Annotated in this window: 36 protein-coding genes and 1 tRNA gene (1 of these 37 running past the window's edge); 23 read left to right on the top strand and 14 right to left on the bottom strand. The window is 69.5% G+C overall.

Features of this window, described 5'->3' with window-relative positions; translation table 11 throughout:
• The first annotated feature begins 248 nt into the window (after nucleotides 1-248).
• The 7 genes from groES (at nucleotide 249) to rsgA (ending at nucleotide 7,450) form a co-directional block, all read left to right on the top strand.
• Nucleotides 249-539, top strand: coding sequence for a co-chaperone GroES (gene groES / locus AC16DP_RS01200; protein WP_483956599.1), 291 nt, complete (start codon nucleotides 249-251; stop codon nucleotides 537-539).
• A 47-nt stretch (nucleotides 540-586) separates the two neighbouring features.
• Entirely contained in the window at nucleotides 587-2,236 is a 1,650-nt protein-coding gene (gene groL, locus AC16DP_RS01195; RefSeq protein WP_329730355.1) for a chaperonin GroEL, read from the top strand.
• Nucleotides 2,237-2,421: 185 nt separating this feature from the next.
• On the top strand, nucleotides 2,422-2,679 hold the full coding sequence (gene grxC / locus AC16DP_RS01190; RefSeq protein ID WP_329730354.1) for a glutaredoxin 3: 258 nt from the start codon (nucleotides 2,422-2,424) through the stop codon (nucleotides 2,677-2,679).
• A 109-nt stretch (nucleotides 2,680-2,788) separates the two neighbouring features.
• On the top strand, nucleotides 2,789-3,211 hold the full coding sequence (locus tag AC16DP_RS01185) for a hypothetical protein (RefSeq protein ID WP_329730353.1): 423 nt from the start codon (nucleotides 2,789-2,791) through the stop codon (nucleotides 3,209-3,211).
• Nucleotides 3,212-3,417: 206 nt separating this feature from the next.
• Complete coding sequence (locus AC16DP_RS01180) at nucleotides 3,418-4,797, top strand: FHA and sigma-54 interaction domain-containing protein (protein ID WP_329730352.1); 1,380 nt, start codon at nucleotides 3,418-3,420, stop codon at nucleotides 4,795-4,797.
• Between the two features lie 39 nt (nucleotides 4,798-4,836).
• Nucleotides 4,837-6,036, top strand: a complete 1,200-nt coding sequence (locus AC16DP_RS01175) for a hypothetical protein (protein WP_329730351.1) — start codon at nucleotides 4,837-4,839, stop codon at nucleotides 6,034-6,036.
• A 328-nt stretch (nucleotides 6,037-6,364) separates the two neighbouring features.
• Complete coding sequence (gene rsgA, locus AC16DP_RS01170) at nucleotides 6,365-7,450, top strand: ribosome small subunit-dependent GTPase A (RefSeq protein ID WP_329730350.1); 1,086 nt, start codon at nucleotides 6,365-6,367, stop codon at nucleotides 7,448-7,450.
• A 141-nt stretch (nucleotides 7,451-7,591) separates the two neighbouring features.
• Here rsgA and smc read toward each other — a convergent pair whose 3' ends face one another.
• The 3 genes from smc to AC16DP_RS01155 all read right to left on the bottom strand — a co-directional run bounded on the left by smc (nucleotide 7,592) and on the right by AC16DP_RS01155 (nucleotide 13,908).
• Nucleotides 7,592-11,191, bottom strand: coding sequence for a chromosome segregation protein SMC (smc, locus tag AC16DP_RS01165; protein WP_329730349.1), 3,600 nt, complete (start codon nucleotides 11,189-11,191; stop codon nucleotides 7,592-7,594).
• 537 nt (nucleotides 11,192-11,728) lie between these two features.
• Entirely contained in the window at nucleotides 11,729-13,075 is a 1,347-nt protein-coding gene (locus tag AC16DP_RS01160; protein ID WP_329730348.1) for a hemolysin family protein, read from the bottom strand.
• A 17-nt stretch (nucleotides 13,076-13,092) separates the two neighbouring features.
• A complete protein-coding gene (locus AC16DP_RS01155; RefSeq protein ID WP_329730347.1) occupies nucleotides 13,093-13,908 on the bottom strand; it encodes a tetratricopeptide repeat protein in 816 nt (271 codons plus the stop codon).
• 412 nt (nucleotides 13,909-14,320) lie between these two features.
• Here AC16DP_RS01155 and prfA point away from each other — a divergent pair, with 412 nt between their 5' ends.
• From prfA to AC16DP_RS01115, 8 genes are all read left to right on the top strand, one after another.
• Complete coding sequence (gene prfA, locus AC16DP_RS01150; RefSeq protein WP_483956598.1) at nucleotides 14,321-15,409, top strand: peptide chain release factor 1; 1,089 nt, start codon at nucleotides 14,321-14,323, stop codon at nucleotides 15,407-15,409.
• Nucleotides 15,406-16,275, top strand: a complete 870-nt coding sequence (prmC, locus tag AC16DP_RS01145; RefSeq protein WP_329727754.1) for a peptide chain release factor N(5)-glutamine methyltransferase — start codon at nucleotides 15,406-15,408, stop codon at nucleotides 16,273-16,275. The genes prfA and prmC overlap by 4 nt, the downstream gene beginning before the upstream one ends.
• A 21-nt stretch (nucleotides 16,276-16,296) precedes the next feature.
• A complete protein-coding gene (murA, locus tag AC16DP_RS01140) occupies nucleotides 16,297-17,562 on the top strand; it encodes a UDP-N-acetylglucosamine 1-carboxyvinyltransferase (RefSeq protein WP_329727753.1) in 1,266 nt (421 codons plus the stop codon).
• 169 nt (nucleotides 17,563-17,731) lie between these two features.
• Entirely contained in the window at nucleotides 17,732-18,121 is a 390-nt protein-coding gene (locus AC16DP_RS01135) for a zf-TFIIB domain-containing protein (protein WP_329727752.1), read from the top strand.
• Between the two features lie 198 nt (nucleotides 18,122-18,319).
• Complete coding sequence (locus tag AC16DP_RS01130) at nucleotides 18,320-20,263, top strand: ABC transporter substrate-binding protein (RefSeq protein ID WP_329727751.1); 1,944 nt, start codon at nucleotides 18,320-18,322, stop codon at nucleotides 20,261-20,263.
• A 62-nt stretch (nucleotides 20,264-20,325) separates the two neighbouring features.
• Nucleotides 20,326-20,398: transfer RNA gene (locus AC16DP_RS01125), tRNA-Gly, on the top strand.
• 75 nt (nucleotides 20,399-20,473) lie between these two features.
• Nucleotides 20,474-22,381, top strand: coding sequence for a TolB family protein (locus tag AC16DP_RS01120; protein WP_329727750.1), 1,908 nt, complete (start codon nucleotides 20,474-20,476; stop codon nucleotides 22,379-22,381).
• Nucleotides 22,382-22,556: 175 nt separating this feature from the next.
• The gene (locus AC16DP_RS01115; RefSeq protein ID WP_329727749.1) at nucleotides 22,557-23,543 is read left to right on the top strand and encodes a D-Ala-D-Ala carboxypeptidase family metallohydrolase; all 987 of its coding nucleotides are present in this window, start codon (nucleotides 22,557-22,559) and stop codon (nucleotides 23,541-23,543) included.
• On the opposite strand, the gene AC16DP_RS01110 is transcribed toward AC16DP_RS01115, so the two are convergent.
• The 4 genes from AC16DP_RS01110 to AC16DP_RS01095 all read right to left on the bottom strand — a co-directional run bounded on the left by AC16DP_RS01110 (nucleotide 23,540) and on the right by AC16DP_RS01095 (nucleotide 29,220).
• Complete coding sequence (locus AC16DP_RS01110) at nucleotides 23,540-25,288, bottom strand: L,D-transpeptidase family protein (RefSeq protein WP_329727748.1); 1,749 nt, start codon at nucleotides 25,286-25,288, stop codon at nucleotides 23,540-23,542. The genes AC16DP_RS01115 and AC16DP_RS01110 overlap by 4 nt on opposite strands.
• A 145-nt stretch (nucleotides 25,289-25,433) precedes the next feature.
• Complete coding sequence (locus tag AC16DP_RS01105; protein ID WP_329727747.1) at nucleotides 25,434-27,176, bottom strand: phospholipase D-like domain-containing protein; 1,743 nt, start codon at nucleotides 27,174-27,176, stop codon at nucleotides 25,434-25,436.
• 145 nt (nucleotides 27,177-27,321) lie between these two features.
• A complete protein-coding gene (locus tag AC16DP_RS01100; RefSeq protein ID WP_329727746.1) occupies nucleotides 27,322-28,644 on the bottom strand; it encodes a flotillin family protein in 1,323 nt (440 codons plus the stop codon).
• Between the two features lie 15 nt (nucleotides 28,645-28,659).
• Complete coding sequence (locus AC16DP_RS01095; protein WP_329727745.1) at nucleotides 28,660-29,220, bottom strand: hypothetical protein; 561 nt, start codon at nucleotides 29,218-29,220, stop codon at nucleotides 28,660-28,662.
• Nucleotides 29,221-29,330: 110 nt separating this feature from the next.
• On the opposite strand from AC16DP_RS01095, the gene AC16DP_RS01090 reads away from it, so the two are divergent.
• Nucleotides 29,331-30,386: a lysylphosphatidylglycerol synthase transmembrane domain-containing protein gene (locus AC16DP_RS01090; RefSeq protein WP_329727744.1), complete on the top strand. Its 1,056-nt coding sequence runs from the start codon at nucleotides 29,331-29,333 to the stop codon at nucleotides 30,384-30,386.
• 97 nt (nucleotides 30,387-30,483) lie between these two features.
• A complete protein-coding gene (locus AC16DP_RS01085) occupies nucleotides 30,484-31,518 on the top strand; it encodes a PA0069 family radical SAM protein (RefSeq protein WP_329727743.1) in 1,035 nt (344 codons plus the stop codon).
• Between the two features lie 3 nt (nucleotides 31,519-31,521).
• On the opposite strand, the gene AC16DP_RS01080 is transcribed toward AC16DP_RS01085, so the two are convergent.
• The 3 genes from AC16DP_RS01080 to serC all read right to left on the bottom strand — a co-directional run bounded on the left by AC16DP_RS01080 (nucleotide 31,522) and on the right by serC (nucleotide 35,391).
• Nucleotides 31,522-33,615 carry a M13 family metallopeptidase gene (locus AC16DP_RS01080; protein ID WP_329727742.1) on the bottom strand — a complete coding sequence of 698 codons (2,094 nt, stop codon included), beginning with the start codon at nucleotides 33,613-33,615 and terminating at the stop codon, nucleotides 31,522-31,524.
• Nucleotides 33,616-33,711: 96 nt separating this feature from the next.
• Nucleotides 33,712-34,272, bottom strand: a complete 561-nt coding sequence (locus tag AC16DP_RS01075; RefSeq protein ID WP_329727741.1) for a chalcone isomerase family protein — start codon at nucleotides 34,270-34,272, stop codon at nucleotides 33,712-33,714.
• 30 nt (nucleotides 34,273-34,302) lie between these two features.
• Nucleotides 34,303-35,391, bottom strand: coding sequence for a 3-phosphoserine/phosphohydroxythreonine transaminase (gene serC, locus AC16DP_RS01070; protein ID WP_329727740.1), 1,089 nt, complete (start codon nucleotides 35,389-35,391; stop codon nucleotides 34,303-34,305).
• 125 nt (nucleotides 35,392-35,516) lie between these two features.
• On the opposite strand from serC, the gene AC16DP_RS01065 reads away from it, so the two are divergent.
• The 5 genes from AC16DP_RS01065 (at nucleotide 35,517) to AC16DP_RS01045 (ending at nucleotide 41,850) form a co-directional block, all read left to right on the top strand.
• Entirely contained in the window at nucleotides 35,517-36,101 is a 585-nt protein-coding gene (locus AC16DP_RS01065; protein WP_414640695.1) for an RNA polymerase sigma factor, read from the top strand.
• Nucleotides 36,102-36,106: 5 nt separating this feature from the next.
• Entirely contained in the window at nucleotides 36,107-36,916 is an 810-nt protein-coding gene (locus AC16DP_RS01060; RefSeq protein WP_329727739.1) for a hypothetical protein, read from the top strand.
• A complete protein-coding gene (locus tag AC16DP_RS01055) occupies nucleotides 36,913-38,562 on the top strand; it encodes a caspase family protein (protein ID WP_329727738.1) in 1,650 nt (549 codons plus the stop codon). Before AC16DP_RS01060 ends, AC16DP_RS01055 begins: the two co-directional genes overlap by 4 nt.
• On the top strand, nucleotides 38,562-39,302 hold the full coding sequence (locus AC16DP_RS01050) for a carboxypeptidase regulatory-like domain-containing protein (protein WP_329727737.1): 741 nt from the start codon (nucleotides 38,562-38,564) through the stop codon (nucleotides 39,300-39,302). Before AC16DP_RS01055 ends, AC16DP_RS01050 begins: the two co-directional genes overlap by 1 nt.
• Nucleotides 39,303-39,477: 175 nt before the next feature.
• A complete protein-coding gene (locus AC16DP_RS01045; RefSeq protein ID WP_329727736.1) occupies nucleotides 39,478-41,850 on the top strand; it encodes a hypothetical protein in 2,373 nt (790 codons plus the stop codon).
• Nucleotides 41,851-41,926: 76 nt separating this feature from the next.
• On the opposite strand, the gene AC16DP_RS01040 is transcribed toward AC16DP_RS01045, so the two are convergent.
• The 4 genes from AC16DP_RS01040 to AC16DP_RS01025 all read right to left on the bottom strand — a co-directional run bounded on the left by AC16DP_RS01040 (nucleotide 41,927) and on the right by AC16DP_RS01025 (nucleotide 45,314).
• Nucleotides 41,927-42,643 (bottom strand): HvfC/BufC N-terminal domain-containing protein, encoded by a 717-nt coding sequence (locus AC16DP_RS01040; protein ID WP_329727735.1) that lies wholly within the window; start codon nucleotides 42,641-42,643, stop codon nucleotides 41,927-41,929.
• The gene (gene bufB / locus AC16DP_RS01035; protein ID WP_329727734.1) at nucleotides 42,640-43,482 is read right to left on the bottom strand and encodes an MNIO family bufferin maturase; all 843 of its coding nucleotides are present in this window, start codon (nucleotides 43,480-43,482) and stop codon (nucleotides 42,640-42,642) included. Before bufB ends, AC16DP_RS01040 begins: the two co-directional genes overlap by 4 nt.
• A gap of 91 nt (nucleotides 43,483-43,573) precedes the next feature.
• Nucleotides 43,574-43,807 carry a hypothetical protein gene (locus tag AC16DP_RS01030; RefSeq protein ID WP_329727733.1) on the bottom strand — a complete coding sequence of 78 codons (234 nt, stop codon included), beginning with the start codon at nucleotides 43,805-43,807 and terminating at the stop codon, nucleotides 43,574-43,576.
• Nucleotides 43,808-43,883: 76 nt separating this feature from the next.
• Entirely contained in the window at nucleotides 43,884-45,314 is a 1,431-nt protein-coding gene (locus AC16DP_RS01025) for a M61 metallopeptidase family protein (protein ID WP_329727732.1), read from the bottom strand.
• A 382-nt stretch (nucleotides 45,315-45,696) separates the two neighbouring features.
• Here AC16DP_RS01025 and AC16DP_RS01020 point away from each other — a divergent pair, with 382 nt between their 5' ends.
• A protein-coding gene (locus AC16DP_RS01020) for a helix-turn-helix domain-containing protein (protein ID WP_329727731.1) crosses the window boundary here: on the top strand, nucleotides 45,697-46,834 show its 5' portion. 449 nt of this gene lie beyond the right edge of the window; the window shows 1,138 of its 1,587 coding nt (coding positions 1-1,138); the start codon lies at nucleotides 45,697-45,699; the stop codon falls past the right edge of the window.

The following is a 46,834-nucleotide window of genomic DNA, read 5'->3' as shown; positions in this document are numbered from 1 at the left end:
CGCTTTTTCGGGGCGCCGCCAACGGGGTCCTACGCGGCGAGCAGTCCACGCCGGCGACTGCCAGCGCCCCCCACAAACGTCAGCAATCCCAAGGTCTTGCAAAATCGTCAGGACGGCTTGACAGCCCCCGGACGGTGATTATTGTTCCGCGGCCGCTGGCACTCGGCCCATTCGTCTGCCAACAAACCCGAACACCTTTCTTCACCGACCCGCCCCGCGGGCGGGAGCACTCACGGAGGAGCACCACCATGAAGATTCGTCCGCTGCAGGACCGCATCATCGTCAAGCGGGTTCAGGAGGAGGAGAAGACCAAGGGTGGCATCATCATCCCGGACTCGGCCAAGGAGAAGCCGATCGAGGGCAAGGTGATCGCGGCCGGCAACGGCAAGGTCCTCGAGGACGGCAAGGTCCGCCCGCTCGACATCAAGGCCGGCGACACCATCCTGTTCAGCAAGTACGCGGGCACCGAGATCAAGATCGACGGTGAGGAGCACCTCATCCTCCGTGAGGAGGATGTGCTCGGCGTGATCGAGAAGTAGTCGTCCCCCTTCCCCGCTCCTCAACCCACCCAAAGGAATTCATCACTATGGCGAAAGACATTCTGTTCGACGTGCGCGCTCGCGAGGCCATTCTCCGCGGCGTGAACATCCTGGCCGACGCGGTCAAGGTCACCCTGGGCCCCAAGGGCCGCAACGTGGTGATCGAGAAGTCGTTCGGCTCCCCCACGATCACCAAGGACGGCGTGACCGTGGCCAAGGAGATCGAGCTGGAGAACAAGTTCGAGAACATGGGCGCGCAGATGGTGAAGGAGGTGGCTTCCAAGACCTCCGACGTGGCCGGTGACGGCACCACCACCGCGACCGTGCTGGCCCAGGCCATCTTCCGCGAGGGCGCGAAGCTGGTGGCCGCCGGTCACAACCCGATGGACATCAAGCGCGGCATCGACAAGGCCGTGGCCGCCATCGTGGCCGAGCTGAAGACGCTGGCCAAGCCGACCAAGGACAAGAAGGAGATCGCCCAGGTCGGTACCATCTCCGCCAACGGCGACACCACCATCGGGCAGATCATCGCCGATGCGATGGAGAAGGTCGGCAAGGAGGGCGTCATCACGGTGGAGGAGGCCAAGGGCCTGGACACCACCCTGGACGTGGTCGAGGGCATGCAGTTCGACCGCGGCTACCTCTCCCCGTACTTCGTGACGGACCCGGAGCGCATGGAGGTCGTCCTCAACGACGCCCTCATCCTCATCAACGAGAAGAAGATCTCCTCGATGAAGGACATGCTCCCCATCCTCGAGCAGGTGGCCCGCTCCGGCAAGCCGCTGCTGATCATCGCCGAGGACATCGAGGGCGAGGCCCTGGCCACCCTGGTGGTGAACAAGATCCGTGGCGTGCTGAACGTGGCGGCCGTGAAGGCGCCGGGCTTCGGTGACCGCCGCAAGGCCATGCTCGAGGACATCGCCACCCTGACGGGCGGCCGGATGATCGCCGAGGACCTGGGCATCAAGATGGAGACGCTGACGCTCCAGGATCTGGGCAAGGCCAAGCGCATCACCATCGACAAGGACAACACCACCATCGTCGACGGTGCCGGTGCGCAGAAGGACATCGAGGCGCGCGTGAAGCAGATCCGCGCCCAGATCGAGGAGACCACCAGCGACTACGATCGCGAGAAGCTCCAGGAGCGTCTGGCGAAGCTGGTGGGCGGCGTGGCCGTCATCAACGTGGGCGCCGCGACCGAGACCGAGATGAAGGAGAAGAAGGCTCGCGTCGAGGACGCGCTCAACGCGACCCGCGCCGCCGTCGAGGAGGGCGTGGTGCCTGGTGGTGGCGTGGCCCTGCTGCGCTGCTCCAAGGCCCTGGACACCCTCAAGGTCGAGGCCGGTGAGAAGTTCGGCGTGGACATCATCCGCCGCGCCGTCGAGGAGCCGCTGCGCCAGATCGTCGGCAACGGCGGCCTCGAGGGCAGCGTCATCGTCAACAAGGTCAAGGAGGGCACGGGCTCGTTCGGCTTCAACGCCGCCACCAGCGTCTACGAGGACCTGCTGGCCGCCGGCGTCATCGACCCGGCCAAGGTGAGCCGCTACGCGCTGCAGAACGCGGCCTCCGTGGCCTCCCTGATGCTCACCACCGAGGCGATGGTGGCCGAGCGTCCGAAGGAGGAGAAGGACATGCCCGCCGGCGGCGGTATGGGCGGCATGGGCGGCATGGGCGGTATGGGCGGCATGGGCATGTAGTCGCCCCCGGGCAGCGGAGCGCGGGTGCCTCTCGCGCTCCGGTGTCCGTGGGAGTGCCTCCAGCGACGGCCTCCGGTTCCCTCGTGGAGCCGGGGGCCGTTCGCGTTTCAGGGAGCCGAGCGTACGCCGGGTGGCGTGGCGTCCCCCTCCCCCTTAGTTTGGAGGAAGACACGAGGAGGACATGCGTGAAGCCCGTGAAAATCTACACCACCACCTATTGCGGCTACTGCGTCCGGGCCAAGGATCTGCTGACGCGCAAGGGCGTGAAGTACGAGGAGCTGGACGTCACCGGTGACGACGACATGCGGTCGAAGCTGGTGGAGATGAGCGGCGGCCAGCGGACCGTGCCGCAGATCTGGATCGGCGACACCCACGTGGGTGGCTACTCCGACCTGGCCCGGCTGGAGAGCGAGGGGCGGCTCGAGCCGATGCTCCAGGCCTGAGTCACCGCTCCGCGCCTCCGGGAGCAGGCGGCCAGCCGTGCTCCCCGGGCGTCCCCCTTCCACCGTGTGCAGGTTGCCCGGAGCAACTCCACACCCACGGAGGTGGACGATGGCAGAGGCAGGGGAACAGGTCACGGGAACCCAGGACGAGAACTACGACGTCATCAGCGTGCTCTACCACTGTCTCCAGGGCGCCTCGGAGATCGGCCAGTACATCCAGGACGCCGAGCAGAGCGGGGACCAGGAGCTGGTGGACTTCTTCCGTGACTACCAGGAGGCCCAGAAGGACCTGGCCGAGCGCGCGAAGAACCTGCTGGGCGCGCGGCTGGCGCGGACCGGGGGCGTGAAGGCCAGCGGCGGCATCAGCGGCGGCCAGAAGACGGTACAAGCCCAGGACACGAAGAAGGCGCGCCGCTCGGCCGGCGCACAGACCAACGCCCAGGTGAAGTCCGGTGGCAACGCCTCGGATGACATCGTGGACGAGCAGGCCAAGGAGTCCTTCCCGGCCAGCGACTCACCCTCCAGGTACTGACGGACCCCGGATACCCGATGAAGCACGCACGCCCGGGAGGGCTCTGGACCTCCCGGGCGGCTTCTTTTTTACAGCCGCCCTGATGCAGGGGTCCGTACACTCGGACACTAACGCTTGCTCCCGCCGTAACGGCCCCATAAACAGGAAACTCCCGCGACGCTGGCGGAAGTACCCAGTCCGCCGCCCCGGGTGGAGGGTCTACGCCAATGATCGACGACAGGCCGGAGGTCACCCAGACCGTGCAGAGCCCCGAGGCTCGCTCGACACGGATTCAAGTGCGTGACTGGACGGTGGAGGTGGTGGCCGGCCCGGACAAGGGCAAGAAGGTCACCACGCAGGATGCGCTGCTGCGCGTGGGCTCGGATGTGGCGAGCGACCTGGTGCTGAGCGACCAGACGGTGAGCCGCCGGCACATCGAGCTGGAGCGGACCAGCAAGGGAATCATCGTGCGCGACCTGGGCAGCCGCAACGGCACCTTCCTGGATGGTCATCAGGTGATGCAGGCGCTGCTGCAGCCGGGTGACAAGGTGATGGTGGGCAAGACGAAGCTGGCCATCAAGCAGGAGGCGCGCGCCACCGAGGTGGAGGTGACGGGTGGAGCGGATGCCTTCGGCCACCTGGTGGCGGCCTCGGAGAAGATGCGCGTCGTCTTCGCGCAGCTGCGCGGCATCGCCCGGGAGGACATGAACCTCCTGCTGGAGGGCGAGACGGGCACGGGCAAGGAGCTGGCGGCGCGCGCGGTGCACGAGCACTCGCGGCGGCGGCACGGCCCCTTCAAGGTGGTGGACTGCAACCTCATCACCGAGGAGAAGGCCGAGCGCGAGCTGTTCGGCGGCCTGCGCTCCAACGGCGACGAGGGCGGCAAGGGCGTCTTCGAGGCGGCCCAGGGCGGCACCCTCTTCCTGGACGAGGTGGGGGAGCTGCCCCTGTCGCTGCAGCCCAAGCTCTTGCGCGTGCTGGAGTCGCGCGAGGTGCCCTCGCTGGACGGGGCGCCGGTGCAGGTGGACGTGCGCGTCATCGCCTCCACGCACCGCAACCTGGAGGAAGACGTACGCCAGGGCCGCTTCCGCGCGGACCTCTACTACCGCCTGGCGGTGGCGCGCGTGCGCCTGCCCCCGCTGCGCACCCGGCGCGAGGACATCCCCGTGCTCGCCCAGTCCCTGCTGCGCGGCCTCAAGTCCTCCTTCGAGCTCACCCCCCAGACGCTCGCCCTCTTCGAGGGCTATGACTGGCCGGGCAACGTGCGCGAGCTGCGCAACGTGCTGGAGCGCGGCGCCCTCATGCAGGAGACGGGCAACGTGAGCTGGCTGGACTTCATGGCCCAGCCCGAGCGCAAGGCGGAGGGCCAGCAGCCCACCACCAGCGTGGCCGCGCTCGTCACCGGCATGCCCTACCACGAGGCCAAGGACCGGGTGGTGGCGGACTTCGAGCGCCTCTACTTCGCCGAGGTCATGCGCGTGTCCAACTTCGACATGAAGACGGCCGAGCAGCACACCGGCCTGTCCATGCAGAGCCTCTACCGCCTGCTCAAGAAGAACGGGCTGCGGTTGAAGGATCTCAAGAATGCCGAGGGCCTTGATAAATAGGCCCTCGCTTTTCCCCAACCCCAAGGGAGATTCCCCAGCATGATGCGCCGTATCGCCATCGCGTCCATCCTCGCCGTCACCGGCTGTGCCGGCGTACAGGAGGCCCAGAAGAAGCCGGCGGGCCCGACCACCACCGAGGAGCGGATGCGCATCACCAACCAGCCGCCCTTCGACGTGGCGGTGTGCCAGCCCAAGGCCCTCACCCTCCCCCAGCCTCCCAACGAGGGCGTCCTCGTGGGCGCGCTCCTGAGCACCCGTCCCGAGGTGATGGAGTGCCTGGTGGATCCCAAGTCCCGCGGTGGCGCCGAGACCACCCGCGTGGTGGTGAAGACCACCCTCACCGACCAGGGTGGCACCCACGCCATCTCCGGGGAGAACCTCACCCCCGAGGGCACCGCCTGCATCCAGAAGGTGGTGGACACGCGCGTGCCGCTCACCGCCCTGCCCAAGGGCGCCCAGCCGGTGACGTCCGAGAGCACCTTCGTCCACGAGGTGGGCAGCAGCGCCACCGTCAAGTTCGGCATCAACCCGGGCTCGGACTTCTCGGGCACGGTGCGGCTCGCCGAGCCGACCTGGTGCGAGTGCTACGCCCCCTTCGGCACGAAGATCCCGCCCCAGCTCAAGGCCACGGTGGACCTGAAGAAGGGCGTGCCGAACCCGGCGGAGGTCGTCTTCGATTCCCCCGGCTCCCCCGAGGGTGATGCGCTCGCCGCCTGCCTCCAGGCCAAGATGATGGCCCTGCCGGCCAACATCTCGGTGACCGAGCTGAAGTTCCCCTACCGCTTCACCCACTTCCACTCGCAGGCGAGCGAGATGTCGGCGGACATGTCGCCCGAGCTGCGCTTCTACCAGCTGGATCTGCTGCGCAATCAGCGCGCCGCGAACACGGCCCTGGCCTTCGGCACCCGCGCCAACGCGGCGGAGATCTACGAGGCGGTGATCACCAGGTTCCAGAAGACGCCGCAGAAGAAGCAGTACGATCTGCTGCCGGAGCTGACCAGCAAGTGCAACGCGCTCGTCGAGGCCTCCAAGGGCTCGGTGGCTGCCCTCACCGCGCAGCTGCAGGTGGAGCAGCAGTCGCTGGCCAACGTGCAGGAGCTCAAGGCCAAGGACGCGGCCTGGGGTGAGCTGGAGGGCAAGCTGCAGGAGGCCGTCACCGCCGCCGAGCAGGACGTGAAGAGCGCCGAGGAGCGCCTCAAGGCCGACCAGGGTGCCTGCCCCAAGGTCAGCTACAAGTGACCACCTGGGCCTCGTGAGGGGCCCTGGATGACGAAGGCGCGGAGCCCTCCCGACGGGTTCCGCGCCTTTTGTCTTTCCGGGTTGCCCGCCCCCCTCCCGAGGGAAATTGTCAGGATTTCCGCGTCGGTTGAGTCAGAAGAAGCGGTTTGCCCCCGGAGGATTCCATGAACGCTCCCATTGCGCTTGCCGTGGTTGACGCCCTGTTCGCCCAGGAGGCGCGGGCCGCCTAGCCGGCCGAAGGTCCGACGCAGCGCGGTCCCGCTCCTTGCTGGGCGCCCTTGAATTCAAAAGTGCGCCATCGGCACCGCTCTGCCCGGAGTCCTTCACAGTGTTCCTCGAATCCCTCGGTTGGGGTCCTGACCTCACCTCCGCCTTCTCGCAGTTCCTCACCCAGTCCTCCCCTTCCCTCATCCCCGGGCGCGTCGTGCGCCAGGACCGCGGGCTGCTCACCGTCCAGACCGCGGAGAGGACCGTGCTCGCGCGGCCCTCGGGACGGATCCTCCACCACGCGGCCAGCGCCGAGTCCCTGCCCACCATCGGCGATTGGGTCGCGGTGCAACTGCCTCCCGGCGAAGGCGAGGCCCTGCTGCACGCCGTCCTCCCCCGCCGCGGAGTCCTCATGCGGCGCGAGGCGGGCCACGAGCACGCGGGTCAACCCATCGCCGCCAACCTCGACGTGGTGTTCCTCGTGACGGGGTTGGATGGCGACTTCAACCCCCGCCGCATCGAGCGGGCGCTCACCCTGGCGTGGAACAGTGAAGCCACGCCCGTGGTGGTGCTCAGCAAGGCGGACCTCGAGCCGGAGGCGGCCACCCGGGTGCTCGAAGTCGAGGCCCTCGCCCCCGGAGTGACCGTGCTCGCGCTGAGCACGCACACCGGGGAGGGGCTCGAGGCGCTGCGTGCACAACTCCCCGCCGGAAGGACGGGCGCGATGCTCGGCTCCTCGGGCGTGGGCAAGTCCACCCTCGTCAACCACCTGTTGGGCGAGTCGCGTCTGGCCACCCAGTCCGTCCTCGCCGACGACGACAGGGGCCGCCACACCACCACGCACCGGGAGCTGTTCGTGCTGCCCCACGGAGGGCTGCTCATCGATGGGCCTGGCATGCGCGAGCTCGGGCTGTGGGGCGAGGAGGAAGGGCTCGAGCACGCCTTCGCGGACATCCTCGCGTTGGCCGGCGGCTGCCGCTTCCGGGACTGCACCCACCGGGGTGAGCCGGGATGCGCGGTGCGCGCCGCCCTGGAGACCGGAGAGCTCTCCAAGGAGCGGCTGGCCAGCTACGAGAAGCTGCGGCGCGAGCAGGCCTGGCAGGCCCGGCAAGCGGATCCCGCCGCGCAGCGGCAACAGCGCCAGCTGGAGCGGGCCCGCTCCCGGATGGGCCGGGAGATCTCTCGCGCCAAACGGCGAGAGGACTGAAGCCTCCTGAAACGGCGAAGGCGCGGGACCTGGAGTCAGGTTTCGCGCCTTCACACGGGGGGAATCCGGGAGCCGGATACCCGCACCCCGTCCCTCTCCCGAGGGGAGAGGGGTGGTTGGACGGCAGGGGTTGAGCGGGGGTCAGGCCGCCGTGATGTTGTCGTTGGCCGCCTTGGCCTCGCGCAGCTTCACGCTGACGAGCTTGGAGATACCCGGCTCCTCCATGGTGACGCCGTAGAGCGTGTCCGCCACTTCCATGGTGCGCTTGTTGTGGGTGATGAGGATGAACTGCGACTGCTTGCTCATCTCCTTCACCATGTCGTTGTAGCGGCCCACGTTGCCCTCATCCAGCGGGGCGTCGACCTCGTCCAGGAGGCAGAAGGGCGTGGGCTTGATGAGGAAGATGGCGAAGATGAGGGCCACGGCCGTCAGCGCCTTCTCGCCACCGGACAGCAGGTTCATGCTCTGCAGCTTCTTGCCCGGGGGCTGCGCGACGATCTCCACGCCCGGCTCGCCGCCCTGCCCTTCGTTCGTCAGCACGAGGCTCGCCCGGCCGCCGCCGAACAGGCGCGGGAAGATGGCCTGGAACTTCTCGTTGACGATGTCGAACGTCTGCTTGAAGCGCTCGCGGCTGGACGCGTCGATGCGCCGGATGGCCTCCTGCAGCTTCTCCATCGACTCGGACAGGTCCTTCTTCTGCGTCAGCAGGAACTCCGAGCGGTTCGTCAGATCCGCGTGCTCGTCGATGGCCGTGAGGTTGATCTCCCCCATCTTCTCCACCTGGGCGCGCAGGTCCTTCAGCTCCTGCTCGGCCTCCTCGCTCAGCGACGGCAGCAGGTGGTACTTGTGCACCTCCTCCTGCAGCTCCGTCCCGTGCCGCTCGCGGATGCCGGCCACCAGGTGCTCCAGCTCCAGGGCGATCTCCCGCTCGCGCAACGTAATCTGCGACAGGCCCTGGGTGAGGCCCTCCAGCTTCGTGCGCAGCTCGCGCAGCGCGTTGTCCTGCTCGCGCACCTCGGACGAGGCGGTGCCATGCGCCGTGCGCCGCGACTCCAGGACGCCGGCCGTCACCGCGAGGTCCTCGGCCTTCTTGGCGCGCTCGGCCTCCGTCTCGGCGATGCGGCGCTGGAACTCCTCCACCCGCGCCGAGCCCTCGCGCACGGTGGACTCCAGCTTGCGCACCCGGTTGGCCATCTCCTCCTTCTGGGCCAGCAGGCTCTCCAGCTCCTTGCGGGCGGCCTCGCCGCGCTCGCCACCGGCGGCCACCTTCACCTTGAGGCTGGTGAGGTTGTGGGTGGCCGTCTCCGCCCGCTGCTTGAGCGACTCCAGCTCGCCCACCAGCTGCTTCACGCGCTCCTCACGGGCCTCGCGGTCCGCCTGGCCGTGCGCCACCTCGCCGCGGCTGTTCTCCTCCTCGTGGGCCAGCCCGTCGTACATCTGCGTGAGCTGCGCCTCGTCGGCGTCCAGCGCCCGGAGCCGGTCGCGCACCCGCGCCAGGTCCTCGCTCGCCTTGTGCAGGTCCTTCTCCTGGCTGGCGAGGCTCAGCTCCTCGGCGTGCTGGTTCTTCGCCAGCCCCTTGAGGAGGTCCTCCGTGTCCCCCATCTGCTTCTGCAGGGTGTAGTGCCGGGTGAGGATCTCGTTGTAGCGCTCCTCGACGCGGGCCACCTCGGAGGCCAGCTCGAGAATCTCGCGCTTCTTCTGCAGGGCGCCCACGGCGACGCCCTCGCGCTCGCCGCCGATGATGGTGCCGTCGGGGCGGAACACCTCGCCGTCCAGGGTGACGAGCGTGCAGGAGGAACCCTCGGCCTCGGCGTACGCCCTGGCCACGGCCATGTCCTCCACGATGACCACGTCCCCGAGGAGCAGCTGCACCACGGGCTTGAGAGCCTCCTCGCACGTCACCTCGTCGAGGGCGCGGGCCAGCACGCCGGGGCGGGACACGTCCGGCTGCACGGCGGAGGGCACGCGCTCGGGGGTGGGCACGGGCAGGAAGCTGCCGCGGCCCTCGAGGGCGGACTTGAGGTACTCCACCAGCTCCACGCCCTTGTCGCGGCTCTCCACGACGACGTGCTGCAGGCGCTCGCCCAGCACGGCCTCCACCGCGCGCTCGTAGCGGGGCGTGGTGGAGATGACGTCCGCGACCAGACCGAAGATGCCCTGCTGCCGGGCCTCCTCACCGGCGCGCACCATGACCGCGCGCACGCCCTTGTCGAAGCCCTCGTAGTCCTTCTGGAGCGCCTCCAGGGAGGCCAGCCGGCTGCGCTTGTCGCTCAGCTCCTCGCGGAGGCCGATGACCTGGACCTCGTTCTCCATGAAGGCCTGGCGCGTGCGCATCAGGGCCTCTTCCTCGTGGCCCTTGCGCTCGGCGAGCTCCATGGACAGGTGGCGGCTGTCCTCCACCCGGCGGGCCACGTGCTGGCGCGCGTCCTCGAGCTGCTTCTCCTGCTCGCGCAGCGCGTCCGCCTCGGCGCGGTTGCGGGCGCGCCGGGACTCCAGGTCCGCCTTCTGGCGGGCCAGGTTGACGAGGTTGCTCTCGTGGTTGGCCAGGCGGCTCGCCACGGTGACGACGGCGGCCCGCTCCTGCTCCAGGCGCAGGGAGATCTCCGCCTGCAGCTGGCTCACCCGGCGCAGCTCCTCCTGCGCCACCTTCATGGCGACCTCGTCCTCCTTCCACGAGCCGGCGATGTTGCTCAGCTCGGACTCGCGGGAGGCCATGGTCTCGGCCAGCTCGGACTGGCGGGAGCGGACGTTGTGCAGCTCGGCCTCGGACTGCGCCACCCGGGCGCTCGTCTCCTCCAGGTCCTTGCGCCAGTAGGCCAGGTCCTGGTCCGCGCGCTGCACGTTGCTCTCCAGCGTGTGCACCTCGGCGGAGAGCTTCTGGAGGGCCTCGGTCTCGGACTCCAGCGCGGTGCGGCGGTTGGTGATGACCAGCTCCAGCTCGCGCATCTTCTCGAGGTTCTCGCGCTCCTCGCCGCCCAGGCTGCTGAGCTTCTCCACCAGCACCTTGGACTCGGCGTGCAGCGCCAGGAAGCGGTGCGAGGCCGAGTGCAGATCAATCTCCTTCATGCGCGCCTTGAGCTTCTTGTACTTCTCGGCCTTCTTGGCCTGGCGCGACAGGCTCTCCAGGCGGCGCTCCAGCTCGTTCGTCATGTCCGAGACGCGCAGGAGGTTGGCCTGGGTGGCCTCGAGCTTGCGCTCGGCGGCCTTGCGGCGGGACTTGTACTTGGTGACGCCGGCGGCCTCCTCAATGAGGTTGCGCCGGTCCTCGGGCTTGCTGGAGACGATGAGACCGACGCGGCCCTGCTCGATGATGGAGTAGGCCTTGGTGCCCACGCCGGTGCCGAGGAAGAGCTCGGTGATGTCCAGCAGGCGGCAGGTGGTCTTGTTGATGAGGTACTCGGACTCGCCGCTGCGGAAGAGGCGGCGCGTCACGGTGACTTCCGGCAGGCCCGAGAGGTGGGCGGGGAGCACGTCCGTGTCGTCCACGTGGAAGGTGAGGGACACCTCGGCCATGGACAGGGGCGGCTTGGACTCCGAGCCGTTGAAGATGACGTCCTCCATGCCGCGGCCACGGAGGTTCTTGGCGCTCTGCTCGCCCATCACCCAGCGGATGGAGTCCACCACGTTGGACTTGCCGCAGCCGTTGGGGCCGACGATGCCCGTCACTCCGTCATCGAACGTGAAGACGCTGCGCTCCATGAACGATTTGAAGCCGGTGATATCCAGGCGCTTGATTCGCATGTCGAGACGTGCTCCCGAAAGGTGGGCGAGCGGGCGGAAAAGCGTTCCGGAGGCCGAAAAATCGGCCTCGGAGCGATCAGACGAGTAGCACGCTGGATCTCAGCCGATCAAGCATGACCCTGCCATGCGTGACGATATGCGAGCAGGCAAGCATGGCGCCCACCGGCCTGGCGGACAGGGGGCTGTCAGGGCGAGAACAGACCCTACCCTTCCTCAATCGATTCCACAGGCGACCTGGGCTCGGGCGCCTGTCCGCTCACTCGCTCCTCGTGTGAGCTTTCGCGGCATAGCAGGCCGGTCTGACATGGCCGCTCTCCAGGCGAGCGGGCGGGCCAAACCCAGACTACGGGCTGCTACAGGTCCGAACATCGAAGCCGGCTCCGGCGAGCGTCCCCGTGCGCAGTCACCTCGCTGGCGGTGCGCCCCTTCGGGGAGAGCTGGGCGGTGGACCTCGGCGGCATTCGCGTGCCGGGCCTGCCCATCCCCGTCCCCTGGGTCGACTTCGCCTACAACTTCGGCTGAGCCGGGCAGGACGGCTCAGGAGACTTCCGGTACCGCCGCGGTCACCGGGGGCTTGGGGCTCGCCTGGGGCTCGACCGTCACCCGCACCACGCGCGGCCCCTCCACCTCCTCCACCTGGATGCGCCACATGTCCAGCTTGAGCGAGTCCCCCTTCTCGGGGATGCGGCCCAGCCGGGCCATGATGTAGCCGGCGATCGTCGTGATCTCGACGTCCTCGTCGTCGATCTCGAACGAGACGTCCAGGCGGTCCTCCAGGTCATCCAGCTGGGCGGTGCCCGGCAGCTCGAAGCGGCCACCCGGCAGGGCGCGCACCTCGTCCACCCGCCGGCCCAGCTCGGCCACGTCGCCCACCACCTCGGCCACCACGTCCGCGAGCGTGACGAGCCCCGAGGTGCCGCCGTGCTCGTCCACCACCAGGGCGATCTGCCGGCGGCGGCGGCGGAACTCGTTGAGCAGCTGCTCCAGCGTCACGTGCTCCGGGACGTAGAGCACCGGGCGCTGCACCTGGGCGAGGCTGCGCAGGTCGCCCTTGGACAGGAGGAAGAAGAGGTCCTTCACGTTCACCACCCCCTCCACCTCGTCCATGTTGCCCCGGGCCACCGGCAGCCACGTGTGGCCGGCCGCGCGCGCGTCCGCGACGCACTTGTCCAGGGGCTCCTCCACGTCCAGGAACTTCACCTGGTTGCGCGGCACCATCACCTGCCGGGCCGTCTTCTGCGCCATCTCCAGCGAGCGCTCCAGCAGCTCCGCGCGCGCCGTGGTGATGGCGCCCGCCTGCGCCGAGCTATGCAGGATGACGCGCAGCTCCTCCTCGCTGTGGGCCTCCTGCGACTCGTGGGCACCGTGCAGGCCCGCCACCCTCAGCAACCACCCCGCCACGCCATTGAGGAGCCAGATGGCCGGGTAGAAGACGAAGTAGAAGAGCCGCATGGGCAGGGCCACCGTCAGCGTCGTGTCCTCGGCGCGCTGGATGGCGAAGCTCTTGGGGGCCAACTCCCCCACCACGATGTGCAGGAAGGTGATGATGGCGAAGGCGATGGCCACCGCCAGCGAGTGCGCCAGCGTGGGCCCCGCCGCCTCCGGCACCACCTGGTTCAGCACCGGCTCCAGCAGATGGGCGAACGCCGGCTCACCCAGCCAGCCGAGCCCCAGTGACGCGAGCGTGATGCCGAACTGCGTGGCGGAGAGGTAGGCGTCCAGCTTCTCCACCATCTTCATGGCGGCGCCAGCACCCGGCCGGCCCTCGTCCACCAGCGCCTGCAGGCGTGTGTGGCGGACCTTCACGATGGCGAACTCCGTCGCCACGAAGAACCCGTTCGCGAAGACCAGCAGGATCGCCAGCCCGAGGAAGACCCATTCCATAGAGAGAGCTCAGACGCTCAGAAGAGCGCCTCGAACTCGGGGTCGCCCTTCAGAGCGTCGAACATCGTATCCGTGGCCAGCCAACCCTGCACTTTCTGGCGATCCGCGGCCACGGCCTTCTGCAGGTAGGACAACGCTTCGGCCCGCCGGCCCCAGAGGGCGTACAGGGCGGCCAGGTTGTAGTTGAGCAGCAGATCGTCCGCGTTGAGGGCGCGCGCCTTGTCGTAGGAGCGCTCGGCCTCGGCGTAGAAGCCCTTCTGGGCGTAGCAGATGCCCAGATCCAGGTGCGCCTCGAAGTTGTCCGCCTCCAGCCGCACCACTTCCTTCAGCTGGGTGATGGCCGAGCGGTAGTCCCCCTCGTCCATGAGCAGCGCGGCGAGCTCGTGCCGGGGGAAGGCGTCCTGCGGCTCCAGCTCGATGGCCGTCTGCAGCTCGCGCATGGCCTCCTCGATCCGGCCCTGGTCCGCGTAGGTGAGGCCCAGGTTGAGGTGGGCGTCCGGGTACTCGGGGTCCAGCTCGATGGCCTCCCGGTACTCGGTCACGGCCATCTCGGCGGCGTGGGAGGACAGGAAGCAGGCGAGGTTGTAGTGCGCGGTGGGGCTCTCCGGCTCGAGCTTGAGGGCGGTGAGGTACTCCCCGAGGGCCTCGCGGAAGAGCTTCTTCTCCGCGTAGACGGTGGCGAGGTTGTCGTGCGCGTGGGCGGAGTCGGGATCGAGATCGATCGCCTTCTTGAACTCCTTGATCGCCTCATCCAGCCACCCGCGATCGGCCAATTCGATGCCACGCGAGTTGTGCTCGTCGGAGAGCGCGATGTTGTCGTTTTCCCTGGCCATGAAGTCGCGGGGCAATGTAGGCGCCGCCTCTTTGGGGGCGCAAGCAAGAGTCAAGCTGCCCCGAGAGGGTCCGCCCCAAGGGAGTCCGGCGTTGGAGACGGTTACTCGCCCCCTCCCCCGGAGACCAGGGGAGGAGGCAGGCGGAGAACTACTTGCGGCGCTCGCGAGCGCGGCGGCGCTTGAGCGACGCCTTCTTCGTGGCCGAGCGGTTGGACAGCTTCTTCTTGCTGCGGTTTCCCTTCTGGGCAGGCATCTTCTGGTACTCCGTATAGGCGGAAGTGGGCCGCATTGGCACTGGCGGCAGCGAACCGCCCTTTTTTCACGCTCCCGGCCCGGAAGTCCACGGAATTTCTTGACCCCGTCCGGCCTTGCCAGTGGCCGGACAACGGGGCACAACCCCCACCCCAGACCGATGATTGACAAACTCGAAGAGGTGGAGCGCAAGTTCGAGCGGCTCACCGCCGACCTGTCCAACCCGGACATCATCTCCGACACGGCCAGGCTGCAGCGGGTCTCCAAGGAGCGTGCCGGCCTGGAGAAGCTGGTGGAGGCCTTCCGGGCCTACCGCAAGGTGCTCGCCGATCTCAAGGAGGTCGAGGCCTGGCTCGGCAGCTCGGACCCCGACGAGAAGGCCTACGCCCGCGAGTCCCTGCCCGGCCTCAAGGCCCAGCGCGACGAGATGGAGGCGGAGCTGAAGATCCTCCTGCTGCCCAAGGATCCCAATGACGACAAGAACGTCATCCTGGAGATCCGCGCCGGCGCGGGCGGAGACGAGGCCGGCCTGTTCGCCGAGGAGGTCATGCAGATGTACCTCCGCTACGCCGACCGCAAGGGCTGGAAGGCGGAGATCATGGACATGAGCGCGGGCGGCGTGGGCGGCGTCAAGGACGTGTCCATCATGCTCTCGGGGGACGGTGTCTACAGCCACCTGAAGTACGAGTCGGGCGTGCACCGGGTGCAGCGCGTGCCGGCCACCGAGGCCCAGGGCCGCATCCACACCTCCACCATCACCGTGTCGGTGATGCCCGAGGCCGAGGACGTGGACATCAAGCTCAACCCGGCGGACATCGAGATGCAGGTGATGCGCTCGACGGGCTCCGGCGGGCAGAGCGTGAACACCACCGACTCCGCGGTGCGCCTCATCCACAAGCCCTCCGGCATCGTGGTGAAGTGCCAGCAGGAGAAGAGCCAGACGAAGAACCGGGCCATGGCCGAGCGCATGCTGCGCGCCAAGCTCTATGAAATCGAGCAGGAGCGCATCCGCAACGAGCGCGACTCCATGCGCCGGGGCCAGGTGGGCACCGGCGACCGCTCGGAGAAGATCCGCACCTACAACTTCCCGCAGGACCGGCTGACGGACCACCGCATCGGCCTCACGGTGCACAACCTGCCGGCCATCATGTCCGGCGGGGTCGAGGACGTCATCACCGCCTGCCGCACCCACTACCAGGCCGAGGCCCTCAAGCAGCAGATGGGCGAGGGCCCCGGCGCGAGCGCATGAGCGGCGAGAACTGGACCGTCCGTAAAATCCTCACCTGGACGACCCAGCACTTCGAGAAGCGCGGGGTGGACGCGCCCCGGCTCACCACCGAGGTGCTGCTCGCCCACGCGCTGAAGACGACCCGGGTGCGGCTGTACGTGGACCTGGATCGGCCGCTGGAGAAGACGGAGCTGGCCACCTTCCGCGCCCTCATCGAGCGGCGCATGGCGGGCGAGCCCACCCAGTACCTCACCGGCGTGCGCGAGTTCTACAACCGCCCCTTCAAGGTGGACGCCCGGGTGCTCATCCCCCGGCCGGAGACGGAGCTGCTGGTGGAGGCCGCCCTGCACCAGCTGCCCAAGGACGGCCCCGGAATGGCGCTGGACGTGTGCACCGGCTCGGGCTGCATCGCCATCAGCCTGGCGGCCGAGCGTCCCCAGGCCACCGTGATGGCCACGGACCTGTCCGCGGACGCCTGTGCGCTGGCCCGGGAGAACGCCCAGGCCCTCGGCGTGGCCGAGCGGGTGACGGTGCTCCAGGGCAACCTGTACGCCCCCCTGCCCCCGGACGCCCGCTTCGACGTGGTGGTCTCCAACCCGCCCTACATCGCCTCGGCGGAGATACCCACCCTGTCGGCCGAGGTGCGCCGCGAGCCCCACCTGGCGCTGGACGGCGGACCGGACGGGCTGGTGCTCATCCGCAAGGTCATCGAGGGCGCCCGGCGCGTCCTCAAACCTGGCGGGCTGCTTGCAATGGAGATTGGCGAGACGCAGGGCGACGCCGTGAAAGCCCTCCTCCAGGCCGCGGGTTACGACGACGCGCGGGTGGAGAAGGACCTGGAGCGGCGGGATCGCCTCGCATTTGGGACACAACCCGTGGCTGTCTAGCCACGGGGTGAGACGGAGCAGATGGACAAGATCATCGTGAAGGGTGGCCACCCGCTGCAGGGCGAGGTGGTCGTGTCGGGCGCGAAGAACGCAGCGCTTCCCATTCTCGCCTCGGCGCTGCTGGCCGATGGCAAGAGCGTCTACCGCAACGTGCCGGACCTGGCCGACGTGGTCACCATGCTCAAGGTGCTGGAGACCATGGGCTGTGGCACCGCGCGGCTCACCGGCCGCCAGAAGGACATGTGCGAGGTGGCCATCGAGGGGCCCATCACCCCCGAGGCCCCCTATGACCTGGTGAAGACGATGCGCGCCTCGGTGCTGGTGCTCGGCCCGCTGGTGGCCCGCTTCGGCCGCGCCCGCGTGTCCATGCCCGGCGGCTGCGCCATCGGCGCCCGCCCCATCGACCAGCACCTCAAGGGCCTCAAGGCCCTGGGCGCCGACATCACCCTCACCGAGGGCTATGTCGAGGCCCGGGCCAAGCAGCTCAAGGGCGCCACCGTCAACTTCGACGTCATCACCGTGACGGGCACGGAGAACGTCATGATGGCGGCCGTGCTGGCCAGGGGCCGCACCGTGCTGGAGAACTGCGCGCGCGAGCCCGAGGTGGAGGAGCTCGCCCGGGTGCTCAACAAGATGGGCGCCCGCATCCAGGGCGCGGGCACCTCCGTCATCACCATCGACGGCGTGGAGTCCCTCAAGCCGGTGGACCACGCCATCCTCCCGGACCGCATCGAGGCCGGTACGCTCATGGTCGCGGCGGCCATCACTGGCGGTAACGTGCTGGTGAAGCACGCCCAGCCCGAGCACCTCGAGTCCGTCATCCTCAAGCTGCGCGAGACGGGCTGCACCATCACCGCCGAGGAGAAGGGCCTGCGGGTGAAGGCCCCCAAGGTCGTCAACTCGGTGGACGTGAAGACGACCGAGCACCCCGGCTTCCCCACGGACATGCAGGCCCAGCTGATGGGACTCATGACGGTGGCCAGCGGCACCTCGGTCATCTCGGAGAGCATCTTCGAGAACCGCTTCATGCACGTGCCGGAGCTGCACCGGATGGGGGCGGACATCACCATCCAGGGCCACACGGCCGTGGTGAAGGGCGTCAAGAAGCTGTCCGGCGCCCCCGTCATGGCCACGGACCTGCGCGCCAGCGCCTCCCTCGTCCTGGCGGGCCTGCGCGCCGAGGGCAAGACGGAGGTGGCCCGCATCTACCACCTGGACCGGGGCTACGAGCGCCTGGAGCGCAAGCTGCGAAAGCTGGGGGCCGACATCCGCCGGGTCAAGGCCTGAACCCCGGGCCGGGGGGGCTCCCAGGGTTGCGTGTGTGAACACATCGCAGCACTTGGGTTGCATCTGAAAATTCATGCGACCTATCATTCCCTGAACGGCCTGGGGGCAACGCCCCCGAGCCGTCCCCAACGGGAGCGCTGCTCCCCCCTACAGGAGAATGACCCGCCCCATGAATTGCCCCGGTTGCAGCGTCGAGATGGCCGATCTCGAAGGGGACCATGAGACGTTGCGAAAGTGTGGAGATTGCGGCGGGCTGTGGATCGACGTCGCGGATCTCAACCGGATCCTCCTCCACAACAACCTCCCCGGGCTGGAGAGCCAGGGCGGGAAGGTCGACGCGGAGGCTCTCACCGGCCATTGCCCCGAGTGCCAGGTAGACCTGATCCGGGTGGACGGCGGTGACCGTCAGCACCCCCTGCACTACGACACCTGCGAGTCTTGTGGCGGCATGTTCCTCGAGTCGGAGTTCGCCGACGCCACGGACGCCAAGGTCGCCGAGCAGGAAATCATCGACTTCTTCCGTCACTTCAGCGCGAAGAAGAAGAGCGCCATCGGCTGAGAGCTCACGCCCCTCGCGGGCGTCCCCTCCCCCGAGCCACACCCTCCGGGCCCGTCGTACCTCCGGGCCGGGAACGCCCCCGCTCCGTCCTCCCTCCATTCCCATCCCGGGATGAAAGCGCCAATTCGTTTGTTGGCGAACCTTGACACCCGGGCGCCAGGGGATTGAGTAGGCGCCCGAATGCCAAGAGGGAACGGAATGCGACGTCTGGGGTGGGTGTGGCCGTGGGCCCTGTTGCTCGCCGGCTGCCCGAGCGGTTGCTCCAACAAGGGCACCGAGGAAGCGGACGCCGGACCGGTCGTCACCGGGCCCGAGCTGTTGAACGAGAAGGAGCCCAACGATCGGCCCGAGCAGGCCCCGAGCCTCGGCCGGGACGCGACGGTGACCGCCAGCCTGGGCGCGGATCCGTCCAAGCCCGACGAGGACTGGTACCGGCTCGCCCCCGCCAACCCGCGCGTGGCGGACGTCAGCGTCACCGGCATCCCCGGCGGAGACGTGCTGCTGGAGGTGTACGACGCCCCCGGCATCCGCAGCGCCGGCATCAACAGCGGGGGCGACGGCAAGCCCGAGCGCTTCCCCAACCTCTACGTGGAGCGCGAGCGCTGGGTGCGCGTGGCCTCGGCCCGCAAGGGCACCGGCGGCGCCTATACGCTCGAGGTGCGCTACCACGAGCCCGAGGAGGGCGTGGAGCGCGAGCCCAATGACCGCGCCGTGGACGCCACGCCGATGCAGTTCGGCCAGGCGGTGTCCGGCTTCATCGGGCACGCGGCCGACGAGGACTGGTACCGGCTGGAGCTGCCCGAGCCCCCCGCGGGCGCCACGCCGCCCCCGGCCCCCGCTCCCGCGCCGAACCCGGGAGATACCACCGGGGCCCAGCCGCCTCCCGCCGAGGGCCAGCCTCCGGCGCCCGAGGGGACGGAGAATCCGCCCACCGAGCCGGCCGCGAATCCCGAGGGGACGGCCAACGCCCCCAGCCCCGAGGGCAACCCGGCCGCGGCCGGTGCCCAGGCGCAGCAGCCCGGAGGCTTCCAGGTCCCCGTGCCCGTCCCCGGCCAGGGAGGCATCCAGCCCGCGCCGGAGGAGCCGCCCGCGATGGCGCTGAAGATCGAGCTCACGGGCATCGAGGGCGTCCGCGCGGAGCTGTCGGTGCTCTCGGCCGCGGAGGCGCCACTCTTCGTCACGCCCAAGGGCCAGGAGGGCCAGGGCTACTCGCTGCGCAACATCGGCGTGAGGGCGAGCGATCGCGTGGTGTACGTGGTGGTGAAGAGCGGCTGGGTGGGCACGGGCAAGGAGGCGAAGCGGGGCTTCAACTCGGAGAAGCCGTACACGCTCACGGTGACGCAGGAGGAGGCCGGCGCCAACGCGGAGCTGGAGCCCAATGACGAGCTGTACAAGGCCACGCCCCTGCCGGCGTACGGCTACAAGGAGGGCTTCCTCTCGCCCAAGGGCGACGTGGACAACTTCGTCCTGAAGACGGCCGAGCCGGTGCTCGCCAAGGTGGAGCTGTCCGGCGTGGAGCGCATGGACCTGGAGCTGTCCGTGGTGGCGGCCCCCGAGGGCGAGGGCCAGAAGGAGACGGTGCTCCAGCGCGCCAACGACGGCGCCATCAAGGAGCCCGAGCGCCTCAACAACGTGGCCTGCAACGGCACCTGCTACTTCCGGGTGCAGAGCGCCGCGCGCAAGGTGGACAACAAGTGGGTGCGCGACTACGAGAACGCGGACCAGCCCTACCGCATCTCCGTCACGACCGTGCCGGACGATGGCAGCCAGGAGCGCGAGCCCAACAACTCCGTGGACCGCGCCATGGAGCTCATTCCGGGCAAGGCGGTGCGCGGCACCGTCTATCCGCTGAAGGACGTGGACTACTACCGGCTGGACCTCTCGGACCGGCCGGTGCGCACGCCCATCAAGGTGACGCTGCTGGGCATCCTCAAGGTGGACGTGGGGCTGTACCTGCACCGCCTGGGCGAGGACGGGAAGCTGTCGCTCGTGCAGACGTCCGATCGCGCCCGGGGAGACCAGCCCGAGGTCATCCGCTACAGCGCCGAGCCCGGGGTCTACATCCTCGAGGTCCGCGACGCGCGCAACCGCGAGGCCAACTTCCAGGATGCCTACCAGCTGACCATTGAGGAGGGCGAATAGCCCCCCCGATACTTCTCGTTGACAAGCCGCGTGCGGGCCCCTACTTTGAGACTGCTTGCGACGCGGTGGTAGCTCAGCTGGTAGAGCACGAGCTTCCCAAGCTCGGGGTCGCCGGTTCGAACCCGGTCCGCCGCTCTCTGTGAGGCCGGCAATTTCTCGGACGTCCGAGGGATTGCCGGCCTCTGGTTTTTCTGGGCCAGAATGCGCCCCATGCGCATTCCCGCTCTTCTCTCCACCCTGCTCGCGGTGCTCCTCGTCGCCTCCACTGGATGCGAGGACGATGGCGGCAACGGCCCGGGCGGCCCGTCGAGCGACGGGGGGACCACCGGCAGCGGCGAGCCGCTCCCCGGACTGAAATCCATCAGCGTCGAGCCCGCGGACCAGGTGCTCCTCATCGAGGCCGGGAAGACGCCCGCCTCGCTCACCTACAAGGCCATCGGCACCTTCGACAGCGGCGGGACGCGCGACATCACCGCGCAGGTCCGCTTCTCGGTGGAGAACGGCTTCATCGGTGGCTTCTCGGGCAGCACCTTCACCACCTACAAGAACCAGGGCGGTGTGACGACGATCTCCGCCCTCGCGGGCAGCGTGCGCGGCACGACACAGGTGTCCGTGAAGCTCCAGGCGAGCGTGAAGGATCCGGCCTCCACCTCGCTGCCCGAGGACCCGGCGGGCCCCTTCGCCGGTCCCCCCAGCGACACGCGCAAGCCGGACCTCGTCTACCCCAACGAGGGCGTGCTCATGCCGCCCAACATGCGCGGGGCGGAGCTCCACTTCCTGCCGGGCACGGGCAACACCCTCTTCGAGCTGTCGTTCCAGAACGCCGTCACCGACCTCAAGGTCTACCTGCGCTGCACCCAGCCGCTGAATGGGGGCTGCATCTACCGGCCGGACGACGCCACCTGGCAGTGGCTGACCCAGACCAACCGCGGCGGCGAGCCCGTCTCCATCACCCTGCGCGGCACCAACGACACGGGCGTGCAGGTGGGCACGTCCACGCCGCTCTCCGTGTCCTTCTCGCGCGATGACCTCGCGGGCGGCCTCTACTATTGGACCACCTCCAACGGCTCGGCCATCATGCGCTTCGACTTCTCGAGCGCCTCGCAGCTCACGGGCGAGAAGTTCGCCGGTCCGGAAGTCGCGGCCGGCGAGTGCATCGGCTGCCATGCGCTGTCGCGCGACGGGAAGAAGATCGTCGCCGAGGCCAGCGGCCAGAACTCCGGACGCATCGTGCTGATGGACGTGGCCAGCAAGACGCTGCTCGCGCCCTACAACGCGGGCGCCAGCTCTCCGGACAAGAGCATCTTCGAGTCGTGGAACCCGGATGGCTCGCAGTACGCGGGCGTCTACGCGGACACGGGCGCCACCGACTTCAACCTGATGCTCTTCGACGGCAACACCGGCAAGAAGGCGCAGAGCCTCGCGGGCACGGGCACCAGCACCAACCCCGTCAGCCACCCGGACTGGTCCGCGGACGGGCAGAAGCTCGCCTTCGTCCAGATGGGCGTGAAGGGCACCAACCAGCGCTTCGGCAAGGGCGCCATCCAGATGGTCAGCCGCACCGGCTCGGGCTGGAGCGCACCGGTGACGCTCGCGCCCGCCGTGGACGGCAAGAACCGCTACTACCCGGCCATCTCGCCCGACAACACGTTCCTCCTCTTCAACGAGTCCACCTGCCCGAGCGGCACCACCTCCGGGAAGGACTGCAACGCGGACAGCGATCCCACCGCGCGCCTCTTCGCCGTGAGGGCCGAGGCGGGCGCTCCGCTCATCGAGCTCGCCCGCGCGAATGCGCCCGGCAAGCGCGACACCGGAGCGAACCTCACCAGCTCCTTCCCCAAGTGGGCGCCGTTCCTCTACCAGCGCACCCGGGAGCCGGGCTCGCGGCTGCAGTGGTTCACCTTCTCCTCCAGCCGCAGGTATGGACTGCGCAACCCGCTCCCCGGCGGGGATGAGAACCCCAACGGCACGCTGCTGTGGATCGCCGCCGTGGACCCGGACAAGGTGGCGCTCGGCCAGGACCCGAGCTACCCCGCCCTCGTGCTGCCCTTCCAGGACATCACCACGTCCAACCACATCGCCCAGTGGACGAAGGAGATCGTCCCCGTCATCCGCTGAGGCCGGCGGCTCCCCTCCGGGAACCCGTCACACCTGGCCGGTGTCTCCTCCTTCTCCCGAGGAGGGGTCACCGGCCATGTCATTTCCCGAGTCCTTTCGAGCACCTGCCCTGCCCTGGAGCCCAGCCGGGGAATCCGGGGGAATTTTTTCGCGCGGCCGGTTGCTCCAGGTCCGCGTGAATTCATCCCGTAGCCGCCTGCCCCTCAGCCGTTCAGCCATCCTCTTCCTCGTCGCCGCGCTGCTCCTGGTGGCCCAGTACGCCATGGCCGCCGCCCCCGCGCCGGCCGCCGCTCCGTCCACGCCCGTGGAGCTGGTCTCCCGTGGCCACAGCGGTGCCCTGCGCGCCGTCGTCGTGCCTCCGGGTGAGACGCTCCAGCCGCACTTCGCCGTCCGTGAGGACGTGAAGGAGGCCCGCTGGCTGGCGTTGGGCTCGAACACCCAGGCCCCGGCCGCCATCACCGACGAGGGCTGGAAGGCCCCGGCCCAGCCCGGCGTCTGGACGCTCGCTCCCGCCACCCAGGGCGCCGAGGCCAGTGCACCCGCCGTCATCACCCCCGTCCATTTCGACGGCTCGAAGACGCAGCTCAACGGCTACCGCATCGGCCGCTGGCCGGCCCGCTCCGCTGGCCGCACCGGCCGCTACGCCCCTCCCGAGCTCCTCATCGAGGTGACGCCCCAGAACCAGGACTTCGCCGTCTCCGAGCACTTCCGCCTCCGCAACTTCCTCACCAAGGACCAGGCCGATGTCTGGCCCAAGTACCTCGTGCTCGACCTGCGCCTGGTGGACAAGCTGGAGCTCGTGCTCCAGGAGCTGCGCACCCAGGGCTACCCCGCCAAGGGACTCCACGTCATGAGCGGCTTCCGCACGCCCCAGTACAACGGGCCCGGTGAGAACGGCCGCGCGAAGTTCAGCCGCCATACCTACGGCGACGCGGCCGATGTCTGGCTCGACGACAATGGCGACGGGCAGATGGATGACCTCGATGGCAACGGGCGCGTCGACGTGAAGGACGCCGAGGTGCTCGCCCGCGCCGTGGACCGCGTGGAGCAGCGCGTGCCCGAGCTCATCGGCGGCTACGGCGTCTACCGCGCCAACCGCGTCCACGGGCCCTTCGTGCACATCGACGTGCGTGGCACCCCGGCCCGCTGGAGCAAGCGCTAACCGCGCGCCCCTCCGCAGGCCGCCGGAGACTCGCCCGCCGCGGGCACCGGCTTCACCGCCAGCGCCCGCTTCACCGCCCCGTCCTGGCGGTACACGTCCGGCCGGAACTGCACCCGGCCCTCCGCGTCCACGAAGCTCGTCCAGTACAGCAGGTACACCGGCACCGGCGCCGGCAGCTCCACCCGCCGCTGCTTGCCTCCCTCCTCCGCCATCGCCGCCGCCAGCGTCTCCTCCGTCCAGCCCTCGTGGCCTCGCAGCAGGAAGTCCGCGAGCTTCGCCGGCTCGGCCACCCGGATGCAGCCGTGGCTGAAGGCCCGCTGCGCCTCCGCGAAGAGCTTCGGGTTCGGCGTGTCGTGCAGGTAGATGGAGAACCGGTTGGGCAGCATGAACTTCACCCGGCCCAACGGATTGTCACTCCCCGGATCCTGCGCGAAGCGGTAGGGCAGTGAGCCCGCCTCCAGCCCGCTCCAGTCCACCGTCGAGGGATCCACCGGCTCCCCCGTGGCCCGGTCGTACGTCGTCAGCCCCATCCTCGCCGCCGCCCCCGGATCCTCCCGCAGCTTCGGCAGCACCTCCTCCGCGGTGATCTGGCTCGGCACGTACCACGTCGGATGCAGCACCAGGTACTCCACCTCCTCCCGCAGCACCGGTGTGCTCCACTCCCGCTGCCCGATGATCACCGGCATCCGCAGCACCGTCCGGCCCTGGTCCACCGCCTCCAGCTCGAAGGCCGGCAGGTTCACCATCACGTACCGCGTCCCGAGCTCCCTCGGCGCCCAGCGCCAGCGCTCCAGGTTCACCAGCAGCTGCGCGATGCGCTCCTCCACCGGCACCCGCAGCGCCTTCAGCGTCTCCCCGCCCACCTTCCCGTCCACCGCCAGGCCGTGCCGCCGTTGGAAGGCCTTCACCCCCTCCTCCACCTCCGCGTCGTAGAGGTCCTCGGGAACGGGCTTCTTCGGAGACTCCGGAGCCGGCTCCTCCATCGCCGCGCGGACGAGGTCCCCCACCAGCGCCGCCACGCCCACCCCCGGCGCTCCCGGATAGAGCAACCGCTCCTCCGCGGACGAAGGAAGATCTCCCGTGGCGCGCAGCCGCTCGCGCAGCACCACCACTCGTGAATCCCTCATGCCCCGCTCGAGCGGCTTGCCTTCCGGCACCAGCGGCCATCCCCCGGCGGCGGCGAGGGCCCGGTAGCGCGCGAGCGCCTCCCTCAGCCGCACGAAGCCCTCATTGCTCGGGGAGAGGCTCCGCAGCGTGCCGGACAGGTCTCCACTCGCGAGCGTGCCCTCCAGCACCGCCGCCAGCACCACCGGCCCCGGAGGCTTCGTGCGCCACCGCAGACCCCGCGAGGACACCTGGCCGGACAGCAGATGCGAGGCATAGGTGAGGAAGCTCGACGTCAGCCCCAGCTCCACCTCCACCCACGCGTCCCCCGGCTCCGCGTCCAGCGTCAGCCGATGCAGGGCCGCCTCGAGCTCCGCGCGCCGGTAGCGCTCCGGCCACAGGCCCTCCGTCTCCGCCTCACAGAGCGCCGCGAGGTACTCACGCGCCTGCGGGCGCACCGTGCCGTCATAGGAGAACCACGCCGGCTGGAAGCCCCGTGTCTCGTAGAACTGGTGCAGGGCCTTGGAGGACGTGTGGGCCCGCACCGCGGCCTCGAGGGGCGCCGGCGTGGGCGGACCCTCGGCGGCCAGGACGGGCATCCCGAGGAGCAGGCAGCACAGGAGGGCGGGCCAGAAACGCATGGGACCACGGTAGGCACCCCCGCGGTACGGGGCAGGCGAGCAGGCTTGCCCGCTCGCTCACCTGGCCGTCCACGGTGGCAACCCCCCACTCCATCGAGCCCTCCTGGTAGCGCGCCCCTCGATGCGGCCAGCCAGGGCGCCGCCGTCACCCGTGCTCGGGGGGTTGCGCCCCCGTGCCAGCGAAGAGCTGGCGGGCGAGCGCATCGCTGCTCCCCTCGACGTAGTGGCGCTCGGACCAGGAGTCGTCCTCCCTCAACGAGAGGGGCGCGTCCACGGCGGCCCTTCCGCTCCGGGTGCGCTTCTCGTTCTCCTTCGAGACGGCGCCGCGGAAGTGGTAGTGCTCGAACATCCGCATGAACTCCGTGGCGTAGATGTCCGCGACCGCCAGGTCCCCGCGAATCACCAGGCTGTTCTCGTCGTTGTTCCGGGTGGAGTTGTTCGAGTAGTTGGCCGAGCCGGTGATGAGGATCGGATCGTCCCCGAGCGGATCCACGGCGATGATCTTCGAGTGGATGTGGATGCCGTCATGGTGGAAGCTCTCCGGCGTCATGAGGAGCCGCCGCTGGAAGTCGTGAAGCGGGGTGTGGAGGGTGGTGGCCACGCCCAGCTCGTTGGAGGGGTCCCCTTCGATGAGTTGCACCTGCTCGGGCTTCCCCAGGCTGCCCTCCTTGTCCACCAGGAGGTACCTCAGGGTCCCTGGCCGCACGGGTTCGCTGGACAGGACATCCAACAGCGCCGGGGCGAGCGCGAAGGGAGCGCACACCATCAGGTGGTGGGCCCGCTCGCACAGGGAAGCGTACAGCTTGAGCATGTCGTCGTTGGACTGGGGCGAGAGGATGGGCCAGATGCCGGGGCCCGGGGGGAGCTCCTCCTCGTCCAGGACGGAAGAAAGCTCGCGGGTGGCGGTCTTGAGCGGGCCGCTCCCGCTATCCGAGAAGAGCAACTGGAAGTACCGCTCGTAGGCGCCCGCGACCGCCTCGTCGTACACGGCGTGCCCCACGTTGAGCTGCCCGTAGATGGCGCCCTCCGTCCAGTTGGTGGAGCCGGTCCACACGGCTCGCGGCTCGCCGTCCTGGAGCAGGACCACGAACTTGTTGTGGCTGATGGCGCTCTGCGGAGCCGCCTTGCGCTGGTGGAGCTGAACCCCGCTCTGGACGAGCCTGCTCGCGGCGATCGCCTTGTCGTTCTTCTGCCAGGTGGTGTCCTTCTCGCCGGCCTGGCGGTGGTGGTACACGGCCTTCACCTCGGCGCCGCGCTTCGCCGCGTCCACCAGCCCCTCCAACAACTCCGGCTTCTGGAACTCGTAGATGGCGGCATGGAGGGCGTAGCCCTCACCCTCGGCCTGCGCCAGGAACGCCAGCAGCGCTTCCTCGAGGCCCCGTGACAACCACTTCAGCGCCTTCTGCCTCGCCTGGGGCTCCAGCTCGTCGGGGTCCTGGGCTCCGAACATGTCGTTATAGGCCTGGCTGGCCGCCGCGCCCCGATTGAAGAAGACGGCCGTGCTCCTCGCGGTGGGCGACTCCGTCTTCAGGTCGAGCTCCACCGTGGCGCCAGGGGTCAGCGTGTCCCAGCGCCCATAGCGCGCGATCACCCGGTAGCGGTATTCCGTCCCCGGCTCGACGGTGTAGTCCCCCCAGCGGAATTTCTGCACGGGGGAATGCTCGGTGGTGATGGGACCGGTGCTGACATCCTTCGGGAACCGGAGCCGGTTGGGCAGCCACCTCCAGGCCACCGGAGTCTTCTGCTCCGGATCCAGCCGGGCCCTTTGGATGGAGAACCCGAGGCAGCCCTCGCGCTTAGCCTCCTCCAGATCGATTCCCAGGAGGATGTTGTGCGTGCCGGCGATGGCGCGAACCGTCAGGCCTCCACTGCTCTTGCTCACCCTCATGTTGCACCTCCCTCGAGGAGAGGGTGCGTCCGGGGCGCGGATGTGACCGGGCGGGGAGGCCGGGCCCGGCCCCTGAGGACGAGGAGGACGCGGCCCGGAGGGCTCTCCGTGGGCGGCTCTCCGTGGGCGGGGGCGCCCGCGCCGACTAGTGGGGGCCGGACGCGTTCCACGGCGTCAGCCCCTCCGCGCTCCCGGCGCCCTGGGCGCTCCGTGGGGGCGAGGCCCCATCCCCCGTGGGCGGTGCGGTTCCCGTGGACGGTGCATGGGTGATGACCTGGGCGGCCATCAGCGTCTGCACCACCCGGAGGATGTCGTCCGAGCCGGCCGTCACGGCGCTCTGGCCACCATTCGAGCCCGCGGCGCCGAAGTTGACGAACTGGCTGTTGGCGAGCGCCCCGGCCACCGCGCGGGTCAGCTCCGGAGCCAGCTCCAGGCGGCGCAGCTCGAGGTACACCTGCCCCGTCTCCAGCAGCGCCTGCGCCTTCTTGCGGATGGCATCCGCCTCGGCCTCGGCGACCAGCCGGATGCGCGCCGCCTGGGCCCGCCCCTCCGCCTCCAGGGCGATGACGTTCTGATCCGCGTCCGCCTGGGCCTGGGTGATCTGCGAGGCACCGAGCTCGGCCTGACGCAGCTCGCGGATGACGGCCTGGCGCTCGGCCTCGGCACGTGCGATGGCCGCCCCGTTGGCGGCGATCTGCATCTTCAAGGCGCGCTCCTGGTCGTTGACCTTCTGCGCGGCCTCGAGCTGGGCGATCTTCGCGCGCTGCTCCTCCCTCGCCTGCACCACGTCCGCGCTGGCCTTGGCGCGTGCCGCGGATTCGCGCCGCCGGGCCTCGGCCACCTCGCTCAGCACGGCCTTGATGTTGAGGCTGTTGAAGGACAACCCGAGGTCCAACAGCTCGCGGGAGCAGGCCTCCTTGATGATGACCGCCAGCTCGTCATCCTCGCCGTGCGCCACCAGCGCCTCCTTGTCCTTGAGCGGAGCCGAGGCCGCCGGCGCGGCGGTGCGGGAGTTGAAGAGCTGATCATGCTTGAGCAGGTTGATGGCCCGCCGTCCCGCCGAGGACAGCACGTCGGTCAGTGTCGAGAGCTGCTCGTCCGGGGATTTGGAGAAGAACTTGTTCGCGGAGGTGTTCACCATCGCGTCCTCCTCTCCGACGCTCACGATGGCGGAGGCCTTGACGGTGACCTTCACGGGCGCGGGCGCTCCGCTCGCATCCATGTCCGCGGTCTGGTCGGTGATCTCGATGTCCACGTTGATGGCGGAGGCGGGAACGGTCCGGCTCACGGTGAGAATGGGAATCACCACCGCCTTGCAAGGCCCCCGGTAGATGCGGAGGTTGCCATTGAGCCAGCTCACCAGGCGGATCTCCCCGGCCTCCACGTCCCGGAGGAATGCGCTGACGACCATGGGCGTGAGGAGGATGACCAGCAGGGTGACGGCGGCCGCGATGAGCAGTGGGTTCACGGAAGTCTCCTTCCCTCAAAATAATGAGACGGTGACGCGCTCGTTCTCGGGATCGATCTCCTCGATGCGGAGCTTGTCCCCCACCTGGACTGGCAGCATCGACTGGCCCTCGACGAGCCGGGCGCTGAGCTGGACGCTCCGTCCATCGCGGATGACCCGCACCAGCCCCTTGCCGTTGCGGAAGGGAGTGACCGCGCGCGCGTCCTCCATGAGGAGCGCCGGGAGCGGCGAGCTGGGCCGCCCCTGGAACTGGAACGCCAGCTTCCAGAGAGGCGCGAGCACGAACCGCTCCACCAGGAGCGCCGGGAGGAGCGCCAGCAGGGCCACGAGCCAGAGGGACGAGAGGGTGAGCGCCAGCACGTTCCCGAAGGCGCCGTAGAGCGCGAGCAGGCTGAAGAGGAGGCGGGGCTCGGGCAGGAAGTGCATGAAGCCGTGGCCCGCGTGCGCCACGTGCCCGGGTGCGTGCGTTACATGCCCGCTCCCGTGTCCCAGATGCCCGTGGTGGAAGACCCCGGGAATCGCCATGGCACTCAGGCCCACGAGCCCCACGCACATCACGATGAGGAAGAAGAGCATGTGCCACCCCTGCCTTTCCCGTGGGCCTGCACCTCGCGCCGTGCGAGCCCATCCTCCATGAGTGGGAAGTGCGCACGCGGGCCACACCCCGCGTGGTCCAGGGGGAACAGATGCCGAGCCCGACAGCCGAGACACCGGGCGGAGGGGGCTTGCTGGACGGCCCGCTTCCCATGCGGCGGGGGCGCTGGTGGTGGGTGCCCGGGATCGTCCTGTTGATGGCCCTGGTCGCCTTCGTGCTCGCTCGCCATGCCGAGGAGGAGCGGTTCCTCCACCTGTTGCGCCAGGCGCGGCCGGGATGGCTGCTGGTGGCGGTGCTGCTCCAGTTGGCCACCTACCTGTGCGACGGCGTCCAATGGCAGCGCGTGCTGAGGCACACGGGCGTGCGAGCCCCGGTGTGGGGGCTGGCCCGGCTGTCGCTGATGAAGCTCACCTTCGACCAGCTCATCCCCACGGCGGGCATTGGCGGTTCGATGATGGTGGCACGAGGCCTTCGCAAGGTGGGAGCCGCGCCGGGAGCGGCGGCGGCGGCCATCCTCATGACCCTCCTGTGCTTCTACGCGGCCCAGGCCCTCTCGGTGGGCTGGAGCCTCGTCTACCTCTGGTCCCACGAGGAGTTGGATGCGCTGGTGCGATGGATGGCCACGGCCTTCTCCGGGGTGGCTGTCGCCGTACCCGCCATCATCCTGCTGCTCGCCGGGCGCGAGGACTGGCGGCCGGGACCCTGGTTGCGGAGGGTGCCCGGGCTCCCGGCCCTGTTGCGCGCGGTGGCCGGCGTGCCCCCCAGGCTGCTCCGTGACCCTCCGCTGCTCGCGCAGGGCACCTTGCTCCAGGTGGCCGTCTTCGTCCTCGATGCCGCCACGCTGGGCGTCCTGGTGCGGGCGCTGGGTGAGTCCACGTCGCTCGGCACCGTGTTCGCGAGCTTCATGATGGCCTCCGTGGCGCAGACGGTGTCCTTCCTCCCCGGAGGCGTGGGCACCTTCGAGGCGGCCTCGGTGGCCATGCTCTCCTTCCTCGGGTTGCCGGTGGAGGCCGCGCTGACGGCCACCCTGCTGTTCCGGGGGTTCACCTTGTGGCTGCCGTTGTTGCCCGGCTTCTATCTGCTGCGCTGGAGCCTTCCCGGCAACGAGCGCCAGGATGACCATCGACCTGCCGCTCCTCCCCGGTGAGCAGGCTCGTCCGCTCGCCGGCCTGACCGGCCACGTTGGGAAGCCCCTCCCCAATCAACCTCTTGACTGAACGTCCTTTCAGATTCACCCTGGGAGTGTGAAGCCCCGTCCCATCTCCAATCCGATCAACCCCTGGGACACCACCGCGGTGGAGTACCTGGACGAGATTCCTCCCGCGAAGCTGGAGGTGCTCGAGGACCACAGCCGCGAGGTGCTCGGGCGCAACGACAGCCCGGACGTCGGCTTCACCTGGAGCGTCAATCCCTACCGGGGCTGCCTCCACGCCTGCGCGTACTGCTACGCGCGGCCCTACCACGAGTACCTCGGCTTCGGCGCCGGCACGGACTTCGAGACGAAGCTGGTGGTGAAGCCCCAGGCCGCGGAGTTGCTGCGCGCCGCCTTCGAGCGCAAGAGCTGGAAGGGAGAGGCCATCGCCTTCAGCGGCGTCACCGACTGCTACCAGCCCCTCGAGGCCTCGCTGCGGCTCACCCGCGCCTGCCTGGAGGTCTGCGCCGAGTACCGCAACCCGGTGGGCATCATCACCAAGGGGCCGCTCATCGAGCGGGACCTGGACGTGCTGAAGACGCTGGCGCAGGAGGCCCGGGTGTCGGTGTGCATCACCCTGCCCTTCCACGACGAGCAGGTGGCGCGCGCCATGGAGCCGTACGTGGCCACGCCCCGGCGGCGGCTGCAGACGATGGAGCGGCTGGCCGCGGCGGGCATCCCCGTGGGCGTGGCGGTGGCGCCCGTCATCCCCGGGCTCAACGACGAGGACATGGTGCGCGTGCTCACCGCGGCGCGCGAGGCCGGCGCCACCCGTGCCTTCTACACGCTGCTGCGGCTGCCGGGCCCCGTGCAGGCCGTCTTCGAGGAGCGCCTGCGCGAGAAGCTCCCCCTGCGGGCCGAGCGGGTGCTGCACCGCATCCGCGAGACGCGCGGGGGAGCGCTCAACGACGCGCGCTTCAGTGTCCGCATGCGGGGCGAGGGCCTCTACGCGGACACGATCCACAAGCTCTTCAACACCACCGCGCGCCGCCTGGGGCTCAACAGCGAGTGGCCCTGGGAGGGGGCGGAGAAGGAGAGCACCTTCCGCCGCCCCATGAAGCCGGGCACGCAGCTCAGCTTCTTCTGAGCGCTACCAGACCTCGCAGCGCCGCGCGGCCGGGCGCACCAGCTTCGCGCCCTCCTGGCACTGGAAGGCCTTCTGGAACTCCTTCAGGTTCCCCAGCGGCCCGTTCACCCGCCAGTGCGGCGGCGAGTGCGAATCCACCATCGCCATCTGCCGCGCGAAGGGATCCCGGTACTTCGAGCACCACGACTGCGCGTAGCCCAGGAAGAACTGCTGGCTCGGCGTGAAGCGGTAGCCATTCACCTGCTTCGCCGCCTCGGGGTCCCTCGCCAGCCACGCCTCCATGGCCGCGTGCGCCAGCTTCAGGCCGCCCAGGTCCGCCACGTTCTCCCCGAGCGTCAGCGCTCCGTTCACCTTCAGCTCGTCGATGGCCGTGTACCCGTCGTACTGCTCCTTCACGCACGCCACGCGCTCGCGGAACGCCTTGTCCGACTCCGGCGTCCACCAGTCGCGCAGGTTGCCCACGGCGTCGTACTGGCGGCCCTCGTCGTCGAAGCCGTGGGTGATTTCATGCCCCACCACCATGCCCATGGCCCCGAAGTTCACTGGCGCCGTCGCCTCGCGGTTGAAGAACGGAGGCTGCAGGATGCCCGCCGGGAAGATGATCTCGTTGAGGGCCGGGTTGTAGAAGGCGTTCACGATGGACGGCGGCGTCAGCCACTCGTCCTTGTCCACCGGCTTGCCGATCTTCGCCAGCTGCCGCGCCTGCTCGAACGCCTCCGCGTTCACCCACGCGCCCAGGAACGAGCCGCGCTCCACCTTCAGCGCGTCGTAGTTGCGCCACTTGTCCGGGTAGCCAATCTTGTTGGCGATCTTCCGCACCTTCACCAGCGCCTGCTCGCGCGTGGGCGCGTCCATCCACGCCAGCGTGTCCAGGTTGCGCTCGAAGGACTTCTCGACCTCCATCACCATCTGCTGCGTGGTCGTCTTGCCATCCGCGCCGAACGTCTTCGCGATGAAGGGCTGCGCCAGCGCCTCGCCCAGCGCACCGTTGGTGTAGCGCACGCACTTCTTCCAGCGCGGCACGTCCGCCTTCGCGCCCGTCAGGTTCTGCGAGGTGAAGCGGAAGCGCTCCTCCTGGAAGGCCTTGGGCAGCGCCGGAATGACGCTCATCACGTATTGCGACGTCAGGTACGCCTTCCACGTCTCCGGCTTCGCCGTCTTCACCAGCCGCTCCACCTCCTTGAAGAAGGGCGGGTGCGTGACGTTGAGCGCCTGCACGTCCTTCGCGCCCGCGGCCGTGAAGTACACGTCCCACGGGAAGGCCGGCGCCTCCGCCTTCAGGCCCTTGCGCTCCAACCGGTGGTAGAGGCTCTTCGGCTCGCGGCGCTCCACGCGCGTCAGCGACACCTTCGCCAGCGCCGTCTCCGTCTCCAGCACCGACGCCGCGCTCTTCGCCGCCTGCTCCGGCGTCTCGCCCAGCAGCACGAAGAGGTTCTTCAGGTGCTCCGCGTACGCCGTGCGCAGCGCCTTCGATTTCTCGTCATCCTTCAGGTAGTAGTCCCGGTCCGGCAGCCCCAGTCCGCCCTGGTCCACCTCGCCGATCACCTGGCTGGCGTCCTTCAGGTCGTTGTTGGAGCTCAGGTTGAAGAGCGGGAACACGCCGCGCGCATGCATCGTGCCCACCACCTGGGCCAGGTCCTTCGCGCTCTTCACCGCCGTCAGCTTCGCCAGCTCCGCCTTCAGCGCGGGCAGCGAGGCCTCCAGCTGCGCCTCGTCCATGCAGGCGCCGTAGTAGTCACCCAGCTTCTGCGGGTACGGCGTCCCCTCGGGGGCCTTGCCCGTGGACGCGGCCTCGAGGATCTCCCGGAGCACCTCCTCGTTGCGCGCGGCGATCGAGTCGAAGCCGCGCGACCAGCGCGGGCGATCCGCGGGGATCTCCGTGTTCTTCACCCAGTTGCCGCACGCGTACTCGTAGAAGTCCTCGCACGGGTTCGCCTGCGCGTTGATCGCCGCAGCGTCCAGTCCGGGCGGCAGCGGCTTCGGCTCGGGCGCCGGCTGCTCCTGGGGGGGCGGCGGGGCCGGAGGCGTGGGCGCGGGCTCCGCCGTCTTGCAGGCGGACACCACGAGGCAACAAGCGGCGAGCAATGCCTTTCTCATCCAGTGTTTCTCCATGTGGGGAGTCGAAGCGGGCCGCACCCTACCCGGCGCGCGGCCCGCTGCAACGTCTGGATGAGGCGGACATTCCGCTGGTGACTACTCCTTGCCCAGCATTCCGTCCCGGAGGCTCTCGTCCACCGGGCTCTTCCCCAGCCACACCGAGAAGAGCGCGTCCGAGAAGTCCTTGCCCTCCACGGAGATCTTCTGCCCCGCCTTGCTCTCGATCGTCGTGCCCTTGCCCGGCACGTACGTCAGCAGCAGCTCATCCCCCTTCTTCAGGTCCGGGATGGCCGAGGTGAACGTGTCCAGCCGCTGCTGCAGCGCCGGCAGCTGGTCCTTCGCGTTCTTCTTGAAGCCGTCGACGATCGCCTCGGTGATCGCCTTCTTGTCCAGGTCGCGCAGCATCGACATGCGCACCCGCTTCACCTGGTCCGTCTCGATGAGCTGCTGGGCGCTTTGCGACGGGCTCTCCACGTACAGGCCCGCCGCGTACACCTTGAAGACGAGCTTCTTGCGCAGGCCCGCGCCATTGAGCTTCAGCTCCTTGCCCTCGGCCTGGAGCGTGTCGGGAAACCGCACGCCCGCGACCTCCTTGGCGGCGGCGGGCAGCGCGAGCACAACGGCCATCACAGCGGCGAACAGCGTGGCGTTCTTCATGACCCCTCCTGAAGGGTGGAGGGGCACACGCTACCCGTTCTTCCGGACGAACTCCTCCATGAATGAGACCAGCGCCCGGACGTTGTCCACCGTCACCGCGTTGTAGGTGGACACCCGGATGCCTCCCGCCTGGCGGTGCCCCTTGAGGCCCACCATCCCCGCCTTCCTGGCCTCGGCCACGAATGTGTCGTCCAGCTCCTGCGTGGGCAGCTTGAAGACGACGTTCATGTACGAGCGCGATTCACGCTCCACCGGCGCATGGTAGAAGCCCGCGTGCTTGTCGAGCGCCCCATAGAGCAGCTCGCCCTTCTCCCGGTTCCACTTCTCCAACTGAGCCAGGCCTCCCACCTGCTTCACCCAGGCCAGGACGTTGCGGCACAGGTAGATGGCCAAGGTCGGCGGCGTGTTGTAGAGCGAGTTGTTTTCCGCGTGCGTCGAGTAGCGGAAGATCTTCGGGATGTCCTTGCGGCCGCGGGCGATGAAGTCCTTGCGGGCCACGGCGATCAGCACGCCCGAGGGGCCCAGGTTCTTCTGCGCTCCCGCGTAGATGAAGGCGAAGCGCCTCACGTCCATGGGCTTCCACATGAAGTCCGAGCTCATGTCCGCCACCAGCGGGACGTGGCCCACCTCGGGCCAGTGGTGCCACTGGGTGCCGTAGATGGTGTTGTTGCTCGTCAGGTGGACGTAGGCCGCCTGGGGGTCCAGCTGCAGCTCGTCCTGCCGGGGCACCCGCACGTAGCGCTTGTCCGGCAGCACCGTGGTGGCGGCGATGCGCGCCTGGCCCACCAGCTTCGCCTCCTCGTAGGCCTTCTCGCTCCACACCCCCGTCATGAGGTAGTCCGCGCTGGCGCCCGGAGGCAGGAAGTTCATGGGCACCTGGGCGAACTGCTGCGACGCCCCACCCGTGAGGAAGAGCACCTGGTGGGTGTCCGGGATGCCCAGCAGCCCGGTGAGCAGGGAGATGGCCTCGTCGTGGACGGACTCGTACTCCTTGCCCCGGTGGCTGTGCTCCATGATCGACATGCCGGAGCCCTGGAAATCGAGCAGCTCGTCCCGCGCGCGCTCGAGGGCGGGCAGGGGCAGCCCGGCGGGGCCGGCGTTGAAGTTGATGACGCGCATGGTCGTGTCCTCACGAAAGTGAACAACCGCCCCGGCATTCTGCCCCACGCGCCCCCCAGGGGAAGCGGGAAGCGAGGCGTCCGTCCACCGGGTGGCGTGTGGCCGCCGCGGTACCAGGAGGGTCCATGAGCCGGGTGGGTTCCTCTCGGGAGCTGACGGAGTGGGTGGTGCGGGCCGCACGAGGGGAGGCGCCTGCCTTCAGCGAGCTGTACCGGCGGACCCGGCCCCTGGTGGCCCGGCTGACGGCCAGTTTCGCTCCATTGGACGCGGATGAGGTGGAAGACGTGATTCAGGAGACCTACGTGCGTGCCTTCAAGGCGCTCCCCCGGCTCAAGGAGCCGGCGGCCTTCGAGGCGTGGCTCCTGTCCATCGCCCGCAACCGGGCCCGCACCCGCCTGGAGCGCAAGGGGCAGACGCGCCGCATGGACGAGGAGCTCTCCGAGCCCCAGCCGGAGACCGTCCCGGTGGTGCCCGAGGCCCTGCAGCTCGAGCGGGACATGGCCGTGGTGCGCCAGCTCATCGCCGAGCTGCCCGAGGGCGAGGAGAAGAAGACCGTCCACCTCTTCTACGTGGAGGGGGAGCTGTCGGCCCGGGAGATCGCCGAGAAGCTCGGGGTGGGCAAGAGCGCGGTGACGATGCGCCTGGAGCGTTTCCGGGCCCGAATCAAGCAGGAGCTGCTCCGGCGCGTGCTCGCCGGACGGTGGGAGTAGGCCGCATGAGACACCTGGATACCGAAGCCCTGCGGGCCCTGAGCACCGGTGAGCCGGAGGCGGTGGCGTACTTCCGCGAGCACCTGGCGCACCCGTGCGAGGCGTGCATCGACTTCCTGGCCAGGACGCCCGGCCCCGGGCTGCTCGATGGGCAGGTGGACGCCCTGTTGCTCCACCTCGCGCCCGCCCGGCAGGAGGAGCCCCGGCTGGACGAGGTGGGGTACGCCCGCGTCCGCCGCGGCCTGCGCGCCCCCGCCCGCCCCTGGAGCAGGGTGGCGGCGGCCCTGGCGGTGGCGGCGGGGCTCGCGGGGCTCGTCGTCCTCACCCGCGCCCAGGTGGAGCCGCCCGGCGGGGCGAAGCGCACCTGGGACGGGGTGAAGGGCGTGGGCACCCTCTCGCTGGAGACCTCCGTGGTGGCCCGCGAGCCGGATGGCCACCTGCGCCGGATGGATCCAGGCACCAGCGCCTCGGACCAGGACGTGCTGGTGCTGCGCTACCACGCCACCGAGGCCGGCGAGGCCCTCCTCTTCCAGCAGCGCGCGGACGCCGAGCCCGAGCTGCTCGGCCGCTTCCCCCTCTCCGCCGGCACCCATGAGCTGGAAGGCCCCCAGGGCCTGGTGGGCATCAGCCTGGAGGGCGAGTCCGGCCCCCTCACCTTGTGGCTGGTGGGCTTCCCCTCGAATCAGGTGCCGCCTCCCGAGGAGGTGCGCGAGGCACTCACCCGCGGCGACATGGAGGAGCGTTCGGTGCTGGCCATCACCCGCTTCGACCTCCACGTTCGCGGCGAGACAGGGCAGAATCCCACCCCACGGTGAGGCGACTCGTCTTCACGTTGTTGGCGGTGCTGGCGGCCTGCGCGGGCCCGGGCTCGCTCGAGAAGGGCGGCAAGGGCGGGCTCGTGTCCGTGAAGGTGGACGAGCGCGCGCTGTCCACGGCCTATGCCCCCCGGCGCCTGGCGCTGCTGGTGGGCGTGTCGCAGTTCCAGGACGCGCAGTGGAGGGATCTGCGCTACGCCTCCAAGGACGCGGAGGATCTGGCCGCGGCGCTGAGGGACCCCACGCGCGGCCACTTCGACTCGGTGCGCGTCCTGTCGCGCCCCGAGGAGACGACGCGGGCCTCCATCCTCGCGGCGCTCCGCCAGTTGCGGCAGGAGGCCCACCGGCCGGATGACGTGGTGGTGGTGTACTTCTCCGCGCACGGCACGCTGGCGCGCGACGGCCGGGGCGAGCTCAAGCGCTACCTGGTCACCACGGACGCCTCGTTCCGGGCCATCCCGCAGACGGCGCTGCCCATGGACGAGCTGAAGTCCGAGTTCGATCAGCTGCCCTCGCGCCGCCGGCTCATGGTGCTGGCCACCTGCCACAGTGGCAGCGGCAAGTCGCTGCTGCCCAAGGAGCTGGAGGCGGAGCTGGCCGGCATCAAGGACGGCTTCTACGCACGCCCCCTCGAGGAGTCGAGCCGGGCCTCCATGGTGTTCGCCGCCTGCGACTGGGGCGAGACGGCCCGCGAGGACGAGGGGCTGCAGAACGACATCTACACCCACTTCCTCATCGACGGGCTCAACGGCGCGGCGGACCGCAACTCGGACGGCGCCGTCACCGCCACCGAGGCGCATGACCATGCGCGCCGCGCCACCTACGCCTTCACCCAGGGGCGGCAGCGGCCCTCGGCGGAGATCCTCGAGGTGGGAGCGGATCCGGTGGTGCTCTCCGGCCACATCGACCGGACGGGCCGCCCGGAGCTCTTCTCGTACAACCCCCGGCTGGACGGCTTCACGCTGAAGGTGGACGGCGAGACGCGCACGGAGCTGCCCGGGGGCGCCGCGGTGCCGCCGGGCCGGCGCACCGTGGAGCTCACCAAGGGGGAGGACGTCCTGCTGCGCGAGGTGGTGGACGTCTCCGCGGGCGAGCGGCTGCCGCTGGAGCGCCTGTTGTCGGAGCGCTTCCCGAGGCGCTCGCTGACGTTGATGGGCGGCATGTTCTCCTTCGTGGACGCGCGCAGCCGCGACGAGCTGCTGCCCGCCTCGCCGGAGCTGGCGCTGGTGTTGCGGTTGGAGGAGCGCCCGCTGCCGGACCTGAGCCTCGTCTTCGACCTGAGCGGTGGCCGGGGCCGGCAGCAGCTGAACCTGGCGCCCGGCAACGCCGTGCCCTTCACCTACACCGCGCTGTCGATGGGGGCCGCGGTGCCCTACACTTGGCGGTGGGAGCGGCTGTCACTTTATGCGGGCCCGCGTGTGGCCGCTTTGTTCCTCCAGCGGTCCTTCCAGACGGAGGCCTTCACCGGTGGGCAGCAGTACTTCACCGTCAGCCCCGGGGTGGTGGGTGGCGTGGTGTGGCGGCTGGGCGAGCGGCTGGAGCTGAGCGCACAGACGCAGCTGATGGTGACGTACGTGGTGGTGGATGGGCAGGGACAGGCCGTGGGTTTCTCCGGCGGATGGGCCGGAGTGGGATACCGCTTCTGATGCGACAGAGCACCTACAGCGTCATGATGGCCCTCGCCCTCGTCGCGAGTGCATGCGGGGGGTTCGACAACACCCCCTTCCGGACCGGCACCGTGCGCGGCCAGCTCACCGAGGCCGACCCGTCGGTGGCCCTGGTGTCGCTGGTGGGCAACCCGGAGGTGCGGAGCACCGTGGCCCCGGACGGCTCCTTCGTGCTGGAGCACGTGCCGGCGGGCCCGGTGGAGCTCTTCATCGTGGCCTCCTCGGACAAGGCGGTGCGCCTGCCCGTGGTGGTGCCCGGAGGCGGCTCGGCGCGCCTGGAGGACGTGGAGCCCCGCGCGGCCGGCTTCCTCGAGCTGTTCGTGCGCGGACCCGCCCGCCAGGAGATGGAGGGGGGACAGGTGTCCGTGACGGGCACGCCCTTCCAGCGGCAGCCCCTCGCCAAGGACGGCAGCCTGAAGGTGGGTCCCCTCCCCGAGGGCTGCTACACGGTGGAGGCCTCCGCCACCGGCTTCCCGGTGAAGAAGACCGAGGCATGCGTGAAGGAGAGCGAGTCCAAGGAAGTGCGGATCCAGCTCCCCGGCGCGGACGACGGCACGGAGGACGACGTGGACCTGGTCCACCGCGGCTGCGCCCCCCCCGGCTGCGCACGTGGCTGCCTCTCCAGCGACCCATGCGCTCCAGGCCTCGCGTGCCGGGACGAGCGGTGCCTGGCCCCGATGCCTCCCGACACCACGGAGCGCCGTCCTTCGTCCCCGTGACGTCCGGCTGATCGCGTGGCGGGCGGCACAATCGCTCTCAAAATATGGGAAACCGGGTGACAGCCGCCTTCCCATTGCGGCCGCGTTTCAAGCTTGTGCTGAGGATGGATGCCCTCCAGGGCACCGTCCACGTAGCCCGCGCCATGCGTCGGAAACAGCGTTACGCTAGCCGGCCATGTGGAAGAAAACCTGGCTCATCGGCATCCTGGTGGCAGCGACGACGCTGTCTGGCTGTTCCTGTGGTGAACCCCCTCCGGGTGGTGGTCCCGACGGCGGTAGCTCGACGGACGGCGGCCCCAATGGCGGCGGGCCGGATGGGGGCGGAGGCGGAGGCGGATCCGACGGCGGAGGCGATGACGGCCCCACGATCGGCTCGCTGACCATCAGCCCCGCCAAGCCGCTGATCACCGTCTCGGGCAGCACCAGCGTCTCGCAGAAGTTCACGGTCTCGGCCACCTTCTCCGACGGGCACACGGAGGACGTGACGAACCAGGCCACCTTCAGCATCGATGACACGCGGCTGGGACGCTTCCTCGGGTCCACCTTCAACTCGGGCACCGAGGTGGGCGGCAGCAGCTTCGTGCGCGCCCGCATCGGCACCAAGTCCGTCTCCACCGACATCACGGTGAAGCTGGACCAGAAGGTGCCGGACACCACGGCCCCCACCGGCACCTCGCCGCTGCCCGCCAACCCGGACGGCCGCTTCGGCGGCACGGTGGATGCCGCGCGCAAGCCGCAGCTCGTCTACCCCAACAATGGCGTCATGGTGCCGCCCAACCTGGGGCAGCTGGAGATCCACTTCCTGTCGGGTCCCAGCACCAACACGCTCTTCGAGCTCCAGTTCTCCAACACCATCACCGACGTGCGCGTCTACCTGCGCTGCTACCTGCCCAGCGGCTTCACGCCGCCCACGGGCGCGGTGCCGTCGGGCCAGCGCGGCTGTATCTACACGCCGGAGGCCAAGGTGTGGAAGTTCCTCGCCGAGAGCAACCGCGGTGGCCAGCCGGTGCGGCTCATCGTGCGTGCCACGGACGACACGGGCACGGGCACGGTGGGCGTCTCCGACCCCATCTCCATCCAGTTCGCCCGCGCGGAGATCAAGGGCGCCCTCTACTACTGGACGACGTCGGGCGGCACCGGCGTGATGCGCTATGACTTCGCCGGCACGGGCACCTCCACCGCCACGGCCGTGCTGCGGGCCAGCAACATCAACACCAGCGTCAGCTGCGTGGGCTGCCACGCGCTGAGCCGCAACGGCAAGAAGCTGGTGGCCGAGGTCAACGGCCAGAACGACGGCCGGCTCGCGCTGATCGACCTGTCCGTCTTCGATGCCACCAAGGACAAGGTGGACCTGGCGCAGGGTGGCGCGAAGCTGAGCAACTTCGAGTCGTGGAACCCGGATGGCACCCAGTTCGTCGGCACCTACGCCGACAGTGGCTCCACCCGCTACACGCTGAAGCTCTTCAACGGCGACACCGCCGCCTCCGAGGGAGAGATCGCCGGGACCGGCACCTCGACCAACCCCGCCAACCACCCGGACTGGAGCGCGGACGGCCAGAAGATCGCCTACATGTCCATGGGCCTGGCCGGCACGAACCAGCGCAGCTTCAAGGGCGCCATCAAGATGGTGACGGCGAAGACGGGCGGCGGCTGGAACGATCCGGTGACGGTGGTGTCGTCCCTGGGCGGCCGCAACCGCTACTACCCGGCCATCGCGCCCGACTCGTCCTTCCTCGTCTTCAACGAGTCCACCTGCCCCTCCGGTGAGCAGCACACGGACTGCAACGGCGACACGGATCCGTCCGCGAAGCTGTGGGCCGCGAAGCTGGAGGCCAACGCGACGCCGGTGGAGCTGGCCAACGCCAACAGGGGCGGCGTGATGGACAAGACGCAGACCAACCTGACCAACAGCTACCCGAAGTGGAGCCCCTTCGTGACGCGCGGCAACAACGGCGACACCAGCCGGCTCATGTGGGTGACGTTCTCCTCCTCGCGCAAGTACGGCCTGCGCCAGCCCGTCACGGCCTCGGGCGAGAACCCCTGGGGCACCCTGCTGTGGATGGCGGCGGTGGATCCGGACAAGGTGGGCGCGGGCGGCGATCCGTCCTACGCGGCCTTCGCGCTGCCCTTCCAGGACATCAACACGTCCAACCACATCGCCCAGTGGGCCAGCTACCTGGTGAGCAACGGGTGCAAGACGGACCTGGAGTCGTGCAGCAGCGCCAACCCGTGCTGCAACGGCCTGCAGTGCGTGCAGCAGAACCAGGATCCGCCCATCCCCTGTGACGTGGACGGGGCCTGCGTGTGCCAGGCGATCCCCGTGTGCAAGCTGTCCTTCGAGGCGTGCTCGACCGTGGCGCCCTGCTGCGAGGGTCTGCGCTGCCTGGACAACACCACCGGCGCCGACTGCGCGGGCGGCAGCTGCACCTGCACCCCGCCGTGCTCCGGCTTCGGGCAGACGTGCGGCGGCGCCTCCGCGTGCTGCGACGGTCTGCTGTGCGTGGCCGGCTCGAACGGCCGCAGCACCTGCCAGCCCGACATCCGGTAGTGGTACCGGCTCCGGCGGCCCTCGTGCCCGCCGGAGCCCCCACCCGCCGGGCGGCAACCCTCCGCCCGGTGGGGCTTCAAGGCGACAGGACGAGGCCGTCCGCCACGCACGACTCCACCGCGGCGCGGATGTCGGCCTCGGCCACGCCGGTGGCCTCGGCCACCTGGGACGGTGTGAGTCCCTCCACCGCCATCTTCACCGCCAGCAGCGAGCGGTCGTTCGCGGCCAGGAACATCGTCACCAGCCGCTCCGGGTGACGCCACAGCAGCGCCATCTCCTGCCCCGCCTCCGGCTGTCCCCTCCCCTGCCGCCGCACGTACGCGCAGAGCTGGAAGGGGTGCTCCAACACCGTGAGCGTCGGGTTCACCGTGAGCCGCTCCACCCGCTCCGGCACCGGCTCCAGGGCCGTGTACACCGCGAAGTCCGTCCACTCGAAGCGCGCCAGCGCCGGCAGGAAGTCCGGCAGCCCGCGCCGTGCCGCCTCGTCCGCGAGGAAGCCCGGGAAGCCCTCGCCCAGGTGGTTCATCTCGAAGGAGCGCGAGGGACTCGAGGCCTCGTACGCGCGCACCAGCTCCGCCCACGGCGGCGCGTCCATGCCCGCGCGCGTCAGCGGGTAGAGCTTCTCCAGCGTGGACGTCACGTGGTGGCGCACCATCTGCCCGTAGAGCGCCACCCGCGAGCGCGGCGCGTCCCAGCCCGGGTGCGCCATGTACAGCCGCTCCAGCGCGTCCGGGTCCGGCCGGGCGAGGTAGTGCTCCATCGACTCGAAGAAGCCACGCAGCCCCGGTTTCATCGCGCCTCCACTTCAGCCAGCACCGCGCGCGCCCGGTCCGCCTCGTCCAGCACCGCCTCCAGCGAGGGGATGTCCTGGTCCCACTCCAGCAGCGTCGACACCGGGCCCGTGCGCTCGAGCACGTAGCGGTACAGCGACCACACCTCGTCGCAGACCAGCGCCCCGTGCGTGTCGATGAGGACGTCCGGCTGCTGCTCGTGGCCCGCCAGGTGGATCTGCACCACCCGCTCCAGCGGCAGCGCGTCCATGAAGGCCCTCGGGTCATACCCGTGGTTGCGCGCGTTCACGTACACGTTGTTCACGTCCAGCAGCAGGCCGCAGTCCGCCTCCTCGGCCACGTGCCGCAGGAAGGCCGCCTCGTCCAACGTGCCCCCCGGCATGCGCGCGTAGTAGCTCGGGTTCTCCAGCAGGAAGGGCCGCCCCACCCGCGCCTGCACCTCACGCACCCGCGGCACCACGTGCTCCACCGCCTCCTCCGAGAAGGGCAGCGGCAACAGGTCATGCAGGTACGCGCCGCGCAGCCGCGAGTAGCAGAGGTGGTCCGAGAAGAAGGGCGCGTCCACCCGCTCCACCAGCGCCTTCAGCCGCGAGAGGTAGTCCTCGTCGAGCGGCTCCGGCCCGCCGATGTTCAACGCCACCCCGTGCGGCAGCACCGGCCAGCGCTCCACGCACGCATCCAGCGCGCGCCGCGGACGGCCTCCCAGGGTGAGGAAGTTCTCCGGGATGATCTCCACCCAGTCCAGGGCGCGGGAGGTCTCCGGGAGGCGCGCGTAGAACTCGCGCCGCAACCCGATGCCCGCCCCGAGCGGCTTCAGTCCATGTCTGCGCGCGTAGCTCACCGGTACCTCGGCTCCTCATGAAAAAGACACGGGCGGCGGGAAGAGGCCCCAGCCGCCCGGAAGACAACCCCGAGACTTCCGGGGCTATTCGTTACTGCGGCTTGGTGGCGGCGCCGCAGCCGTTGGCGCCGCACTTGTGCTCGCCACCCTTCTCCTCGGTGGTGGCGGCCTTCTGGCCGCTGCACTGGGACTCGCCGCCCTTCTCCTGGCTGGCGGCCGCGGTGCCCGTCTGCTCGGGGGCCGCCGCCTTGGACGTCGCACAGCCCGTGGCGAGCGTGCCGAGGGAGAGGGTTCCAACGATGGCGGCCATGGTCTTGATGTTCATGGTGTGTCCTTTCACTGCGGGGATGGAACGGCTGCGAGAAGCTCGCGCGGGGTGATACGCACGACGGATTGGGCGGTTACAGCTCTCCTCCACGCCGGGCCATCAGGGCGTCCCGAAGCGTGCTGTCACGAGCGGTTCCCAACCTCACTCCGTCCGGCGCGGGCTCCACACCGAGTGCTTCTAACAGAGGCGCCAGCTCGGCCAAAGCGGACCGGGGCAGGTGGCGGGACAGCACCTCGTGGAAGAGCGGCCGGCCGGCGACGGCATCCACCGCCGCGCCGAATGCGTCGAAAGTTGCAGCCGGGCCGGACTCGGCGAGCCGCTCGAGCACATCATCGAGACAGCGCGTGTTGCCGGTGACGCGGCGCAGCTCCACGTCCAGGTGCAGGGCGACGAGCGCGCCCGTCCAATAGGTGCCCATATAGGAGTCGCCCCGGGTGACGACGTCCTCCATGGTCCGCGAGCCCACGGCGGCGCGCGCCCGTTCGAAGCCGGCCAGCAGCTCCGTCCACGCGCGCTCCGGCGTCTGCCTGCCCGAGCGCGCCCGCGCCAGCTCCGTGTAGTAGGTGGCCAGCCCCTCGGACAGCCACGCGACGCGCGGGAGGATGGGCGGGTGCGCCAGGTGGAGGAGCTCGTGCACGGCCACCCAGTCCCGCGTGAAGGCGGCGGGCTCCGCGTCCTGGCCCACCCGCAGCGAGATGCTCGGCGGCGTGCTCCACAGCACCATGCCGAAGGGAACGGGGTCCTCGCGAGCCGGCACCGTGACGAGGCCCACGGTGACGCGGGGGTACGGGAAGGAGCGCCGCACCGTCAGCACCTCGCGGGCGGACCGCTCCAGCCATGCACAGAGCGCCGCGTCGTCCATGTGGGCCGGGCGTCCGAGCAGCGCCACCTCCAGCATGCCGCCCGGCAGGCGCACCGTGCACCGCCGCCCACCGAAGGCGTGGAAGCCCGAGTTCACCAGCTCATCGCCTCCCAGCTGATAGACCCCGCGCGCATCCGGCTCCCAGGGCAGCAGCGCGTCCACGCCCTCCACCACGAGCTCCGCGCGCAGCTCCGGGCCCACCGAGCGCGGGCGCAACAGCCAGGCACGGCCCGCGACCTGCCACGCCTCGCCCTCGCCCAGGCCGGTGAAGAAGCCCGCGTGCCGTCCACGTGGGCGCGCGTCCAGCGGGTAGCGGTAGCGCAACGAGCGGGTGTCCGGAGGCACGAGCACGTGGCCCTCGGCGGACACCGGCAGCTCACGCTCCGAGCCCTCGCGTCCGAAGACGCTCACCCGCTCGACACCGCCCGGTTGGGAGAAGAGGAACTCACGCGGAGCCCCCTCCCCCACCCGGAGGATATCCACCTCCAGCGCGTGCCGGGGCTCGCGGACATAGGTGACGTGGTAGCGCAGGAGTCCCGGCTCCTCGTGGGAAGGCGGCGGGCGCACGGGGAGACAGGAGCTCAGCGTCCCCAGCAGGGCGGCCACCGCCATGAGGGAGAGACCCGGCCTGGATGGAGGCATTTCGATCCCTTTTGACTCCGGGTGAACGCTCCCATGCAACCACGGCGGGAGAGCAGGCCTCGGGTTTCCTGTCCCGCACCCGACCTTCCGCCCCGCCGGCGCACCGTCCCAGCGTTGGTAAACGTCACGGGTAAAATTTTGACAGCCCGCGGGTTGTCCTGTGGTACAAGGCGCGGCTTCACACATCAAGCGCTGTAAAATCAACAACTTACCCGCTACTGAACACGTGGGGACGCGGACGGGCCCTCTCCGGGGTTCCCTCCAGAACACGGGGACCCGTCCTCGAAAACGTTGATTGCAAATTGGTAAAAGCCTCCGCACAGTGGCCGTGTCGGAGGGATTGGGTACTGGGAGTGACACCTCCCCTCCAGGACGCGCAGAGATGAACGAGAACGCACTCAACGCGAACGTGGGCCTGAAGCTGCGCAGTCTGAGGCTCGCGCGGAACATCAAGCAGACGGACGCGGCCAAGGACCTGGGGGTCTCCCCGGCGTACCTGAACCTCATCGAGAAGGGCAAGCGGGTGATGCCCTTCCCGCTGCTGTGGAAGGCCCTGCGCTACTTCGATCAGGACCCCGAGCAGTTCATGTCCACGCTCGGCGAGGGCCGGGTGGACGAGGCGCTCGCGAAGCTGCTGGACGAGCCGCTGCTCAAGAGCCTCGACATCGATCCGGAGTCGCTGCAGAGCCTGTCGGCCGAGCCGAAGCTGGCGGGCACGGTGGCGGCGCTCTTCAACCTCTACAAGAACACGCGCACGCAGCTGGAGAACGTGCTGGCGCAGCTCAACGCCGAGGAGCAGGCGCGCACACAGGCGGTGCCAGGCAGCTCGTCCGGAGCGGGCCTGCGCTTCGACTACTCGCCCTTCGACGAGGTGAGCGACTTCCTCCAGACGCACCACAACTACTTCCCCGAGCTGGAGGAGCAGGCCGAGGCGCTGCGCCGCGACTTCAAGCTGGGACGCCTGCTCACCAGCCAGCAGATGGTGCCGCTGCTGGAGGAGCGCTTCGGCTACCGGGTGCGCTTCGAGTCCGCGGTCAGCGGCTCCTCGGTGGTGCGCCGGTTCGATCCCGAGACCCAGGAGCTCATCCTCTCGCCGGACCTGACGGAGCAGCCGCTCAAGTTCCAGCTCGCCGCTTCCCTCGGCCTCATGGTGCTGGACCGGGAGAAGCTGGTGGAGCGGATCGTCGGGGCCTCGCGCACGCGGCACGCGGAGACGCATCGGCTGATCAAGGTGAACCTGGCCAACTACTTCGCCGGGGCGCTGATGCTGCCGTACGGGGACTTCTTCAAGGAGGTGGAGCGCACGCGCTACGACGTGGAGCTGCTCTCCAACCTCTTCGGCACCACGTACGAGACGGTGGCCCACCGCCTGTGCAACCTGTCGGACCCCAAGCGCAAGGGCCTGCCCTTCCACTTCCTGCGCTCGGACATCGCCGGCAACATCTCCAAGCGCTACAGCGGCACCGGCATCAAGTTCGCCACGGGCGGCGGCTCGTGCGGCAAGTGGGCCGTGCACCTGG

The organism is Archangium sp. (genome assembly GCF_057119385.1).
This window is presented reverse-complemented; position numbering and strand designations above follow the sequence as displayed.

Bases quoted from the DNA above. Each gene is read 5' to 3' on its own strand.
- groL (WP_329730355.1), top strand. From the start codon at position 587: ATGGCGAAAGACATTCTGTTCGACGTGCGCGCTCGCGAGGCCATTCTC.
- groES (WP_483956599.1), top strand. From the start codon at position 249: ATGAAGATTCGTCCGCTGCAGGACCGCATCATCGTCAAGCGGGTTCAG.
- AC16DP_RS01075 (WP_329727741.1), bottom strand. From the start codon at position 34,272: ATGAAGAACGCCACGCTGTTCGCCGCTGTGATGGCCGTTGTGCTCGCG.
- AC16DP_RS01080 (WP_329727742.1), bottom strand. From the start codon at position 33,615: ATGAGAAAGGCATTGCTCGCCGCTTGTTGCCTCGTGGTGTCCGCCTGC.
- AC16DP_RS01095 (WP_329727745.1), bottom strand. From the start codon at position 29,220: ATGCTCTTCTTCCTCATCGTGATGTGCGTGGGGCTCGTGGGCCTGAGT.
- AC16DP_RS01120 (WP_329727750.1), top strand. From the start codon at position 20,474: ATGCGCATTCCCGCTCTTCTCTCCACCCTGCTCGCGGTGCTCCTCGTC.
- AC16DP_RS01040 (WP_329727735.1), bottom strand. From the start codon at position 42,643: ATGAAACCGGGGCTGCGTGGCTTCTTCGAGTCGATGGAGCACTACCTC.
- serC (WP_329727740.1), bottom strand. From the start codon at position 35,391: ATGCGCGTCATCAACTTCAACGCCGGCCCCGCCGGGCTGCCCCTGCCC.
- AC16DP_RS01135 (WP_329727752.1), top strand. From the start codon at position 17,732: ATGAATTGCCCCGGTTGCAGCGTCGAGATGGCCGATCTCGAAGGGGAC.
- AC16DP_RS01155 (WP_329730347.1), bottom strand. From the start codon at position 13,908: ATGGCCAGGGAAAACGACAACATCGCGCTCTCCGACGAGCACAACTCG.
- AC16DP_RS01110 (WP_329727748.1), bottom strand. From the start codon at position 25,288: ATGCGTTTCTGGCCCGCCCTCCTGTGCTGCCTGCTCCTCGGGATGCCC.
- prfA (WP_483956598.1), top strand. From the start codon at position 14,321: ATGATTGACAAACTCGAAGAGGTGGAGCGCAAGTTCGAGCGGCTCACC.
- AC16DP_RS01030 (WP_329727733.1), bottom strand. From the start codon at position 43,807: ATGAACATCAAGACCATGGCCGCCATCGTTGGAACCCTCTCCCTCGGC.
- AC16DP_RS01130 (WP_329727751.1), top strand. From the start codon at position 18,320: ATGCGACGTCTGGGGTGGGTGTGGCCGTGGGCCCTGTTGCTCGCCGGC.
- AC16DP_RS01090 (WP_329727744.1), top strand. From the start codon at position 29,331: ATGCCGAGCCCGACAGCCGAGACACCGGGCGGAGGGGGCTTGCTGGAC.
- smc (WP_329730349.1), bottom strand. From the start codon at position 11,191: ATGCGAATCAAGCGCCTGGATATCACCGGCTTCAAATCGTTCATGGAG.
- AC16DP_RS01060 (WP_329727739.1), top strand. From the start codon at position 36,107: ATGAGACACCTGGATACCGAAGCCCTGCGGGCCCTGAGCACCGGTGAG.
- AC16DP_RS01105 (WP_329727747.1), bottom strand. From the start codon at position 27,176: ATGAGGGTGAGCAAGAGCAGTGGAGGCCTGACGGTTCGCGCCATCGCC.
- AC16DP_RS01025 (WP_329727732.1), bottom strand. From the start codon at position 45,314: ATGCCTCCATCCAGGCCGGGTCTCTCCCTCATGGCGGTGGCCGCCCTG.
- AC16DP_RS01065 (WP_414640695.1), top strand. From the start codon at position 35,517: ATGAGCCGGGTGGGTTCCTCTCGGGAGCTGACGGAGTGGGTGGTGCGG.
- murA (WP_329727753.1), top strand. From the start codon at position 16,297: ATGGACAAGATCATCGTGAAGGGTGGCCACCCGCTGCAGGGCGAGGTG.
- AC16DP_RS01160 (WP_329730348.1), bottom strand. From the start codon at position 13,075: ATGGAATGGGTCTTCCTCGGGCTGGCGATCCTGCTGGTCTTCGCGAAC.
- AC16DP_RS01185 (WP_329730353.1), top strand. From the start codon at position 2,789: ATGGCAGAGGCAGGGGAACAGGTCACGGGAACCCAGGACGAGAACTAC.
- AC16DP_RS01180 (WP_329730352.1), top strand. From the start codon at position 3,418: ATGATCGACGACAGGCCGGAGGTCACCCAGACCGTGCAGAGCCCCGAG.
- AC16DP_RS01175 (WP_329730351.1), top strand. From the start codon at position 4,837: ATGATGCGCCGTATCGCCATCGCGTCCATCCTCGCCGTCACCGGCTGT.
- prmC (WP_329727754.1), top strand. From the start codon at position 15,406: ATGAGCGGCGAGAACTGGACCGTCCGTAAAATCCTCACCTGGACGACC.
- AC16DP_RS01050 (WP_329727737.1), top strand. From the start codon at position 38,562: ATGCGACAGAGCACCTACAGCGTCATGATGGCCCTCGCCCTCGTCGCG.
- AC16DP_RS01045 (WP_329727736.1), top strand. From the start codon at position 39,478: ATGTGGAAGAAAACCTGGCTCATCGGCATCCTGGTGGCAGCGACGACG.